This is a genomic window from Mesorhizobium sp. Ca11 (assembly GCF_020165275.1).
Taxonomy (GTDB): domain Bacteria; phylum Pseudomonadota; class Alphaproteobacteria; order Rhizobiales; family Rhizobiaceae; genus Mesorhizobium.
On sequence record NZ_JAIUHU010000007.1, the window covers coordinates 114,774 to 172,444 of the forward strand.

Here is a 57,671-nt window from a genome sequence, read left to right on the forward strand (position 1 = left end):
CTGGAAATCATTGAGCAATTGTTCGAAGGGCTGCACCGCCGTTGCGTATCCCTCGATCGTCGGGGTGGCGCCAGGTCCGGAAGTGACGTTCGCGTAAAAACAGCTGCCGCCGCTGAAATCACGCACCCAGGAGCGCTGGTCGTTCCACTTGATCATGTCGTCTTCCGCTGAAGGAAGCGCCGGCTTGGGCACATTGATGGCAACGTCGGTGTTGTCGGGCTGCTTGGCCGCCGGTGTCTGCGCTTGCTGCGCTGGTTGTGCCGGCGCGATCGGCGTTTCCGGCTGACTAGGTGTTGGGGTCTGCGCCTTCGGCTCGGCCGGCGGAGGCGTCGGCTGCGTCGATGCCTGGCTTTGCGAAGCTGGAGGTGGGGAAGCCGCCGGCTTGGGCAACTTGGAAAGCATCTCCACGAGCTCTTTTACGCTCGGCTTGGCCGCCGGCGGATTTGCCTCTTGCGCCGGCTTGTTCTCAGCCGCCTGGCTCGGTTCCGGCGTCTTGGCCGCCGGCTTGCCTGCACGCTGCACCGGCTTCTGGCTTTCGGCGACCGCTGGCGCGGGAGCCGGTGCAGGCGTCGGCGATTGCGCCGCCGGCGGTCGCGCCGGTTTGGTCTCGACCTGTGGGAGATGCGGTTGGCTGTTGGCCTCGCTCTCCGGCTGAATGGCAGGCGGGGCCGGCTTCTCGGCAGGCGCCTTGGCCTCCGCATCGGGTTGGACAGGCGGCTTCGCCGTCTCGATGGTGGCGGCGCCGTCAGGCTTCGGCGCCTGCGGCTGAGCCGCGGCCGGTGCCTGCGTCTGAGGTTTCAGCGCCTCCGGTGGCTGCGCCTCGGCCACCGGCTTGGCGGCTTCGGCGACCGGCTTCGGCGTCAGTGGCTTGGGTGTTACCGTTGCCGGCGGGGGCGCCAGGACACCGCTGAAATAAACGCCGCCCCCAACCAGCACAGCGAGAGCCGCGACCCCGCCGGCAATGGCGGGCATGCGCGAAGTCTTTTTGGGTGCGGCCGGTGCGGGCGCTCTGGCCGGGGCGGCTGCCGGCGCGGGCCGTGGCTCCGACAGATATGCGGGACGCACATGCTCAACGAAGCGGGGCTCGCCGGGAGACGCCGGCGGCTGCGGTGTGGAATCGGGCAGCGCCGTCCAACCGGCGCGCGGCAGGCCGGAGCGTTCGCGTGCCCCAAACGACACCGGCGGCGGCAATGTCGCCTCGAGATCCTCGCCGCGCGAGGCCCTGGCAATCTCGGCCATGCTGGCCGGCCGGTCGCGCGGATCCGGCTGCAGCATGGCTTCGATCAGCTCGCGGAAATCGGGATCAATATCCGAGAGGTCCGGCACGGCCCGGCGCTTTTCGATGACCTCATATTGCGACCCGCTCATGTCGAGCGGCTTTCCGCGCAGCGCCGCCGCCAGCACCAGGCCGAGGCTGTAGATATCGGATTGCTCACTGACCTCGCCTCCATAGAGGCCGAGCTGTTCGGGCGAGACGTAATTGTATTTGCCGGCGAACTTTCCGCCGATCAGCGTTTCTCCGCCGACGGTGGCCGAACGGGCGATGCCGAAATCGATGATCTTGGCGCGCTCCACCCGACCGCCAGGCAGGATGATGTTGTCCGGCGAGAGGTCGCGGTGGACAGCGCCTGCCTGGTGCACCGCGGCGAGCCCCGAGGCGAGGCGATGGCAAAGCCGGCGCACATCATCCCCCGGCATCGGCCCGCGGCGCATGACGTCGAACAGCGACTGGCCGTCCACGAACTCCATCGCAAGATAGGGACGGCCGATCCCCGGATCGATGGTGAAGACGTGGTAGCGCACCACCGCGTCATGCGACAGATGGTTGAGGATCGATGCTTCCTTGCGGAACAGCGACAGGATCGTCTGGTCGCGGGCGAATTCGGGCAGCACGATCTTGATCGCCACATGGTCGCCGGTCTGGATGTTGTGGCCGCGATAGACTTCGCCCATGCCGCCGGAGGCGATCCTCTCGTCGAGTTCGTAGATGCCGCTGAGCTGCGTGCCGACACCCGTGTAGGTGACGTTCGTCGACAGCCGTGTCTTGTCGTCGTCGCTCATCCGGCCAGCCCCTCCGCTGCGGACCGATCCGAATGGTGCGCGCCGCTCTGCCCGTCGCCGATCTTCACGAGCACGATAGTCACATTGTCGGTTCCGCCGCGCGCCAGCACGGTTTTCAAGAGGTTCTCGCATGCCGCCCGCGGCGTGGCGGATCTGACCGCGGCCTCGATCTCGGCGTCGCTGACATGCGCGGTCAATCCGTCGGTGCCCAGAACGAAGACATCGCCCGCCATCAGCTCGCCCTGCTGGAAATCGATCTCGAGCTCGTCGCTGACGCCGATCGCATGCGTGATCACGTTGCGGCGCGGCCAGACGCGCGCTTCCTCGGCGCTAATCATGCCGCGGTCGAGCAATTCCTGCACCTCGGTGTGATCCTTGGAAACCTGGAAGATCGAGCCGTTGCGGACGAGATAGATGCGGCTGTCGCCGGCCCACAGGCAGGCGAAGCGCCCATCCATGGCAAGCAGGGCCGCGAAAGTGGAGCCGATGGTGATGCCGCGCGAGCGCGATATGTTGCGGATCTCGGCATTGGCGCGGCTGAGCCTGTCCTCGAAGCGGGCACGAAGATCCGGCGCCGAGCTCGCAATTCCGATCGTCGCCAGATGGTCGACGATGCTGGCCGAGGCGACTTCGCCGGCCTCATGGCCGCCCATGCCGTCGGCCACCACCCAGAGCCCCGTCTGCGGTTCGATGAGGTAATTGTCTTCGTTGTGGTCGCGCACGCAGCCCTTGTGGCTCACGCCGAAGCTTTCGATGGGGAGGGCGACAGTGCTCAATTTGCCACCAAGCGCTTCTTGAGCGTCCTCTGTGACCAGCCACGGGCCGCGTGCTCACGCCACTCTGCCACAAGCGTGTACATTAGAGTATCGAAATGAAGCTTCGCGCCCGCCATCTCAGAACGCCTTCGGACAGCTGAAGCCGGACAAGGCCGGCAGCAGCAACGGATTGGCGCCCGAGCCGGCCTGGATGGTGTAGGCGACATCGCGTCCGCCGATCACGAAGCGCGCTTCGGTGTTGGCGCCGTCGCCGGTGATGGTCGCCTTGTCGAACAACCGCTTCAACGCCCATGGTCCTTCGAACTTCAGCACCGACTCGCGGCCGGGCATTTCCGGCACGAGGCTGAGACTCGCCGATCCGGAAGCGGCGCCGCTTGGCCATGTCACGATGCTCGGCGCGTTGCCGGCCTGGGCGCTCTGGACCGTCTGCCCGTCGACGTCGAGTAAAGCGCTGTCGACTTCGCTGTTCAATGAGGTGGGCGTTATGGTGATCGACACCGAAGGCACCGAGCCACCGGAAGGGAAAAAGGCGCCGCGGATTTCCGCCGCCGACTGGAACGCCTTCAAGGTCGACTTGGCCAGGTCGCGGCTGGAACGGGCGTCCTGCTTCCAAGTCCACTCCTGGCCGGTCATGTCGATCAGCGGCGCGAGGTTCTGCGCGAAGAAGCGGTCCATCAGGCCGCCCGGCGCGAACAGCTTGGTGAAATCCGCCATCGAGATCTCGTCGGTGCCGTCGCGTGTGAAGGGATAGCGGCCGTTGACTGCCTCCTCGCAGACGCGCGTCACCGTCTGGTCGAGCGTCTGGTTGAGGTTGGCTACGGAGGCCTCGGCGACATTGCCTTCGAGCTCGTCCGCCGCCGCGTTGACCATGCGCGCCAGCGGCTTGGGCAGGCGCGAGACATTGGCCCGTAGCGTCGAGATCTGCAGCTGCAAATTGGCGTTGATGCGTTCGGTCTGTGTGGGGACATCGGCCGCGAGCCTCAGGCTCTGGAAAATGTCGTGGAAGTTCTGCGTCAGCGCATCAAGCGGCCGGCGCCCGGCGGCCCCGCCGACCAGCGCCTGGAACGAACGGAACTGCACCTCGATGCTAGCGCCGGCATTCTGTGCAACGGCCGAGCTTGCGCCGGCGCGGCTCTGCGACTTGCCGCCGGCGATCTGCAGGCCGATGCGGGCCAGTCCCTTGGCCATGCTAGCCGGATCCTGCTGCGCCGTGCCGATATCGCCGTCGGCGCCGCTATCCTTCGTCAATGCGGTTTCATCGGCAATCGCGGTGAAGAGCTGGTCGAGCGGCGAGTCCGGCGCGGCGAGGGCGGAGAGCGCCAGATATTGCGGCTTGTCCTTCAGCATCGCCTTGAGCTTCAACTGGTCGAGCACGCCGTTCCAGGCTGCGGCGAATTCCTTGCCGTAGCGGTCGATGAGCTCGGGACCGAGCCTGGGCAGGTCCTGGTCGATGCCGCCCTGTTCGCCGCCGCCGCCGAGCACCCATTGGTCGTCGACGAGCATCTGCGCGATGCGCGAGAGCTGCGGCAGGAAGAAGCGATTGAACCCGGCGCGCGTGTAAAGACCGGGGACCTGAAGATCGGCGAGCTCGCTGCCATCCGTGCGCTCGAACAACAGCTGCGCTTCCGGACCGGCTTTCGCGGCGATGGAGAAATCCTGCAGCTTTGCTGCGTAGACCGCCGACTTGATCTGCGCCGAAGCGCGGTCGGCGAGGCTCATGCGTCCGAGCGAGCGCTGCGCGGCCTCGATCAGCGGCTGGTTGAGCGCAAAGGTTGGATCGTAGGCGTCGTCGAGCGCAAGCATCGCGCGCAGATGCTTTTCGAGCTGCGCGCGGCCTTCGCGGTTGTTCTCGCCGGGGTAGCGGTTCTCCTCCCAGTCCTGCTTCATCCAGGAAACGATCAGCTCGTCGTCGACCTTCGGCGCCTTGCCGCCCAGCATCAGGTAGATCTTGAGCGGCTCGTAGAGCGCGATCGGATCGGCCATCCTGGCCTGGATCGTCCGTTCCGCCTGCACCAGCAGCCGCGAGCGGAAGGTCCGCTCCAGCGCCTGCCGGTAAGCCGTCTTCGAGGCCGACAGCAGCCGCTCGCGCTGGCTGAGCCCGAACGTCTCCTCGATCGGCTTTCCCTGGTCGCTATTTTCGAACCCGGCCGGCAGGTTGCGCAGCTGGTCGAGCGGACCGATGACGTTTTCGAGGTCGACATCGGTCACCGTGGTGCTCTTGAGCAGGCTATCGGCGCTGTCGCGATAATGCGCCATGGCTTGGCGTGTGGAAGCGATCAGCGCCTTGTTGGCGAAGAAGCTGAGGCCAAGCATGCCGAGCGCCGCGAACGCCGCCAGCGCGATTGCGGCCAGGCCGCCGAACCTGGCGAGCTTCGCGCGCCGCTCGGCCGCCCGGTCGAAGGACACCCAGCCCGATTCCGGGAAGATCACATTGGCCAGCAGGTCGTGCAGGAAGAAGCTCTTGCCGGCGCCGGAAAGATGCATCTGCGAGGCACTGCCGAAACTGCGGCCGATCGCGCCCAACACCTGGTCGAAGGGCGTCCCTTCCTGCGTGCCGGACGAGAAATAGAGCCCGCGCAGGCTGACATTGACCTGCGACCTCGATGTGTCGAACAGGCTGCCGACAAACTGCGTTATCCGGTTCTTCAGCGTGCCGAACTGGGCCGGGAAGCCGAACAGCGCGATCCGCGCCACCGGGTCTGGCTCTTCTTGCAAGCGATCGGCGACTTCTTCGGCGAGCCGCTTCGCCAGTTCGTCGAAGGCTGCGGGCGCCTCGCCGGCCATGTTTTTGGTGCGGTCGGCGGTCTGGAACGTCGCCCCCCATACCTTGCGCCTGCGCGCCTCGTCGAAATCGCCGAAATAATCCATGAAGCCGCAGATGAGATCGGCCTTGGTGAAGAGCAGATAGACAGGGAACTGGACCTTCAGCGTCTCGTGCAGTTCGCGCAGGCGGCTCCTGATCTCGGTGACATGCGCGTCGAGCTGCCGGTCGTCGAAGCCGATCAGGTCGGCAAGGCTGATGGCGAGGATCACGCCGTTGATCGGTTGCCTGGTGCGGTGCTTCTTGAGCAATCCCAGGAAGGCGAGCCAGCTTGCCTTGTCGCGCTCGCGGTCCGATTCCTGCGTCGTATAGCGGCCGGCCGTGTCGATCAGCACCGCCTCGTCGGTGAACCACCAGTCGCAGGATCGCGTGCCGCCGACGCCAGCCAGCGGCTGCGCGCTGCCGGAGCCGGCAAGCGGGAACTTCAGTCCGGAATTGACCAGCGCCGTCGTCTTGCCGGCGCCTGGCGGGCCGATGATGATGTACCAGGGGACGTCATAGAGGAAATCGCGCTTGCCGCTCGTCCGCTTCAGCGTCGCGATGGCTTCGCTCATGCGCGCTTCAAGCACCTGTGAATCGTCGTTGCGCTCATCGCCGCGCACGATGGCCGTTTCGAGCGCCTTTTGCGCCTTGCGCCGCCGCCAGAAGCGGACCCCGTAGAACAGCGCAAGCACCGCAACGGTGACGCCGATGATGGTGGCCCTGAGCCACACAGGTCCAAGCGGGCGCGTATCGGCGAAGCGGATCAGCGGCCCGGCATACCAGACCGCCGCCGAGAAACCGGCAAGCGCGGCCAAGCTGAAGATACGCAGCATCCAGCGCATCAGTCGCCGTTCTCCGCCGCCGCGCTCGTCTGCAAGGTCTCCTGTTTCGGGATCATCACATCGACGCGGCGGTTCTTGGCGCGGCCTTCCGCAGTGCCATTGTCGGCGATCGGTTCATCCTCGCCCCTGCCGTCGGCGGTCAGCCGCGACGGGTCCTTCAACTGCTTGGCCATCATCGCCTGGACGGCCTTGGCCCGGGCAACGGAAAGATCGAAATTCGATTTGAACGTGCTCGATTTCTTCGGTTTCACATTGTCGGTGTGGCCGATGATATTGATGGGCCCCGGTTCAGCATCGAGCGCCGTGGCGATGTCGGCGGCGACAGGCTGGAACTGCGGCTTCAGCTCCGCCTGGCCGGGCGCAAACAAAAGCTGGTTATTGATCTCGACGACGATGAACTCGCCCTTCTCGCCGACGCTCAGTCCGCCGCCGGCGATCTCCTTGGCAAGTGCGGCGCGGATGCGGTCGATCTGGGTGGTGTCCGGAACCGCGGGCGGCGGCGGGCTGGCTAGCACCGGCTCAGTGGGCGCCGCCACGCTGGCGCGCTCGATGGTGACGGGCGTCGACGGGTTGAGCGCCAGCAATTCGCCGGCGGTCGCGTCGCCTTCGTCGGTGATCAGCACCCGCAGTCCGAAGAAGGCCGCTGTCACCAGCGTCGCCGCGGCGGCCGCTGCCGCCCAGAGCGGCAGCCGCGCCCTTGGCTTCGGCAGCGCCGCCGCCATGCCTTGCCAGCGTGGCGAGATGTCATCATTGGCGCGCGGCTTGAGGTAGCGCAGCGTGTCGTAGACGTCGCGCCGGACGCGTTCGAGCATGTTTCGTTCGCCCGTCAGCCCCCGATACTGGCCTTCGAAGCCCAGCGACAGGCAGGCATGCATCAATTCGAGCAGGTCGTAATGCGCTTCCGGCCTCGCGAGAATCTTGTTCAACGCTTCGTAGAAGCCCGTGCCTGTCGGCTGGGTGTGGAAGAACCGCGACGCCAAGCTGTGCTGAAGCCAGCTGTCCTTGTTCGGCCAGGGCAAATTGCCGACGAGGTCGTCGGCGGTTTCGCAAAGGGCGAATTTCGCGATGCGCGCGTCTTCCTCGGCAACGCCGGCTTTGGCGATCGCGCGGTCGAAGGTCTCGATCGCGTCGGCGATACGCTCCGCCAAGGGTGCGGCTTGCCGTTCGACCGGCATCAGCCGCAATTGGCCGAAGAGCATCAGCAGCGGCGCCGCCGCGGCAAGGATCGGATTTGTCGCGGCATATCGCACGCCCTCGGCGGCGGCGAGCAGGGCGTCCTGCGGCAGCCCCGGCGTCGCATTGTCCACCGCTCCCGGGGCAGGCCCCTGAAACAGCACGGTTCCGGACGACCAACCGGTTGGCATATGTCGGCCGCCGCCGGGGTCGAACATTGTCGCCTCGCGGCGAGGCGATGGAGCAGGACGTGCGCCTTCCGGACCGGATCTCTCGGGAGCCGCAAGCGGCTTCTGCTTCGGCCGCGGCGCGCGGATGACGGTTCTATCCGCCGGCCTGGAAGGATCGTCCTTTGAGCTCATCGGCGACGACCCGCCGTCGAATTGCAATGAGCAGGTTTTTGCCCGGGGAAACGCGTATCAGGCTGAACCTCAGCGGCGGGCCGCACGGAAAGGCTCATCTCGCCGAAACATGACATTGCTGCACACGCCCCAAGCCACGCCGCTTTGCCCGCCGGGCAAGCGTCCCTGGGCATTCTAGTCGCCCGGATACCCAATTGAAACGGCCCGTCGATTGAAATCGGAGAGCAAGATGCTCGAAGAGGCGGCTTCTTCTATGAGACCCGTCACATACGGTTGGCGAGGTGTGTGCCGTGCGGCTATTTCTGCTTGTCGGCCTTGGCGTAGGCTTCGGCGAAATAGGCGAGGAAGACATCCAGCATGCCGTTCTCGTGCTTGTCTTCCATCGTCCGCCAGGTCGCGACAAGCGCATCCCAGGCCTGACTCTTCCTGGACGAGAAGGAAGCCGGCGGGATCTTCCTGGCGATCGCCTCCGGCGATAGGTCGTCAAGCAGCCTGGACAGCGCGGCCTGCATGGCGGCATAGGTCGCGAGCTCATGGGTCTTCAGATCGCGGAACGCATCCTCGACGCTGCGCCTGGCATCGAGATAGCCGGCCCTGCGCCTGGCGAACATGATCTCCAATATGTCGTCGGTGCCCGGCACGAATTTCAGCGGGTTGTTGTCCTCGGCGCCGATCATCGTGCGGTGCGCGCTCTTGGCGAGCACCTTTGCCGCCGCGCGCGCCTTGAGCAGCAGGGATAGCTGCTCGACCGTGGTCCTCAGCACGGAGCCGATCTCGGCCGCGACATGGTGCGGGTCGCGCGACTGCAGCAATTCAGGCGCGATGCCCGCCGCCCTGGCAATCTCCCGCAGCATCGCGTCCGCTTCCGCCGGCCGATTGGCCGGGGCCGCCGGACCGGGCTGCAGGGCCGACGATCTGGAGACTGGCGCCGTCCCGGTCGGGCGCTGTTCCGCCGGACTGAAGAACGGCTCATGGCTGGGAACCGGCGGGCCGCCGGGCGAGGGCGGCAGCTCGCGCTGCGTCGATCCCGTCCTGGTCTGCGGATGTCCGGTCGCGGCCCGTTCGTCTTCGATTGAAACGCCGACGACATAGCGGCCGATCAGCAGCCGGTCGCCCTGGGCCAGCCGATGCGGTCCGCTCATGCGCTGGCTGGACCCGTTGACGAAAGTGCCGTTGCGCGAGACATCGTAGAGCCAGAACGAACCCGCCTGGTAGCGGACCTCGCAGTGCCGGCCCGAAATGACCTTGTCCGGGTCCGACAACGTCCAATCGCAATTCTCTCGGCCGATCTCGAAACTGCGGTCGCGGGCGGCATAGCTGGCGGCGGTGCCGGCCGGCAGCCTGTCGACATTGCTGATCTGGAGCGAGATGAACATCCGGAAGCGTCGCCCAACTTGGTCAACAAAATGCTTATTTTCCGCGCAATTCCAGGCGGAAACGCCAACGCAGCTTTCCTGGAATTGCCTTGGCATTCTAGCAGCTTGCGAGCGTGGCGGGAGAGCTGCGTTTCACACCGGCGCACGGGCGGTTTAGCCACAGCTGTTATTTGGCCGCCGCCAAACATGTGCTAGGCTGAAAGCGGTCCGGTGCGGTGGGCGTGAAAAGTTCCCGAACGTGATGCGGTTAACATAGCGGGGGCTTCAATCCATCATACTGGCGGCCGCGTCCAGGAGGGGCACGACCATGCCGAACGAACGCGCCACGGTTGTGCAGACGCCGGCTGGCGCCGACCTGACCTTCACCCATCTCATCGGCCGCGATGAGATCAGCCGCTGTTTTGCCTACACGGTCGGCTTCGTCTCGAAGAACCGCGACATCGACCCGTTGAAGATGCTGGGCGGCGTCGTTTCGGTCGAGGGCGAATCCGATCCGAAGCGCTGGTTCAGCGGCCTCGTGTCGGATTTCAAACTGACCCGCATCGAGGACCGCCTGGCCTTCTACGAGGCGACCGTCAGGCCATGGCCCTGGTTTCTCGGCAACACCACCGACTGCCGCATCTTCCAGAACATGACGGCGGTGGAGATCGTCGAGAAGATATTCTCGAAATACGGCATCGCCAAATTCGAGAAGCGGCTGCAGGGGTCCTATCCCCAGCGCGAATATTGCGTTCAGTACGACGAGAGCGATCTCGATTTCGTGCAGCGGCTGCTCGAGCACGAAGGCATCTTCTATTTCTTCGAGCATGACGAGGGCAAGCACACGCTCATCCTCTGCGATGCGATGAGCAAGCTGAAGCCGGCGCCCGGTTACGAGAAGGTGCTTTACAATTTCGAGGGCCAGGCCTCGCGGCGCGATGTCGAATACATCACCGAGTGGATTCCGGGCAGCGCGGTGCGGCCGGGCGCCTATGCCCACACCGACTATGATTTCGAGAAGCCCGGCGCCGACCTGATGGCGAAGTCCGCCCAGCCTTTCGCCCACAAGGAGGCTTCGGGTGAGAACTATCGCCAGCCCGGCGCGCATCTCGATGTCGGGCGCGGCGACAAGATCGCCGGGATCCGCCGCGAGGAGCTTCAGGCCGTGCACCAGCACAGCACGGCAGTTGGCACCGTGCGCGGCCTTTTTTCCGGCTGCAAGTTCACGCTGGAGAGCTTTCCGCGCGACGACCAGAACCAGGACTATCTGGTGGTCAGCGCCGAATACCGGCTGTTCGACCCGGGCTACCGGACGCAGAACGAGGCCCACAGCGAGAATTTCAAGGTGGTGCTCGGCGTGGCACCGACCAAACTGCCCTATCGCCCGGCGCGCATCACGCCGCGGCCGATCATGCGCGGCCCGCAGACCGCGACCGTCGTCGGCCCTTCGGGCGAGGAGATCTTCACCGACAAATATGCGCGGGTGAAAGTGCAGTTCCATTGGGACCGGCTCGGCAAGAAGGACCAGAACTCTTCCTGTTTCGTGCGCGTCTCGCAGACCTGGGCGGGCAGCAACTGGGGCTTCATCCAGATCCCGCGCATCGGCCAGGAGGTCATCGTCGATTTCATCGAAGGCGATCCGGACCTGCCGATCATCACCGGCCGCGTCTACAACGCCTCGCAGATGCCGCCCTACGGGCTGCCCGGCAACGCCACGCAATCCGGCTGGAAGTCGAATTCCTCGAAAGGAGGCGGCGGCTACAACGAGCTGATGTTCGAGGACAAGGCGGGCTCCGAGCTGGTCAACTTCCAGGCCCAGAAGGATCACCACCTGCTGATCAAGCACGACCGCAACAAGACGGTCCAGCACGACCAGTCCGACCGCATCGACCATGACGCCAAACACTCCGTTGGCCACAACCTCGACGAGGACGTCGGCAACAACAAGACGGTCAAGATCGGCGTCGACCAGACGACCAACATCGGCAGCAACGACACTGAGACGGTGGGCAAGAACAGGTCGCTGACGGTGATGGCCAACGAGACCATCCACGTCGTGGCGAACTCGACCGAGAACATCGACGCCAACCATTCGCAGACAGTGGGGCTGAACCAAACGGTCACAGTGGGTGTCGCGCGCGTGGATACGGTGGGGGCCGCCGAGGCGAGGACCGTAGGTGCGTCTCAGACCAATACGATCGGGGCGTCAAGGAGCGTGACGGTGGGAACTGGGCAGAGCCACAGTATCGGGGCAGGTGACAGTTGGAACATCGGGGCCGATCAGGGGGTGCAGATCGGTGGCGCCCAGACAGTGAAGATCGCGAAGGACCAGAGTGGCGATATCGGCGGCGCTCGCTCGACCAAGGTCGCCAAGGATGATGCGACAGATGTCGGCGGTGCGAGTTCCGTAAAGGTTGCCAAGAGCAGTTCCCTAGAGGTTGGCGACGATGGATTGATCAACGTCGGAAAGGAACTCATCATCGAGGCCGGCAATTCGATTATCATAAAGACCGGCTCGGCGGCGATCGCCATGAAGAAGGATGGCACGATCACGATCGAAGGCAAAGACATCACGATCAAGGGATCGGGCAAGATCAACGTCAAGGCATCGAGCGACATCACCATGAAGGGCTCCAAGATCAATCAGAACTGAGGTACGCAATGTCAGAGGTGATGAGCCGCATTGATGGAGTGGTGATCGGGCTGTTCCTTGGCTTTGACGACGCTCGCCCCTTGGTAGTGTTTCCTGGCAATCCTAAGGAAGCGGCTTTGCCTGCTCGCAGCCTGGCGGAATTGTCATCCGGCATGATCGGGTCGGAGATAGCTCTGCTGTTCGAGAATGGCGATCCGTTGAAACCGCTTATCGTGGGACGAATTGTCGACCCTGCCAGGAAGACAGCCGAAGGTAATCAAACCGATCATCATGTCGTTCGCGACGGCGAGACTGTGAAGATTAGTGCTGGCGAGCGGCTGGAACTGAGATGCGGCAAGTCGGTCATTATCATGGAAAAGGACGGCCACCTAACGATTCGGGGTACGTACCTGGTCAGCCATGCGAGTGCCACCAACCGTATCCGGGGCGGGTCGGTGAATCTGAATTGATGGCAAAACCGCCGGTCCTTGAAAATATCGTGCGCCAGCATGCAGAGATGGCCGCCTTTCTGTGGGCTGTCTATGACTGGCATCTGCTCAATCCGGATCAAAACCCGGATATGGACGAGGTTCGAATGGGTCGTCTTGTCGAGCGTCTGGATGCACACCTCGACGGCTTGCGCATTGCTGGTGAAATCGGCAGGCGAATCGCCGAGGAACGCCTCCGAGAATTTCCAGAGGCAGGGGAACTGTTCGTCGTCCGGATGCTATCGACAGAAAAACTCATTCGGATCGCGGAACTGGACCTTAACAGAGTGCGAACCTATCTGGCGCAGAACATGCCAAAGTAAGTGATTTCATCGGGCCGTTACGTGATGAACGACGTGTCGAAGGGGTCGGCTCGGTAACCGTTGCGGTAGGAGATCTCGATGCCGCGCCAACTAGCGCCGTCAAACTGGAATATGTATTCGCCGCAAACGGCGGTTAGCCATTCACCATTGTTGAGACGATAGGTGTAGCCAAGATTTGCCACTTGCTCGGAAGTGCTGTCGACAAAGCGGTGAATCCCGAAGTCGGAATCCGCGAAATAGATGCTTCCCTTGAAGGCGCAGATCGACAAGATATCGCCCTCGATCTCGGTATCGAAAAGAGTGAACTCGCTGCCGGTCAGGGAGCCCGCAACGCCTCTGTCTCCCGCTACGAGGACACGCTCGTTTTCGACGAGAAGGCACCGGAAATCTGTACCGACCCCGACATCGACGACGTCCCAATTTCTCCCATTCGCCTTGATGAGAAGCCCATTGCCGCCGGCCGCATAGAGCCTGTCGGGCGAAATCCCATGCATGGCAAAAAGCCGGTCCGGACTGCTGAATGAATCCAGTGTCCACTGGGATACCCCATCAAACCGAAAAATCTGCCCTTCATCACCAAAAACGAAGTCCGTCGTGCCTCCCAGCGAATATGCATCCAGCAGGAACTTTGACTTTAGAATGTAGGTCTCCCAATCCGCCGCCCGGCGCAGCCTTACGATGCCCCCGGTCTCAAGCAGAATGTCGACCATTCTTTCCCGGGAATGGAAGGCCATGGAGAATTCATCGAATACGCGCTCGACCTCCACGGTAAGGGACGCCATGGATATTTTGAGAATGGCGAGTTCACCGACTTCCTCGTGCACGTCCGACAATTGGCAGGCGACCCGGAGATAATCTCGCCCTTGCTCGTAAGCATTTAGAGCATTTATTGACTGCATATCCGGTGGCAGGTCGGTAACTCGTCTATGCGCACGATCTTTTGCCATCATCTCGCCCACAATCTTTCCGGATCAGAATTCACTTCCCAAGCAATTGGCTGTTGAGCTGCCTTCGCCGCCGAATTTTTCTTGTCCTTGGATTTTACTGCGCGATCAAGATATTCCATAAATGCCGCTCTTAGGCACTCCTGAATATCGTTCTGAGCTTTTGGCTTTGGCTTGGCATTCTTGGCTCTTGGGTCATTGTCGACCACCGCCTTCGTGCATTCATCGATCATTTCACTGAGCGTTGGAGTGGTGGTACGCTTTCTGATCGCGTCGTTGCATTGTTTTGTTTTTAGGTTATGTGGAGAGCCGGCCTTGCTGCCGCCTCCCTTCCGACGGAATCCGCCGTTTGGTCCCTTGGCGTACGATTCCATACAGATGCAGGGCGCGTCATTGACGTTGTAGTTCTCAAATTGCGTCGCCGTCTGTTCCCCACGTTCCCACTGCAGATACTCGTTTTGGACGAAATGTTCAGACTCGTAGCCGTGTGGACAATCCTCATCGCCATGACGATGCAACTCGAAATCTGCGAGAATCGTTTCGCAATCCAACATGTTCGGTGAGAATTTGCAGATCTCGGGCCATGGCGGCGTGTTCGGGCCGGGGCTGGCATGATTGTGCGTAGCAATATCCGAAAAACGGATCACCGGCTCGCCTTCGAATTTCACATCCGGCGACCACATGTTGAAATATTTCTTGCCGGTGTTCTGCGAGGTGATAATGCCCTTTTTGGGGGCGCAACCCGCTTCCGTCCCGGAGGTCCGTTTCTCATCTGACTTGTTCTTGATGTTGACTTCCTCGCCGGCGATCTTGACGGTGCCGGTGCCATTCTCGGTGTCGGACGCCATGCCGAACGACGGGTAGGGGATCGGCACCCCGGGCGGTGTGGCCGGCGTTTGCGGCGGGGTGAAGCACACGTCCGGAAAGGCCGCAATTGTTTGGGCGTTTACCGCCTTCCCGGAAATCTCCAGATAGTTGGCGAAGACGTTGGACATTATGCGGCCCTCGCGGCGACGAGTGCCGCGCCGCACGATCCGTCGTCGCCGGAGGCCTCGATCAAAACCGGATTACCGGCGGCGTAGCCTTTCCGAGCTGCAGTGAATGCCATGCCGATCATGATTGGTACGACGGCCGCGCCGACATTGCCAAGCGACTCTGCCGGGCTCCACAGATCCTGAAAACCGGTGGAATTGCGCTCAAGCCGCAAACTGGCCAACGCCGTCTGCTTGAACCAGTGCTTCTCCCCGATCAGGTCGGATATTCGATAGCCGACCCGATTCATCTCGATGCCGCATTCGTCCAGCGCGCCTCGGTAGGCCGAGGTCATGCCATCGCCCCGGAGTGGCAAATCGCGCGGATTGTAGATGGACGCCAACTCGCGAGCGAGTCCCAGACCGAACAGCGAAAAATTGTTGTTGGCAGCGCTCGTGCATAACACTGCAGCGGCTGCTTCTCCCGGAATAAACCCGTTGGCGTTGGTGGCCGTCAGTAGCCGGTCATGGGTCAGATAGTGATTGACCGTCAAGGTCGAGAGGTAGCTGTCGACGCCGGCGATCATGACGCTTGAGGCCGTACCCGATGCGATCAGCTTACGTGCATGATCTAATGCCACATGCCCCGAGGGTCGCCCATGCGCAACAATGCGTGAAGCTTCATGCAGCTCAGACTCCAAAACCTGACTAATCGTTCGCATCAGCCGTGAGCCGTCTAGTATCGGTACGCCGGCTCGGCCTTCCTCCGCGATGCACAGCAGTAAAGGGGTTTGACTTCTTACTTTCTCGAATCCTTCGAAAGCCTCATTGATCGCGCCCGCGGCCAGGTGCACCAGACGCTTCTCGCCGATCCAGTTCCGCGGCAATTGCACAGGGGCACCGACGAGCCATTCGCCCTTGGGACCAAGAAAACGCGTCTCTTGAAACCCATCCACCCGCGCCCGCATCGCCGCGCAGCTCGACGGAGCGTCAAGACCGACCGCTGTCACCATGCCGATTGAGACGATGTTCAGGCCGGCGCTCATGCGGCTTCGTCTTCCTCAAAACGGAGTGGGATTGGAAAACCGCGGATATAGCGCTTGCCGGTGGCGCGGGCGCGCAGCATCCCGCGTGTCGGCGGACCGATCCAGCATTCCGAAAAATCGAGGATTGTGCGCTGGAGGCGCTGCTGCACCCGCCAGACCAATGAGAACCGCCGCTTCTCCGGATCGAATAGCATCGTGTCTGGGAGAAGTTCACCCTCGAACACTTTTCCACGACCTTTGAACAGCGTCAGCGGCAGTGCCGTGTTGGGCAGCCGGAAGCTCACGCGCCCCTCAGGCGTCAGATTGACTAACACCACGTCCTCGCCGCCACGCGGGTGATCGATCTGCTGGTCGGGTGGCGCCATCTGGAAATAGCGCTCATCGAAATCCTCGGGCAGAAAAGGGAAGACATTGTCGATCCAGTTCTGGTCGTAGGTGCCGCCATATTCAATGCGGCCAGGCCAGCCGCGGCCCATCGGCCCGAAGCTCATCGGCTTGTAGTCGCCGAAGGGTGAACGGATCTCTTCACCAACGGCCTGCGTGTTCGGCAGCCGCAGGCCAGGAATGAGACGCTGGTTCCTGGTGCGCGACCAGCCGGTGCCGACCGGATTGTGTTTGTAGCTGGCTGGCAGCTTGTCCTCCGGATCCAGCCGGTCGACGCCACCCCAGGCGACGTTGTAGGAGATCGGCAGTTTCAGGAAGGGCTGCGGCGCCGTTGCAGTGAACACGGGCCCGATAGCACGCCATTCGCGGTGGCCGACGACTTCGAACAGCTTCGACCAGTTGCCGACTTTGATGCCGACCGGCACGCGCTCGGCCGGGCGCCCTCCCGGCGCATAGGCGCAGCCATTGGCGATGACATCGCAGCGCGGCTTGCGGAAGGCGAAATCCGTCTCCCACCGCGTCGCCGAATAGCCCGGCACGCCGGTGTGCGTGTCGGCCATCACCAGCGGCACCTGCTCGGCCGATTTCTGCACCAGTCCGCCCGGCTTCGTCGGAAAATCGAAGGTGCCCTTCACCACCACGACCAGCCACTCGTGGCCGGCCTTGTCCATGCCCATGGTGAACTGGTGCGGATAGCCCATCTGGTTCCAGATCTGCATCAGCTGGTCTCCCAACTCGCGGCGAAGATCTGCTCGAGCGTCGGCTGCGGCGCTTGCGGATCGACATCGAAAATGTCCGTATGCGCCGTCCACATCACGAGGTCGACGATGATATCTCCATCCCCATCGACAGGTGGCGCAGGCAGCGCTGTCAGGGCGGCGTCCAGCTCATCGGGCACCAACTCCCCGCGCTGCGCGGCGAAGGCGGCGTTCTCGATACCGTCGAACCAGGCATCGGAATAGGCCAGCTTCAGCGGCGCCTCAGAAAGGCGGGCGACGACGCTCAGCGGGAACCGCCGGCCTACCCGGTCGGCGCTTTGCAGCAAGATGCCTGCCGAGGCGCCGAAGGAACCAGGGCCGGCCAGAAACCGCAGCGCCGTGTCCGCCGGCCAGGTTTCCACCCCGAACAGCGGCACGATATGTTGCGCCAGCCAGCGGTCCCACACGCGCGCGAAATCGCCCGGCAGCCGGCGCGTCACGAAATCGCCGGCGGCGGGCATCTTGCCGAAAAAGCCGGGCAGGATCAGATCTGCGGCGGGCATGTGAATTTCTTGAACATCTCGAGCGTGTAAGGGTTCTCGACGCTGGCCGCCTTGAGCTCGAAATCGGCCCACATCCCCTTGGTGCCGAGCCGCAGGCTGTAGACGTCGGTGAGCTTGGTGGCGTTGAAGCGGCCGCCGCGCAGCATCCTCAGCCACGCCCAGCTGCCGGTCTCGTTGAGCATCACCTCGGGCGAGCCGTCGACCGGCTGGAAGGCGAGCGAGATCACGCCGGTGCCGTCCTTGCCCGGCCATGTCATCGGCTGCGGCCTGGTTGCGTTGTTGTAGTAGACGAGGTTCTGGCCGTCGAGGTTGAGCGTCACCCGCGCCACGTTGGGCGACAGATCCTTGGGTTCCAGCGTGAAATTCATCACGGGACCGGTGCCGCCGGGGAACAGGTCGTCACGAATGTGGCGCGCCTGCTCGAAGGCCGCCAGCGCCGCCGGGTCGAGGCCGAAATCGGCGCGCCATTTCCATGGCTCGCTGGCGGTGTCGACATAGTTGATCAGATGGTCGTTGGTGAAGGCGTCGATGAGCCCGGTCGGGCCGAACAGGCGCTGGAAGTCGCGCACATTGACGTCGACCGCGCTGTCGGGGCTGAACGGATAGCGGTTGTTGAGCGCCGCCTGGCAGAAGGGCAGGATGTCCGCCCGCCAGATGGCGTTGAGCTCGTTGGTGACGGCCTTCTGCGACAGGCCGCTTGTGTCGCCCGCAATGCCGCCCAGCCAGTCGTTGATCGGCGAGGGCAGGATCTGTGCTTGTCTCGCGACAGCGCCTGTCAGTTCGGCAAGCCCCCCCTGCTTCTTGATGGCGTCCTGCGGATCGGGATTGGCGGTGACCGTCTGCAACACATTGGACAGGGCCGTGAGCGCCACGACGGCGGCGTCGAGCGCCGGCGGCTGGCCGTCGACCTGGGCGATCGTGCCCTTGAGCGGCTTGAAATGCTCGGCCACCAGGCTGCCGGTCATGTCGACCTGATCGGCCGAGCCCGCGCGGGGCAACAATTTCGCGCCCGTCTTCACCACCTTGCCCAATTTGCCGAGCTTGCTGAGCAGCTTCGAGCCGGTCTTGGCAGCGCCGCTCTTGTCGTCGGCCGCCGCTTCGTCGGAGCGGGTCAGGTCGGTCTCCTGCACCACCGCGGTCAGCAGCCGCTTCAGTGCCGAGTCGGCGCTGGACAGGTCCTTGAGGTTCTCGCTGGCGACATTGAGGTCGGTCAGCGGCGCCAGCCGCATGTCGCGCAGGAAACTGTCCCACTGCGCGATATAGTCGTCGTAATAGAGCTTCAGAATGTCTTCCGACAGCGCCGAGACCGACGTCTCGGAATTCTCCGAACAGCCGCCGGCAAACACCGCGCGGTCGAGCGCCGCCTGCCCGGCGACATCCTCGACCCGGTCGAGGATCGCTTCGTGGAAGCCGGCATAGGTATAAGGGCCCGGCACACCGACGCGCAGCGTCTTGTCGGAGCGGCGCGCGAACACCTTGGCGCCGTTCGGTCCGGCGAAATTGGCCGGCACCCACTCCTTGACCGCCGCCACTTCCGGGTCAGCCAGGAGCTGCTTGTAGGCGCGCTCCGGCAGCGAGATCGTGCACACCGTCTTCAGCGCCTCGGCGACCAGCTCCTTGTCCGGCGCGATGTAGCTGTCGTCGACGGCCATGCGGCGGATCGCGGCAAGCTGGTGCTCTTCGGCGTCCGCGGTCGGGAAGGGCGCGGCCGGCGCGAATTGCGGCAGGCTGTTCACCCACCAGTTCTGCACGAAATCGGTGTCCATCTGCGACAGGCCGGTCATCATCCGGTAGGTCTTCAGCGCGCCGAGCATGAAATCCGGATCGCGGATCTGCCGCCACATCGTCGCCTCCAGCAGCGCGACCATGTGCGGCTCCAGCACGTTGCGCAGCGCATGGTCGTAGGTATCGGTCTGCGCGCGTATGAGCTCGGCCGAGGCGGTCGGGCCGAGCAGATTGTGGACGGCATCCGGCGGTGCCGTGCGGGCCGTGGCCACCGCGTCCATCGCCGCCAGCGCGCCGTCCATGGTCGGCTGCTCGACCGCGGCCGGCATTGCCGCGACGTCCGTGAGCGGCGCCTGCAGCGCCTCGAATTGGCCGGCCTGTTCGGCGATCGCATTGCGGTTGTCGAGATAGGACCAGGTGAACAGTCCGCCGGCGAGCAGGGCGGCGAGCGCACAGGCGGCGGCGGCTCCGCGCCAGATCCAGGCGCGGCGGCGCTGCGCCAGCGGATCGAATGTGCCGAGGCCGGCTTCCTTGAAGATCACTTCGGTGAGCAGATTCCTGAGGAAGAAGCTGCGTTTCTCGACGCGCGCCGCCGGCATGGCGCGGCGCGGCGGCAGCCCGAAGGATGAGGACAGCGCCGCCGTCAGCCGGTCGATCGGCGCGCCTTCCTGCGTCGCCGAGGTCAGATAGAGGCCGCGCAGCCAGGCGGCCTCCTCGTAGCGGCTCTCGCCGAACATCGCCTCGACCAGCACCTGGATCGGCTCCGACAGGCTGGCAAGCTGCGCGGGGAAGCGGAAGATCTCGGCGCGCTGGCCAAGCTTGTCCTCGTCCTCCAGCCGCGGCACCAGCCGCCGCTCCAGTTCGGTGGCAAGCCTGGCGAGTTCCGTCTGGATCATGCCGGCACCGACGCGGGCGTCGAGCGGGAAAGTGGTTCCCCACACCTGCTCGCGCGCCGTGGTCGACAAGCCGCCGAAGAACGCTTCGAACCCTTTGATCAGATCGGCCTTGGTCAGCATCAGGTAGACAGGAAGGCGGATCTCCAGCCGGTCGTTCAGCTCCGCCAGCCGGCGGCGGATCTTTCTGCCATGCGCCTTGATCGCGTCGTCGCCCTCCGACAGCGCGTCGATCGACAACGCCACGATCACCCCGTTGAGCGCGCGGCGGCCCCGATGCTTCTTCAGGAGGTCGAGGAAGCCCAGCCACTCCGCCGCGTCGACATCCGGCTGGCTTTCCTGCTGGACGTAGCGGCCCGCTGTGTCGATCAGCACCGCGTTCTCGGAAAAGAACCAGTCGCAATTGCGCGTGCCGCCGACGCCCTGCAGGTCGTCCGTGAGGTCGATCGGAAAATTGAGGCCCGACTGGCGCAGTGCCGTGGTCTTGCCGGTGGCCGGCGGACCGACGATCACATACCAGGGCATCTCGCGCAGGAATTTTCTGCCGCCGAGCTTGCGCCGCTTCAGCTCCGCCATCACCTCGCCGAACTTGGCGCCGACGGCGGCCACGCTTTCCTCGCCGGGCGTAAGCTGCTTTTCGGCGACCGGCGCCGCGATCTCGGCGACGAACATGCGGTTGGCGCGGATCGCGCGGCGCTGCGCGATGATCAGCCAGATCAGCCACAGGATGATCAGCCCGGCGATGATGGCGATGCGCACATTGTCGGATTCGAACGGCGCGTAAGGGCCGATCTGCACGATCGGGCCGAACACCCAGATCAGCAGCGAAAGCAGCGCGATGCCGATCAGCGTCCAGAGAAAACGCGAGGTGATGACGGCCCAGAGGAAGCGCAGGATGAACATCTCAGAGCCTCTTCTCGACCAGTACCTCGACGCGCCGGTTGAGCGCGCGGCCCTCGCGCGTCGAGTTGTCGGCCACCGGATCGGTTTCGGCGCGCCCCTCGGAAGAGATGCTCTCCTGCGGCACGCCGGCTTGCACCAGAAGCTTGGCTATGGTTTCGGCGCGCGCTTCCGACAGACGCTGGTTGCTGGCCAGCGGGTTGGACTTTTGCAGGCGCACATTGTCGGTATGGCCGACCACGGTGATTTTTCCGATCAGCTCCTTATTGTCCAGGATCACCTTGGCGATCGCTGCGATCAGCGGTTCGTATCCTTCCGTCAGCGTCGGCCGGGAGGACTGGAACAGCTCGGGATTGGAGGACTGGATGACCAGCTTGGCCAGCGAGACGCTCTCGGTGCCGCTCAGCGCCCCCTTGAGGTTGTCCGGCGCTTCGGCCTTGAATTCCGGCAGCAGCGCGAAATCGACCGGCTGCGGCTCGGGCGCGGGTGCATCCTGCTTGGGCGCGGCGCGGGTGATGTCGCCGCGCGAGGCCGGCGGCAGCGTGCGCACCAGCGCGGAAAGCTCGACCGTCTGGCTGCCCAGGCCCATCGACAGGCCGATATAGGCTGCCGCGGCAACGACGATCGCGGCAAGCGCCATCACCCAGATCGGCACGATGAAGCGCTGCGGCTCGTCGGAGGCGATCACGCCTTTCCAGTTCGGCGACAGCGGCGCGTCCTCGGCGTCCGCATTGCGCAGGAAGCGCGCGGCCGCCACGCGCACGGCGTTGAGCGAACGGTCGCCGGTGCGGCCGGGCACGCGGTATTTGCCGCGGAAGCCGAGCGCTAGGCAGTAATATTGCAGCTCCAGCATTTCGCGGTCGCGGTTGGGATGCCGCTCCAGCTCGTCGAGGCGGGTGAAGAACTGGGTGCCGGCATCGACATCGCCGCGCAGCATGACGACCAGCGGCTGGCGCGGCCAGGCGCTAGCGCCGCCCCACGGCGTGTTGAGCGCCAGATCGTCGAGCAGCGCCGCCACCGCCCATGCGGCCTGGTCGGCGCGCTCCAGCGATGAGCCCGCTGCCACCGCCGCGTCTCGGGCCCGCACCAACTCGTCGAGCAGGCGCGTGCGCATGACTTCCGGGTTCTCCGGCGCCAGCGCGCTTTCGAGCTCCGGCGCGAATTCGAGCAGCGGCGCGAAAATGTTGATCAGTGTGTTGGGATGCGCGCGTGCCCGTTTGACCGGCGCGCTGGGCGCCAGCGGCGCCATCGGCCGGGGCGCGGCACCCGTCAGCCGGATGCGGGTTCGCTCGCGATCCTCCGACAGTCCGAAAGGATCATCCCGGCTCATGGCCTCACCTGTTCACCGAATAGCAGTCGACCTGCGGCTCGCTCGGCAGCACACCGGAAACGCCGATGACGAAGCCGGGGGCGTCGAGCAGCGAAGCCCAATGCTCGCTCTTCTGGTCGAGCTCCAGGCACAGCCTGTCGCCGTCATAAGGGATCTCGCGCGGCTGCGAATGCAGCGGTTTCAGCGGAATGCCCGGCAGGCGCGACTTCCATAGGCCTTCGAACTGGTCGGCGGACCCGACCGTCGCCTGGTTGACGAAGATCTTGCGCAGCGCATCCTCCGAAAGCTCGGAGCCGACGCGGATGACGATGCGGCTGGCGACCAAAAGCTTCGGGTTGTCGATGCGCACCTTCCAGACATTGGTCGCGTGCCGCATGACCGGCAGCGCGCGCGACTTCGGCTCGATATAGCGCAGGCTGAGGATGAGCGAACGCAAGGCGTCGGCCAGCGCCATATAGGCGGGGCCGGGCGCCATGTGGTCGTAGGCCGGCAATTCGCCAAGCCGCCGCGAGCTGGAGCCGTAGGTGCCCATCTCGCCGGCGAGGCCGGCAAGCTCGAGGTAGAGCTCGGCCGGATGGAAGACATCCTGCGCCAGCATATGCGCAAGGCGCGGCCGCGCGGCATTGGCGAGATGCAGCATCAAAAGGTCCTCGACGCTGCGGCCGGCGCCGCCCATCACCATCTTGCCATGCGCCTCGGCGATCTGGTCAAGGCCGGTGACGACCTCCTGCAGCAATTGCCGGTACCAGTGGACGGCGCCGGTGATCAGCGTCGGCGGCAGGAAGGCCTGGTCGAGCGAGACGCCGCCATCGGCGCGCACGCCTTTGATGTCGGCGACCGGCAGCGCCGTATAGCCGCCAACCGATTTGCCGGGCGCCAGCAGCACCGCTTGCGGCCGCGCGATCTCGATCTCTTCCGGATCGGCGCCGCCCTGCACGGCATCGCGCACCGCAACGATCTTGCCGTGGTAGCGCGCGCCCGTCGACGCGGAATGCGCCGGATCGAAGCCGATGCCGCCGGGCGGCTCGAGCGGCAACGCCACCAGCACCGGCCCGGCGCCGGTGTCGGCCGTGACCGGCAGCGGCTTCGGCGCGTCCATCAGTTCCGGGATGGAGAAGGGCGTACCGTCCGGGAAGATGCCCCGGGCGGACACGATCGACACCTGGCCGGCGTCGAGCAGCGACTGGTCGAGCGTCAGTTGCTGGAAGCCGAACGTATGGAGCTGGCCGGCCTGCAAGGCGCCGCGCACCATCCCCTCGAAGAACCGGTCCTGCTGCTGGAAGTGCTGGGTCCTCAAGAAGAGTCCCTCGGACCACAGCACCCTGTTTGCGTCGCTCATGCCACTGCTCTCTGCACTGCCTAGTCGTCAGTCTGCTAGGCGGAAATGCCGCCCTTGCCGAGGCTGACGTTGATGGTGAATTTCGACCCCGGCGATACCGACTTGGTCGTGCGCCAATTGCGTCCGCCGGGTTCGCGGATCAGCGCGACGAAGCCGAGCGCCGTCGCGTTCGGTTCGACCGTGATGGTCTTGGCCGCCGTCTTGCCCGGAGCGACCGAGATCGCGTCCGATCCGATGAGATCGGCGCCGAGCGCCGAGCCGGCATCGCCCTGCAGCGCGAAATAATCGGCCGAGTTGAACTTGCCTGTGCTGGCAAGCCGCATCACCAGCACGGTCACCGGCCTGTCGCCGCCGCCCGGTCCCGGATTCATGCCGGCGCCACCGGTCACGTTGACCGAGATGACCGATGGTTTCGGCGGGCCGCTCTGGCAAGCCGCAAGCAGCCCCGTCGCGCCGATGGCGACGATGAATTCACGTCTGTCGATCATGTCCCTACTCCTCTTCATATGCGTCCCTGAAATCTGCGCCGATCTCGCCCAGGAAGCTCGATTCGGCGCTCTGGGCGATGTCGCGGTGGCGTTTCTGGTAAAGCTCCCACAGCTTGGCGTTGCGCCCGCCGGCAAGCAGATTGCCGATCGCGGAATTGGACTTGAGCTCTTCCTCGATCGCGGCCGGATCGAAGCGGTCGATCATGCGCCGCAGCGCCGCCTGCACGCCGCGCCAGGCGCGCACGTGGTGCTGCGCGAGGTCCTTCACCGCGTCGCCGATCGCCGCCTCGCCGGAGAGAAAGCCGGGACTGCGTTCCGCGATGATGGTGACGATGACATCCTCGACCGTCGGCAGGAATTTGAGCGGGTTGACCTCGGAGGCCCCGACCATGGTCTGTGCGACGCGCGCGCTGCCCTTCTCCTCGGCGCGCTTGCGCAGGAGCTGCATCAGGCCGTCGAGCATCAGCCTGTATTCGCGCCCGAACTTCTCCATTTCGGCGATCGGGTCGCGTCCGGGGAAATCGGCCTCCCCGACGCCCATGCCGCGCAGGAACGCCGCGCGCAACGCCATGTCGCTGGGCGCCGGTTGCATCGGACGTGACGGTTTGGGAGCGGGACGCGGCGGCGCAGCGGGTTCGGCCCGCACCGGCATCTCCCATGGGCGGGCGGCCTGCGGCTTCTCGGCGGGCCGCTCGACGCGGCCAGCTGAATCGGCACTGTTGCCGGAAGCGGGCGTCGCGGCTGGCCCGAAGCCGAAATCGTCGAAGCCGGACGGTTTCGCCGCGGGTTCGGGCATATCGCTGCGCAACGGCATGTCGCCGAAGCCGAACGGATCCGACCTGCCGACGGCGGGCTCGTCGTTCGAGGCCGGCGTCGCCACCGGATCGAGGCTGAACGGATCGTCGAACGCCGGTGAGCTGCGCTGGTTGGAACTGCGATCGTAAGCCCCCGGCACAGGCTGCTCGAACGGATCCGGCAGCCCGGCCGGGCGCGGCCGCAGCGGCTCCTCCTCGACCTTGGCCGAGAAGAAGTCGTCGCCGCCGATGCTGGCCGGCGTCCGCGATTGTGGCGACCATGCCGGCGCGGCATTGGCGATCGGCGCCTGACCGATGGAGGTGTGGCCGGCGCTGGGCTGCACCTCGACATGGAGCACATAGTCACCCATGCGCAGCCGCATGCCGCTTTGCAGGCGCGTCGACCTGCCGGTGCCGAGCGGGCTGTCGGAATCGTCGATGAACAATCCGCTGCTCGACGTGTCGGTGACGTAATAGCCATCGCGGCCGCCGCTGATCTTGCAGTGCGCGCGTGAGACGAACATGTCCGGATCGTCGATCTGCCAGCCGGCATCGGCGCTGCGGCCGATCACCAGCTCGCCCTCGTCCAGCCGGGCCTGCCTGACCACCTGCGAGCGCGGGCCTTGTTCCAGGGTCAGCAGGAGGCTCATCAGGCTGCCTCCGCCATGTCCGGCCGCCAGCCGACGATGGTGCGCAGCCTGAGATCGTCGGCATCGCCCTTTTCGGCAGGGCGCGAAAGCCAGGAGGTCCGGCCAAGCTGGATCGCTCCCATCTTCGGCGCGGGCACCGCGTCGCGCGCGAGCACGATGCGCAGATCGACGTCCAGCGCCTCGCCGATCATGTCGCGCACCGCCTTCTTGAACAGGCCAAGGCGCCGTTCTCCGGGCAGGAACGACTTGAAGTCGTCGAGGCTCAGCGGGCCGACGCGCAATTCGATCCGGCTCTGCCGGCTGAAGACGCGCGGGCCGATCGTTGCGCCGCCGCCGAGCGCCGCATAGGCCTTGCCGACGCGGCTCTGCAGCGCCGTGGGAATGGTGATCCAGGCGGCGACGAATTCCTTGATTTCAACCGGCACCTTGAAGGCCGTGGCGAGAAAAAGCGTCAGCCGCTCCGCGCCGTCGACCTGGTTGGACAGCGATCCGGCCTGGCGCAGCCGCACCGTGTCGAGCTCGGGGTCCTGCGTGCCGGGAAGGCCGATGCCGGCCATCGCTTCCAGCATGGCGCGGACGCGCCCGCCGACCGAACGTTCGACCTGCACCGCCGGATGCGCATCGGCCCATGCGCGGTAGTAGAGCGCGATCATGCGATGCTGCAGGATGTTGACGAAGTCGACGAAGGTCGTGTCGCTGGTCTGCTCGGCGTCGGCGCCGCTGAACCAGCGCTGCGACAGCCGGTCGAGCACCCAGCGCGTCAGATGCAGCGGCATCGGCCCTTCCGGCCCGAGCAGGCCGAGATTGGCGATCGTCACCCGCGCCGGAGCGTTGTCCCTGGCGTCCTGGAATTTGATCACGTCCCTGGCCGAGAAGCTCAGGCGCACATGTTGGCCGAGCCTTGCCGGCTCACGGTCCGCGGTTCCGGAATGCCCGAACAGTCCGCGCCGCTGCTCCAGGCGGCGCAGCAGCTCGAAGAAGTCGAAGCTCTCCGACAGCGCCTCGGCCTCGGCTGGGGCGGGCTGCGCTAGATCAGGTAGCGATTGCCGGGCGTCATCGGCCATGGCACATCCTCCTGCTTCTGCAGCAGCCGCGTACGCGTCCGCACGAAACCGTTTATCCCGGCATGGCGGGCAAACAGCCGCGCCAGCAGGGCCGAAAGCAGCAGCGTGCTCTGGCCCGCCAGAACCGACTGATCGACATGCAGGGTCACCTCGGTGCCGCGTCCGAAACACATCGGCCCGTCGATCTTGAGCCGCTCGATCACCGGCCGCGAATCGATCCGGGTGATCGAATGCACGTTGCGGGCAAGGCTCGGATCACCACGATCGGCATAGAGGTCGAGCAAGGCATGCAGCGGATCGACGCCGCGGCCTTCTTTGGCGAGGCTCAGGAAATTGAGCGAGAGCTGCGCCACCAGCCGCCAGGCGAGATTGTCGGCGCGGGATTCGCCTTCGGCGCCGGCCGGCAGCGCCGCCGGGATCGCCGGCTGCGGCGGTCGCAGCGCGCCGAGCAGGCGTACCGCTTCCACCGGGTCGGCGGTCTCCAGCGTCAGCGACGGCGTATCGTCCAGGATCGGCAGGTCGCGGTTGGTGCAGAGCGCCATCACGTCGAGCCGCTTGAGCGGCCGGTTCGGCTGGCTGCCGGCCGGACGCGAGACTGCGATAAAGACATCGTCGCCGGTGTAGGAGGTGCGGGTCAGGCCGTCGCGCCGTTCATCCTCCGTGGCCCGCCGCGGGCGCCGCTCGGCCGAATAGACCCAGCCGCTGCCGCGGTTCTGTCCCAGGCTGAACAGTTCGGGGATGGTCGCCTCGCTGCCTTCGGCATCGGCGTCTTCCACCCGAGTGACCCGGAAGATCTCGAAATCGCGCGCCCGGGTGCGGTCGGCGTGCAGCACCTGGCGCGTCCGGCGCGGATCGATCTCGATGACGTTGCACTCGCGTTCGAACAGATTGATGATCGGCGTCGCGAACAGCTCGAAATCGGCCGCTGTCACATCGGCGAGCTCCGGCACGGGACGCCGGAACAGGAGGACGATCTCCATTCCCCCATCGCATTTGCGCACCACCGGCTGCAGGCCGGCGACGCGCACATAGTGGAAGCGTTCGGGGATCATGAAATATTCGCGCAGCAGCCGGTATCCCTCGAAGGTCGGCCGCGTGCGCGGCATCAGCGCTTCATCGTCGTGGATCCCGACCATTTCGGGCTCGGGCAGCGCGGCGAGCGGATTGGTCTTGCCTTCCGGCCGCGCGCCGACGGCCGAACAGGCGCCGAAGATCGCGTCGAAGATGAGCGGCGCCTTGGCGCGTCCGGCGAAATAGAGATCGAGGCGGTCGAGCGACAATTCGCTGAGCTTGCCCTTTCCGGTCCGGGTAAGCGCGATGCGGAATGCCGCTTCGCCGCGCACGCCGCCGACCGGCGCGATGCCGGCGGCGGCGAGCGCGCTGCGGTCCTGGAAATAGCTGACCGAATTGATCGCGATCGGCCACAGCGTCACCTCTTGCGCGGTGGTGAAGGTCGAGCGCGTCGAGAGCCCAGGATGCAGGCCGGAAACCAACCGCGTGCCGCGCGCCACGGCATGGCCGGCGATCATCGATTGCACCTGCTGTCCAGGTTTCAGCACGGCCATCGCCGTCGCCGGCGCCGGCGTCACAAGGTCGGGATAGAGCACGTCGAGCACGGCGCGCGAGAAGCGCGAGCGCTCGGCGTCGACCTTCAGCCGCGTGCGCGCGGCAAGAAAGGCCACGCCGTCGAGCAGCCGTTCGACATAGGGATCGGGGCAGGGGACGGTATCGAGGGAAAGGTTGCGGGCCACCGCCGGATGCATGTCGGCGAATTCCGCGGCCAGCGCGCGGATATGGGTCAGTTCCTCTTCGTAATACTCCACGAAGACCCGATCCATCTCAGGTCTCCCGGAATTCGGTTCGCGCCAGGCCGTTGTCGAGATTGATCGTGGTGCGCAGCCGCATGCGTTCCGGCGTCGGCGTCATGATCAGCACGGCGTCGATCTCGATCTTGAGACCGACGGTCTTGTCGCCAAGCGTGACGTTGACGGTCGTAGCGCTCTCCTTGAGACGCGGCTCGAAGGTGGCCAGAACCGCGCGGATCTCGCGCGCTAAAGTATCGCGGTCGAAATCCCGCGACGAACGCCCCGAAAAGGACGGCACGCCGTAATTGACGACGCTGCGCCGCACCTCCGGAAAATCGGCAAGCGGCGGCAATTCGTCCAAGGGCTGTTCATGCTCGGCGTCGGAAAGCATCGGCACGGACTCGAAACGCTCGGTGTTGAACAGGGCCTCGATATCGCGCCGGACCGCTTCCCTGAGCACGCGCGCCGACACCACCACGCCGCGGCTTTCGATCTCGGTGCGGTGCTCGATCTGGAAGACCAGCCTGTGCAGTCGCCGCTTCTGCTCGGATGTCAACTCGGCATCGGCATCGATGGCGCGGGCGCTGCCGGCAAGAAGGGCCTCGACGCGCTCGGCGCCGAGTTCTTCATCCAGCAGGCGGCGCAGCCCATCGATCTCCGACGTCAGCCCGGGCAAATCGTTGACAAGGCGGTCCCAGAGGGAGGGCTGGACCGCCTCGCGCTTTGCCCGAGAGCTGCCGGCGAGCTGCGCCTTCGCGGCCGGCCGCTTGGCCTCACTTGCCGACATAGACGTCCATTTCGATCTCGTCGTCCTTGTCGTAGACGAACTTGATTTTCTTGTAGGCGAAGCTGACCTCTTCCTCGATCAGGTCTGGTTCGTCGTGCGCCTGCCGCATGTCGTATTCCATGATCGAGGCGTCGGTGAGCGTCACCACCAGATAGTCGCTGGTCTCGCCGTCGATGGTGCGGCGTGCCGAGAACACCACCTCGTCGAGCGCCTTGTTCTCGAACAGTGCCTTCTTCAGATAGGGCGACGACTTGTCGTAATGCTTGATGAATTTGATCATACCCATCGACACGCGGCCGCGCCGCGAGAGCGAATTCGGGTCGTAGGGCGCGATCATCTTATAGTCGACGCCATGGATCTCGATTTCGTCTTCATGGCCGTCGCGCTTGCTCGGGCCTTTGATGTCCGGGACTTTCAGGAAGCCGTCGATCTTCGTCGAAGGCGCATCGGTTCTCTCTGGCATTGTCTTTCTCCACCGCTACAAACAAGATGACTTTGCTTAACGATTTCAGCCCTTCACCGACGGCAGTTCCGATACCAGCCGGAGCGAGGCGTTGATGCCTTCCAGCTGGTAGTGCGGACGCAGGTAGAAACGGGCATTGTAGTAACCGGGCCGGCCCTCGACGCTGTCGACCTGGACCTCGGCCGCAGCGAGCGGGCGCTTGGCGCGCGCCTTGTCATCGGCAAAGGCTGGATTGGCCAGCACATACCGATTGATCCATTCGGTCAACCAGATCTCCATGTCGGTGCGTTCCTTGAACGAGCCGATCTTGTCGCGCGCGATCGCCTTCAGGTAGTGCGCGAAGCGCGAGACCGGGAAGAGGTAGGGCAGGTTGGCGCTCAGCCGTTCGTTCGCCTGAGCGTCGGGATCGACCAGACGTCCGGCGCGCGTCTCGTCGTCCTGCAGCGAATGCGCGCCGATGAAGGCCGCCAGGTCGGTATTCTTGCGGTGCAGGATCGGCATCAGGCCGAGTTTCGCCAGTTCCGCCTCGCGCCGGTCGTCGATGGCAACCTCGGTCGGGCATTTCATCGCGATCGACCCGTCGTCGGTCGGAAAGGCGTGCACCGGCAGGTTCAGCACCGTGCCGCCATTCTCGACGCCGCGGATCTGGGTGCCCCAGCCATAGAGCTTGTGGCTGCGGTTGATATTGACGCCCATCGGGAAGGCGGCATTCATCCAGACATATTTGTTGTGGTCGCCACCCACTTCTTCTTCGAAGGTGAAGCCCTTCACCGGAACGGTCTCCGAGCCGTAGGGCAGGCGTGCCAGCACGCGCGGCATGGTGAGCCCGATATAGCGGGCGTCCTCGCTCTCGCGCAGCGACTGCCACGAGGCATAGGCCGGGTTGTTGACGATCATCTGCAGGTCCTGCGGGTTGGGCAGTTCCTGCCAGCTGTCCATGCGGAACAGCCGCGGCGAGGCGGCGGCGATGAACGGCGTGTGCGCCGAGGCGCAGACGCCGGAAATGTTGCGCAGCAGGCCGACGTCGCGCGGGTGGTTGGAGAATTCATAGGCGCCGATGATGCAGCCGATCGGCTCGCCGCCCAGCATCGAATACTCGTCCGTGTAGACCTTCTTGAAGATCGGGCTCTGGTCCCACATCTGGCCTTCATAGTCTTCGAGCGTGTCGGCCAGCTGCTCCTTGGAGATGTTCATCACCCGGATCTTCAGCTTGGTATCTGTCTCGGTGTTGTTGATCAGGTACCAGAGGCCGCGCCACGTGCCTTCCATCTCGCGCACTTCCGGCGCATGCAGGATCTCGTTGACCTGCGTCGTCAGCATCTTGTCGATGCCGGCGATCAGCGACTTGATCGACTTGATCGCGTTGGACGAGATGGTTGTGCTCTCGGAGCGCGACTGTGCGGCCAAAGCCAGGTTACGCACCAGTTGCTGCAGCTTCTCGCTGTCGTCCTTCTTGACCTTGAAATCCTTTTCAAGGAGTCCGCTGAATTCGCCGAGATCTATGGCTTCCGCCTCGGCGGTGGCGGCTGCGGTCTTTTGCTGTTCGGCCATGACTTACTCCTCGCCCTTGCCGTCATCCATCGCCTGGCTAGCGATCTTGCTCAGCAGCGGCTCGTTGTTCAAAAGCTGCGCGATGCGCTTTTCGGCGTCGACGCGGCCGTCCATGAAGCCCAGCAACTCCTCGAGTTGACGGCGCATCTTCAGGATCTCGGCCAGTTGCGGGACCTGCTCGGCGATCTTGTCCGGCGCGAAGTCACCCATCTTCGAGAAGGTGAGATCGACCATGAGCTCTTCCTCACGCTCTTGGCCCTCGGCCTGCGGCAGGGTGTTCTTCACCCGCGCCTTCACGCGCGGCCCCATCGCCTCCATGAATTTCGGGAAGCGGTTGGCGTCGGTTTCGACGAAGTTGCGGTCAAGCACCGACTTCGACGCTTCCTTGGTCTGCGAAGCGCCCGCAAGATCGGCCATCACGGCCATGACGAACGGCAGTTCGATCGTCGTCGGGCTGCCGTAGGTTTCGACGTCGTAGGCGATCTGCACGCGCGGCGCGCGGTTTCTTTCGATGACCTTCGCTTTGCTCTCTGCTGGCATGCTTTTCTACCTTTCATCCTTCTGGGCCGGCTTCTTGGGATCGGGAACGCCGGCAAGCAGCCGGAACTCCTTCAGCCCCGACGGGGCGAGATCTTCCATCAGTTCCACGAAATCCATGTGCACCATCCGGCGCACGCGCCGGGCGAGATGCGGGATGGGGCTGGACGGCTCGGTGCGGTCGTAGAAGGCGACCACGAGGTCGAGGCATTTGACGACCTCGTCGCGCGAGTTGATGCGGTCCGGCAGACCGGTGCTCGCTTCCACGGCGCTTGTCACACTTGCCATCGTCTCGGCTCCATGACCGTTGCGGGCGGGCATTGCTGGTTCCGCCGCCGCCTGCGGAGTGGCCTTCGCGGCACCATTCGCCGTGGCGCCGGCACCGGAATTCCGCTCCAGCGTCGTCAGCAAACGCTGCAGGAACTTCTTCAATTCCGGGATAGTGGCGCCATGGCCGTCGATGCGGGCGTTGAGCGCGGCGTCCACCGCGTCGAGGGCAGCGATCGCGGCCCGCGCGTCGGCGAGCAGCGAGGTCATCACATCCGCTGCTTGATCGATTTGCGCCGCGCATCCGGTGCGAACGCGGTTCAACAGCTGATTGTGGGCGCTCGTCAGCGCCGCCTTTTCGGCGGCCCCAAGGCCAGAGGCCGCTTCCTGGAGCATGACGCGTTCGTCGAGCGCAGCCTGTTCGAGGTCCCGGCCGCTGATCGGTCCGATCGCGCGCGGGGAGAAGAAGGCCATCTGCCTGAGGTTCGCCAGCAAGCCTTCCTGGCCGTTCTGCAGATCGAGCAGCGCGTTGATGCGCCGCAAGGCAGCATCGCGCGGCGCGCCTGTCCGCAGCGACGGGTGCATGGTGTCCCAATACTGCTCAAAGGTTCGCGCGATCAGCGTCAGGCCCTGGGCGAGGCCGGCCAGCCCTTCCTCGTTGGCCAAGGCCCGCGCGACGATGACCAGCAGGCGCAGGTCCCGGCCGCGGGCGCGCAACTCTTCGGCCTTTTCGAGCACCGCCGCCCAGTCGACAGGACTGGGTTGCGAGGTGGGCTTGCTGTTACCGTCATGGACAACTTTGAGCTGAGGCTCGGCCAGGCGCTCCAGCTCATGAAAGGCCGGGTCGTTGCGCAAGTCCTCTCCCGACGGATTCTCACCGTTCAGAGGATTCAGCCAGAGTGCGAGATCAATCACACCAACCCCCAGCCAGCGGCCCTGAGACCCCTATGTAACGTAACGTTATCACCGGCTTCGCGCGACGACAATTGAGCACCTGCGCAAAAACTAACGGAAGCTAAACGCGACCGTTCTCTTCGGCGAAACCCATTGCGCGATTGCCGGACCCGGTATGTGAAATGGCTCGCATAGCCCGGGCAGCAATCGTGTTTGTTGGCCACGAGTTTGCAAGGCTTGTGTATCCGGGCGGTGCCGCCCGGATAGATTCAAAAACCTTATCCGCCATGCGGCTTTGTCAAGCAGCCGCTTATATGGCAGGGTACGGTCGGCAGGTTGCGGGAGCAGGTTCGATGGAACAGCGCCGGTCATCGCAGAGCTTCAAGCGTAAGGAACTGGTCGCCAAGCTGAACGCCACCGGGGTGCGCGCCTTCAAGGCCGCGGCCGACACGGCCAAGCTGCGCGGCAATCCTTATGTCGAGCTTGTCCATTTCATCCAGCAGTTGGTGCTGTCAGAGCGCTCGGATGTGCAGATGATCGTCGCCGACGCCGGGCTGGATGCCAGCCGGCTGACGGCCGACATGACCCGAGCCATCGACAAGCTGCCCTACGGCGCCACCTCGCTGGAGGAATTCTCCGACCACATCTTCCACGCCATCCAGGAAGGATGGAACCTTGCGACGCTGGAGTTCGGCGTCGAGGAAGTGCGCAGCGCCCATATCCTGCTTGCCTGCCTGAAGACGCCCGTGCTGGAGGGCCTGGTCTCCAAGATCAGCGCCGAATTCGACAAGATCGACGCCGATGGGGTCATCTCCTGCTTCGCCGATGTCACCGAAGGCTCGCTGGAGGCCGGCTCACCGCCCGCCGAGCACGCTGCCGAGACGCCGATGAAGCGCGGTCCGGGTGGGGATTCGGCGCTGGCGAAATACGCCACCGACCTCACCCAGCGCGCCCGCGACGGCAAGATCGACCCTGTCGTCGGCCGCGACCCGGAAATAAGGCAGATCGTCGATATCCTCATGCGCCGTCGGCAAAACAACCCGATCCTGACTGGCGAGGCCGGCGTCGGCAAAACCGCGGTCGTCGAGGGTTTTGCGCTCCGCATCGCCCAGGGCGACGTGCCGCCGACGCTGCAGAATGTCAGCGTGCGCATGCTCGATGTCGGGCTGATGCAGGCCGGCGCCAGCGTCAAGGGCGAGTTCGAGAAGCGGCTGAAGGCGGTCATCGACGAGGTCCAAGCCTCAGAGGTGCCGATCATCCTGTTCATCGACGAGGCGCATACGCTGATCGGCGCCGGCGGCGCGGCCGGGACCGGCGATGCCGCCAATCTCCTGAAACCGGCATTGGCGCGCGGGGAGCTTCGCACCATCGCGGCCACGACCTGGGCCGAGTACAAGCAGCACATCGAGAAGGATCCGGCGCTCACCCGCCGTTTCCAGGTGGTCAAGATCGATGAGCCCTCGGAAGCGGTGGCCGTGCTGATGTTGCGCGGCGTTGCCGGCGTGCTGGAGCAGCACCACAAGGTGCAGGTCCTGGACGAGGCGATCGAGGCCGCCGTCTCGCTCTCGCACCGCTATATCCCGGCCAGGCAATTGCCGGACAAGGCGGTCAGCCTGCTCGACACCGCCTGCGCGCGCGTCGCGGTCTCGCAGCATGCGACGCCAGCCGAGGTCGAGGACATCCTGCGCCGCCGCCAGGCACTCGAGGTCGAGAGCGGCATCATTGGCCGCGAAGCCGCGATCGGCATCGACGTCGCCGACCGGCAGGCCCGTGTCGACGCCGGGCTGGCGGAAACCGAGACCGCTTTGGCCGCCGCCCGGACGCGCTGGGACCGGGAAAAGGCCTTGGTGGCCGAGATTCTCGACCTGCGCGCAAAATTGCGCGGCGAGGGCGTGCCGCTCGATGCGGCGCCGGACGAAGGGGCCGCTGCGGAGGCAGAGAGCGCGGAAGGCGCGGCGAAGGCGCCAGAGCAAAGGGCTCCCGAGAGCAAGATCGGCGAGAGCAAGATTGGCGACGGCAAGGCTGCCGAGACCAAGAAGGCCGAGGCCACGAACGCCAAGGCTGCGAGGGCCGAAGCGGTGTCCGCCGAGCCGGCAGACGAAGCCGCTGCCAATCTCGCGCGATTGCGCGAGCTGATGGCCGATCTTGCCGCGGCGCAAGGCGAGACGCCGCTCATCCTGCCCTCGGTCGACCGCAATGCGGTCGCCGCCGTGGTGCAGGACTGGACCGGCATCCCGACCGGACGCATGCTCTCCAGCCAGACCGAAAAGGCGCTCAAGCTCGCCGCGACCCTGTCCGAGCGCGTCGTCGGCCAGGATCACGCGATGGAGATGATCGCCCGGCGCGTGCAGACCAGCCGCGCCGGCCTCGGCGCGCCGGAAAAACCGGTCGGCGTCTTCCTGCTTTGCGGCCCCTCCGGCGTCGGCAAGACCGAGACCGCGCTGGCGCTTGCCGAAACGCTTTACGGCGGCGAGCAGAACCTGATCTCGATCAACATGTCGGAGTTCCAGGAAGCGCATACTGTCTCTACGCTCAAGGGCGCGCCGCCCGGCTATGTCGGCTACGGCAAGGGCGGCATCCTGACTGAGGCGGTGCGCAGAAAACCCTATTCGGTGATCCTGCTCGACGAGGTCGAGAAGGCGCATCCCGACGTGCACGAGATCTTCTTCCAGGTCTTCGACAAGGGCATGATGGACGACAGCGAAGGTCGCCGCATCGACTTCAAGAACACGCTGATCCTGCTCACCTCGAATGTCGGATCCGACGTCATCATGGATCGCACGAAGAACGGCACGGTGCGGACCGGCATCGACGATCTCGATACCGCGCTGCGCGCCCCGCTGCTGAAGGTCTTCCCGGCCGCCTTCCTAGGCCGCGTCGTCACGATACCCTATTACCCGTTGTCGGATTCCATGATCGAGGCGATCGCCCGTCACCAGTTCGGCAAGATCGCCAAGCGCCTCAAGGATACCAACGATGCCGAGCTGGTGATCGGCGACGGCGTCATGGACCTGGTCAAGGCGCGCTGCACGGAGATCGAATCCGGCGGCCGCATGATCGACGCCATCCTCACCAACACGCTGCTGCCGGAACTCAGCCGCGGCGTCCTCAACCGCTCGCTCGAGGGCAAGAAGATGGCGAAAGTCATCGTCGGCGCGTCGCCGGAAGGATTTACCTATTCGTTCGAATAGGCCTTCATAGCGAGGGAAGCCGCCTTTGCGCGACCGGATGGTCGATGCCTTGCGCCGCCGGGCCGGGAGGCCCGCTTGCCAACTTAAAGGCGTCTTGACCTGCGCCATTCCTCATACTCTGCGCGGGCATCGTCGTGCAGCGGATAGTAGCGTTGCAACGGAGCGCCCTGCATCAGCTTCTCGCGTGAAAACTCTTCCCAATCGTGGTGTTTCTGAGCCTCCTCGATGACCTTGGCGGCCATTGCGACGGGAACCACCACCGCGCCGTCATCGTCGGCGACGATGATGTCGCCGGGGATCACCGTCACGCCGCCGCAAGCAATCGGGACGTTGACCGCATTGGGATAGATGCTGGTCTGCACATGATAGTTTGGCGTCCAGCCGCGCAGCCATAGCGGCAGATCGAGCTTTTCGACATTGGGCCGGTCGCGCATGCATCCATCGATGACGATGCCGGCGCCACCTCTGCCCTTGAAATAGGTCGACATCATATCGCCGAAGACGCCCGAGCTCATGTCGCCGCGGGCGTCGACCACGACCACGTCGCCCTCCTGCGCATGATAGAGCACATGCCGGTGCAGTTGCGTTTCCGGATCGGTATATTCTCCCTCGTCGAACAGGTCCGGCCGTTGCGGCAGGAATTGCAGCGTCAGCGCCGGCCCGACGATCGACTTCCCATGGTTCTGGGCCACCGGGCCGACCATATGCGGACTGCGGAAGCCCATGTGACCGAGCGTGCCGGCAACCGTCGCGGCGCCGATCTCTTTCAGCGCGTCGATCAGGTCCTTGGGCGGACGCGTGATGTCGGAAATATGCGTCATTGTCGAACTCCGGATGAGTTGGAACTACCAGTTGGTGACAGAACCGTCGCGGCGTTTGAGATGCGGCGCTTCCCAGAAGCGGAAACTCTGCGCCTTGATCGCCTTCTCATTGACCTCGACGCCGAGCCCCGGCAGATCGCCGACCGGATAATCGGTCCCGTCGAGCCGCGGCTGCACGGGGAAGAAGTCGGAACTGTCGAAGCCCAGCTTCCTTTCGGGCGCCCTGGTTTCGAGCCAGGCGAAGTTGGGCACGGCGGCGGCCAGATGCACGGTCGCGGCGGTGCACACCGGACCGAGCGGATTGTGCGGCATCAGGTCCACATAATGCGCCTCGCTCCAGCCGGCGACCTTCATCGCCTCGGTGAGCCCGCCGACATTGCAGACATCGAGCCGATTGAACTGATGAATGCCGCGCTCGATGTAGGGCAGGAACTGCCACTTGCTGGCAAATTCCTCGCCAATGGCAAAGGGGATGTCGGTCATCCTGCGCAGGGACTCGTAGGCCTCCGGCGTCTCGTCGCGTATCGGCTCCTCGAGGAAATCGAGCACGCCGCGGCCGAGCTTGTTGCAGAAGCTCGCGGCCTCCGCCACCGACAGCCGATGATGGTAGTCGATGCCGAGCACCACATCCTCGCCCAGCGCCTCACGCGCCTTGTTCAGCATGCTCGCCGTAGCGCCGATTGACTCGCGCGGCTCGAAGATGTCCTTGCTGTTTTGGCCGGCGGGAAAGAAGCGGATGGCCTGCCATCCCTGCGCGCGCAACTCATGGGCGCGTTCGATGGCAGCATCGCCCTCGGCCTCGTCTCCGGTCGAGGCGAAGGTGGGGATGCGGTCGCGCTGCTTGCCGCCGAGCAGTTCGTAGACCGGCACTCCCAGCGCCTTGCCCTTGATGTCGTGAAGGGCGATGTCGATGGCGGAAATCGCCGCCTGCAGAACCCGCCCGCCCTCGAAATACTGGCTGCGATAAAGCTCCTGCCAGATCCGGCCGATCTGCATGGCGTCGCGGCCGACGAGGAACTCGCGATAATGCTCGACGGCGCCGGCCACGGCCTTCTCGCGGCCGCTCAAGCCGCTCTCGCCCCAGCCGAAGATGCCCTGGTCGGTCTCGACCTTGACAAGCATCTGGTTGCGCGTTCCCACCCACACTGGGTAGGGCTTGATCGCGGTGATCTTAAGTTTCGTCGTCATTCGCGCCACGTCCACACGCGTTCGCCGCGTCAATCGGCCCTGAGGGCCATTTCGGTTTCGCTGTCGAACAGATGCATGCGCTCCTGGTCGAACTCGAGCCAGATCCGCTCGTCGGGCGCGACGGCAATGCTCGGCGGCACGCTGACGTTGACAATGGCGCCGGACAGGAACGCCTGAACGAAAGTCACGTCTCCGGTCGGCTCCACCGTGTAGGCCTTGGCCGGAACGCTGCCCGGCACCGCACTCTTGTGCAGCTTGATCGTCGAATGTCGCGCGCCGAGCACGACTTTCCGGGTCGTTGCTGTCGCGACTTTCCGCGCATTGGGCGGCGACAGCTCAAGGCTCCAGCCCTCCGCGCTGGTCAACACCGTGCCGCCGTTCGCCGTCGATGCCTCGAGCGGAATAAGGCTCATCGCCGGGCTGCCCACGAAGCTCGCGACGAACATGTTCACGGGATGGGCGAAAACCTGCGCCGGCGAATCATATTGCTGCAGATAGCCGCCGTTCATCACCGCCATCCTGTCCGCCATAGTCACGGCCTCGAGCTGGTCGTGCGTCACATAGATGATCGTCGCCTTCAGGTCCTGGTGGAACCGCTTTATCTCGGACCGCATCTGCACGCGCAGCTTCGCATCGAGATTGGAGAGCGGCTCGTCCATCAGGAACACCGCCGGATCTCGAACGAGGGCGCGGCCCAGGGCCACGCGCTGCTGCTGACCACCCGAAAGTTCGCGCGGCTTGCGCTCGAGCAACTGCGTCATATCGAGCACGCGCGCCGCCTCCCTGACCTTCTTGTCGATCTCGTCCTTGGGCAGCCTGCGCATCTGCAGCGGGAAGGCCAGGTTCTTGTAGACCGATTTCTGCGGGTAGAGCGCATAGTTCTGGAACACCATCGCGATGTCCCGGTCCTTGGGATCTAGGTGGTTGACCACGCGGTCGCCGATGACGATGTCGCCCGATGTTGCCGAGGTCAGACCCGCCACGAGATTGAGCGTGGTTGTCTTGCCGCAGCCTGAAGGGCCGACGAGAGCGACGAACTCGCCGTCATTGACCGTCAGCGAGACGTCGTTGACAGCTTTGAAGCCGCCATAGGTCTTGACGAGATCTTTGAGGACCACGTGGGCCATCGGCAGCGACTCCTAGTGCTTGACCGCGCCTTCCGTCAGGGCGCGTACGAAGTATCGTTGCAGGACGAGAAACAGCACGACGACGGGCACGCTCATCATGAAGCTTGCTGCCATCAGGCCCGGGAAGTCCGTCGTATTTTCCGAGAAGAAGCGCTGGATGCCGACCGGCAGGGTCAACTGTTCGTTCTTGGAGAGAAAGGTGTAGGCGTAGATGTACTCGTTCCAGGCGCCGATGAAGGAATAGATCGCGGTGGCGATAATCCCCGGCGTCGAGAGCGGCATCACGATCAGGATGAAGGCCTGGAACCGTGTAGCGCCGTCGATGCGTGCCGCCTGCTCGAGCTGCACCGGGATATTGTCGTAAAAGCCCTTGAGCAGCCAGATCGCCAGCGGCAAGCCGAAGGTCAGATAGGTGAGGATGAGCGAACCATGCGTGTTCACCAGCCCGAGCGCACGCATCAGGATGAACAGCGGCACGAGAAAGATCACCGCCGGGAACATGTTTCGGAGCAGCACTGCGAAGAACAGGAAGTTTCGGCCCGGGAAGGTAAAGCGCGAAAACGCGTAAGCCGCGGGAACCGCCACGATCACCGAAAGGATGGTCGTGGCAGTGGAAACGTAAAGGCTGTTCCAGAAGAAGCGCAGGAAATCCTGACCGACGCTGTTCTGCGGATCGAGCAGCTTCTGGTAGCTGGCAAGGGTAGGCTGATCCGGCCACCATTGCGGCGGAAATTGCATCGCCGCGAAGCCGGACTTGATCGAGGTCAGCAGCATCCAGATCATCGGCAGCGCGGTGTAAAGCAGCATGAACACCAGGAATATGCGGCCGCCCCACCGCCATCCGTCGATTCGCATGCGGCGACGGGCCTGGTTTCGAGGGACTGTCTCGGCAATCGTGCTCATGCGCTTCCATCCTTCCGCTCGTTGCCGCTCAGCGCACGGACATAGAAATAGCCGAGTGTCATCAGGATGAAGAACAGCAGCACCGAATAGGCCGACGCCACGCCCCAGCGCTGCCGGCCGAAGGCAAGCTCATAAATGTGGGTGATCCAGATATGCGACGCATTGGACGGCCCGCCGCCGGTCATGATCCATGGGATGATGAAGGAGTTGAAGTTGGCTACCGCCAGAAGCAGGATCGTCACCGTCGAGACGTTTCTCAAATGCGGGAAGGTGACGTGCCAGAAGCGCTGCCATGCATTGGCCCCGTCGACCGTCGCCGCGCGCAGCAACTGGTCGGGAACCGTCTGCAGGCCGGCCATCATCATGATCATGGCAAACGGAAACTCGCGCCAGATATTGACGACGATCAGGGAAGGCAGCACCGTGCTGACATTGTCGATGAAATTCGGCGGCCCTCCGGCCAATCCGAGGCCAACCAGAACCGCGCCGATGACCCCGAAATCCGAATGGTAGATCCACTTCCAGATATAGGAAGCGGCGACCGCGCTGATGACCCAGGGAATGATCAGGATGGCGCGCAGGATACCGCGGCCGACAAAGTCGCGGTGGAGCGCCAGCGCGGCGCAAAAGCCAAGGACGAAGGAAATGAAAGTGGAGGCCGCTGTCCAGACAAGCGTGTTCCAGGTGACCTTCCAGAACACCTCGCTTGTGAGGATGGCCGTGTAGTTGTTGATGCCGACGAAGATCTTGTCGCGGAGCTGCAGGCCGGGCGGGGTGTTGAAGAAGGACAGCTCGATTGTGTAGTAGATCGGATAGGCGATGACGATGAGCATTACGGCGATCGCGGGAAGCACATACGCGTAGTCGGCGCGATGCTCCCAGATACTGCGGAGCACGCCGGACCCGGCGGGTTGCAATCTGCGGCGAGCCTCGGCCTTGCCGGTCGCGATCGTCACTGTAGCGCGCCCTTGTTCTTGGGGAAGTATCGGCTGCGCTCACGGCGCAGCCGATCCGATCGTCGGTCAGGCCCGGATTAGAGCCCGCCTCCCATCAGGTCTTTCACCTTCTTGGCCGCGTCCTCCGCCGCCTGATCGACGGTCATCGCTCCGGTCAGGGCATTCTGCAGCATGTCCGGGATGATGATGTTCATGATTTCGGGCGACTGCGGCAGCGCCGGGAACGGGATGCCGTATGGCAGCATCGAGGTCGTGACGTCGAGAAACTTGATGTTGTCCAGACGTTCCTTCATCCATTTGGTCTTGAAGCCGTTGAGATTGCCCGGGTTCGATCCGGCATAGGCCATCTTCAGCGACCATTCCGGGCTCGTCCACATGCAGATGATGGCCTTTGCGGCCGGCTCGTCCACCTTGCCCCCCTCGACATATTCGGGCTTCAGGATGTGGATGTTCGAGCCGCCGAACACGACGGCGCGCTTGCCGTCGGGGCCGGTCGGAATGAGGCCATAGCGCATGTTGTCGATGACGGTCTGTGCCTTGTCCTTGTCGGTGCCCGTCGCCTTCTTCTGCAGGTCGAGCATGACGTTGTAGTCGGACGGATGCGAGATCATCATGCCGAGCTGGCCGGCGAGAAACAGGGGCTGGTTGTCGGCCTGCTGGTTGGTGAGCGCCGAGACCGGAACCGATTTGTCGCGAACATACATGTCGTAGGAGGCTTGCAGCGCCGCCTTGCTCTGCGGGCTGTCGAGCTCGATCTGCTTGTACGTTGGGTTGGGGGTAGCCTCGTCGAAGACGCCGCCGCCATAGGCCCACAACTGCGGCATGAAGCGATAAGGCGTGTTGCCGGCATTCTTGCGCGCCACCAGGCCGTAGCCGGCAATGCCGAGCTTGTCGTGGATCTGCTTGGAATATTTGACGACGTCGTCCCAGGTGGCCGGGGGCTTGTTCGGATCGAGGCCCGCGCGCTTGAAGATGTCGGCGTTCCAGATGAACGCCATCGTCTCGTTGTTGGTCGGAATTCCGTAGGTCACGCCGTCCCAGGTGACGGCCTTCATGGCGCCGGGCCAGAAGTCCTCGGTCGAATACCCCACATCCTCGGGCTTGAGCGGCTGCAGATAGCCCTTCGAGGCGAACTCGGTGCCGCCCAGGATTTGCAGGCGGACCGCCATTGGCGCCGCGTTGCCGAGCAGCGCCGTGCGGAACTTGTCGAGAAGGTCGTTGTAGGTGAGGGCTTGTTCCTCGAGCTGGATGTTCGGATAGGTCTTGCGGAAGGTTGCGAAGAAATCCTTATAGTACTGGCGCAAAAGGTCCGGGTCGCCCTCGAACACGCCCTGGTACCAGAAGGTCAGTCGGCCCTTGTAGTCGAGCGGGGTGACCTTGGCGCAATCGCCCGCAGTGTCAAAATCCTGCGTGCCCGCAATGGAGCGCACATATTCCGGCGACCACTTGCTCAGGTCGACCGGCGGCGCGCCCAGCGCCGGCGCGGCCATCAACGATGCCATTAACGCAGTGGAGACAGTGCCGCGCAGGACGGCACCGCCGAGCGTAATCCTCGTCATAGGTATCCTCCAGGTTTCTCTCCCGTGCCGCTCTGCGTCGAGGCAAGCGGTCGTTGCTCGTTCGATCGCGGGATATTTGCCAGTTCTAATGTATCCCTTCGACGACTTTGTACGTTTTCAGATCACAGATTATCTGTCAACGCGAAGAATCGTACATTGTTTTATCGAAACCGAGCGTGATATAGGGCGGAGGGTGTATTCACTTGGGGGAGATGGGCCTTGGCCGAGACAAGCGATTTCAAAGCGGAGCCACCTGCGGGAATTGACCCCATCGGGGCTTCCAGCGAGGGCGCCTCGCTTTATGAACTGATCAGGGATGACATCATCGAAGGACGGCTGGCCGCCAACGAACGGCTTGTGGTCGCCGATCTCGCCCGGCGTCACGGCACCTCGACCAACCCGGTGCGCGAGGCCCTGCAATTGTTGCGCGGAGAGGGCTTTGTCATCTTCAGTCCCAATCGCGGGGCACGCGTGCGACCCATAGATCAGGACTTTGTCCGGGATATCTACGAGATCGGCGTCCTGATCGAACCCGCCCTGACGCGATGGTTCGTGAACATGGCCACCGACGAGGACATCGCCGAGCTCGAACGTCTCCAGAACCTGATCGAGGAGAACAATTTTGCCGACACGTTCAGGCACAGCGAGCTCGATACCGCCTTCCACACCGTGATGTACCAGCGGCATTATAACCGCCATGCGGCCGAGCTCTGGTGGAAGCATCGCGAAGTGCTGAGGGCGGTCAGCCGGCGGTTCAATTTCACGCTTGCCAGACGCGCCGCGATTATCCGCGAGCATCGCGAGCTCATCGCGCTGGTAAAATCGGGAGAGGCCGAGAAGGCGGCCGAACTCATTGCCCGCCATGTCGAGGGCTCCGGCCGGCATGTCCTCGAACACATGCGCGCCCGTAGCGCCGCCCGGGCAGGGTAGCCGATCCGAAACACCGTCAGCCTGGCCGTTTCAGAGAGGATAGTCCAGATGAAAATCACCAGCATTCGGCCATGGCTGATCAAGTCCGATGCTTCTTACTGGGGAGAGTTCCTGTTCGTCGAAGTGACGACCGACGAGGGGGTGAGTGGCTGGGGGGAGATCACCACCACGACAAAGCTCGCCAACCGGGCTCTCTGCACGATCCTGCGCCAGATCGGCGCCGCCGTGACAGGCGAGGATCCGGCCCGTATCGAGTATCTCTGGCACAAGATTTTCCGCAGCTTCACCTATATGGGCAGCCGCGGCGCCGCCGTCGAATGCGTCAGCGCCATCGACATAGCTCTCTGGGATATCCGCGGCAAAGTCCTCGGCAAGCCGATCTATGAGCTGCTGGGCGGGCCAGTGCGCGATGAAATCGCGCTCTACACCCATCCCAACCAGGCCAAATTCACCAGCAAGGAAGCCGTGATCCGCGAAATTCGCGACATCGTGGAGTCCGGTCACACCGGCCTCAAATTCGATCCTTTTCCCCATCAGGGCCTCAGCGTCGATGGCGTAGCCCGCGAAAGGCGGGACGGTTATCTCGACGGCAGCATGACCCGCAAGGACGAGCGCGAGGCCGCCGAACTGACGGCCCTGATCCGCGAAACGGCAGGCCCCGATGTCGACATCCTCATCGATGCGCATGGCCGCTTCGATGTTCCGACCGCTATTCGCCTCTGCCGCAGCCTCGAAGAGGCGGGCCAGATCGACTGGTTCGAGGAGCCCTGTCCGCCCGAGAGCCTCAATGCCCTCAAACAGGTGCGCGACAAGGTCAGCGCCGCCATCTCGTGGGGCGAGCGCGGCCACACGAAGTGGGATTTCGTGCCGGTGCTCGAGAACAAGCTCGCCGACTACATCATGCCGGACGTCACCTGGACCGGCGGTATCACCGAGTTCAAGAAGATTTCCGCCCTGTGCGAAGCCTATTACGTGCCCGTCTCGCCGCATGACGCCGCCGGACCGATCAACGTGGTCGCGGGAGCGCAGGTGATGATGACGGTTCCCAACTTCTACAAGCTCGAAACCTCGGAGTGGGACCTCTCCAAATACGACCACCTCATCGACAAGCCGCTCGATGTTTCGAACGGCAACCTCAGGCTGACCTCGAAGCCGGGTCTCGGTGTCGAGATGAATCGCGACTACCTGCAGGCCCACGAGATCGAGTTGGGCTAGCAACGACCTGTGCGGGCCAGGCGAGGGGCATAACCATCGACGAGAACGAGGATAAGTCATGCCGAAGACGGATGGAGCCGACGAGGCTCTCAATCGGGTCAACACCAATTCCAGGCCGTCCGAGCTTCGCATCACCGACATGCGGGTGGCCGAAATCGTCGGCGCGCCGTTCACCTCGGCGCTGCTCAAGATCTACACCAACCAGGGCATCGTCGGGCTTGGCGAGGTGCGCGACGGCGCCAGCGCCACTTATGCGCTGATGTTGAAGAGCCGGCTGCTCGGCGAGAATCCCTGCGATGTCGACCGGCTATTCCGACGCATCAAGCAGTTCGGCGGGCACGGGCGGCAGGGTGGCGGCGTGTCGGCGGTCGAGATCGCGCTCTGGGATCTCGCCGGCAAGGCCTATGGCGTGCCGATCTACCAGATGCTGGGCGGCAAGTTCCGCGATCACGTGCGCGTCTATTGCGATACCGACGCCGAGAAGCCGAGCGGCACCGAGACCGGCAAACGCCTCAAGGAACGCATGGATCGCGGGTTCACCTTCCTCAAGATGGATCTCGGCTTGATGCAGATCGCCCACATTCCGGGTGCTGTGACATCGCCCGCCGGCGCGCTCGAAGGGTTTCACGCCAATCCGCGCGGCCGCGGCGGCACGCTCGAGGAGTGCAAGGCCCGCAATCTCGCCTATGACGCGCAGAACGTGCGGCACCCGTTCACCGGTCTGCATTTCACCGAGAAGGGCATCGATCTTCTCGAGCGGTACATTCACGAGGTTCGCGAGGTCATCGGCTACGAGATTCCTTTGGCAATCGACCATGTCGGCCACATCTCATTGCAGGACGGCATACGCCTGTCGCGCCGCATCGAGAAATACGTCCCGGCCTGGCTCGAGGACGTCATTCCCTGGCAGTACACCGAGCAATACCGGCAGCTGCAGCAAGCGACTTCGGTGCCGATCTGCACCGGCGAGGACATCTACCTCAAGGAGAGTTTCGAACCCCTGCTCGCGAGCGGCGGGCTCTCCGTCGTCCATCCGGACCTGCTCACCAGCGGCGGTATCCTCGAGACCAAGAAGGTCGGCGACATGGCGCAGGACCACGGCGTCGCCATGGCGATCCACATGGCCGAAAGCCCGATCGCCGCGATGGCCGCGGCGCATGTCGCGACTGCGACCGAAAACTTCATGGCGCTCGAATATCATTCCGCCGATGTCGACTGGTGGGACGATATCGTCACCGGCCTGCCCAAACCGCTGGTGAAGGACGGCTTCATCACCGTTCCGGACAGACCGGGCCTGGGGATCGACGACGTCGTCGACGAAGTGATCGCGCAGCATCTGCAGCCCGGTGTCACGGGGATATGGCAATCCACCGAGCATTGGGACAATGAATATAGCTGGGACCGGACCTGGAGTTAGCCAGATCGCCCGCCCCCATTCCCCCAGGTTCACAGGACCAACGACCGACCATTCGTGTCGACCTCTCCTAAGCCGGAGATGAAGAAAGAAACGGACGAAACCATGATCTACGAACTGCGTATCTATGACTGCCTGCCGGGCAGGCTGCCGGCTTTGCTCAAGCGCTTTTCCGACCAAACGCTTGCCATATGGGAGAAACATAGCATCCCCCAGGCCGGGTTTTTCACCACGGCGATCGGCGAAAACAGCAATCGCCTCACCTATTTCCTCGCCTGGGAATCGCTGGCCGAGCGTGAGGCGAAATGGGCGGCTTTCGTCACCGATCCGGCATGGCACAGGGCCCGGGACGAGTCTGAGCGCGACGGGCAGATCATTGCCAATATCAGCAGCCAGCTGCTCACGCCGACAGCTTTCTCGTCTGTGAACTAGGACTGCGCCATGAAGATCACCGACCTGCGTTGCGCCGTCATCGGCCAGCACCCTATCGTGCGCATCGTGACCGACGAAGGCCTCTACGGCCTTGGCGAAGTCGAGTTCACCAAGACCTACCTCAAGCCCTTTGTGCTGCATTTCCGCGAAGCGCTGATCGGCGAGGACCCGACCGACGTCGAGCGGGTGATGCTGAAGATCCGCCAGCGCGGCTCCTTCAAGCCCTATGGCGCGGCGGTGAGCGCTATTGAGCATGCGTTGTGGGACATTGCCGGCAAGGCCGCCGGCGTTCCGGTCTATAAGCTGCTTGGCGGCAAGGTGCGCGACAAGGTTCGCGTCTACAACGGCTCGATCCGCCGCAAGCGCACCGGCGACCGGCCGCAGGACTACGCCGCCGACGTCAAATGGATGATGGAGCAGCCGCAGAACTTCTTCATGATCAAGCAGGGAATCTCGTTCCACTCCAATATGAAGGACACCATCGAGGGCTTCCATTACGGCGTGACGCAGAAGAAGGCCGGCTATCACGGCGCCATGGATCAGGGCGTTATCAGCGAGCGCGGTTTCAATCACATGCTCGACTGCGTGGTCGCGATGAAGGAAATGCTGGGCGACAAGGTGAGCCTGGCGCTCGACTGCGGCCCGGGCTGGATGTTGCCCGACGCGATCAAATTCGCCCGCGCGGTCGAGAAGTACAATTTGATGTGGCTGGAGGACATGCTGACCGGCGATTATGTCCCGTGGGTCAATCCGCAGGCTTATCGGGAGCTGACCGCCTCCACCTCGACGCCGATCCATACCGGCGAGCAGATTTACCTGCGGCACAATTTCAAGGAGCTGATCGAGACGCAAGCGGTGCGCGTCATCGGCCCGGATCCGGCCGATATAGGCGGCATCGCCGAGCTCAAATGGGTGGCCGAGCACGCCTACATGCATTCCATCCTGATGGCTCCGCACGGTACCGCCAACGGCCTGCTCGGTCTTGGCGCGCTGATCAACGTCTGCGCCACCTTGCCCGCCAACTACATCGCCTTCGAATATCCGAGCGCCTCCGATCCCTGGTGGGAAGACATCGTCATCGGCCTGCCGTCGCAGATCGTGAAGGACAGCATGGTGGACCTGCTGGAAGCGCCGGGACTGGGGCTCGATATCGACGCCGAGGCGGCCAGGAAATATCTCAGGGAAGAGGATGCGGGTTTCTTCGACTGAGCGTAGAAGCTTCGGCGCAGGGGAATGTCGGGAGAAGAGAGGATGGTGCCAGAGGCGGAATCCAAGTCAGAGAAATCTGGCTGTCGTTTCAAATGGTTAAGACTCGCGCAAAAGCAGTGCTAACCAACAAAAAATACCAACAAAATATTTCTGTGGATTGGTTTGGTTCCCGAATATTACTCGCAGGTCCCAACTTGACGCAGCTGGACTGCTGCCGGTCGCCATTAAGGCAGTCCGACTTTGTCAAGCGCATGGCGCAAGTTGACCGAAGTGACCTCCTGCTGACAAAGTCTTGAACGTCTGCTTCGCGCCTAATGTCGGCCGTAGTCTTGAGCTCTTTCGTTGACCCAAAGCTGTCGTTCGCCAGATGCTGGCCAAGCCCATTGCCCAATTCCCTCAGGCAACTAACTGCTCAGAGTTTCAGGCTCACCGCTCCAGGCAGATCGCCACGCCCTGGCCGCCGCCGATGCAGAGCGAGGCGAGGCCCTTCCGCGCGTCGCGGCGGATCATTTCGTGGAGCAGCGTCACCACGATGCGGCAGCCGGAGCCGGCCAGCGGATGGCCAAGCGCGATGGCGCCGCCGCTCATGTTGATGATGTCCTCGTTCCAGCCCATCTCGCGGTTGACCGCGATGGCTTGCGCGGCGAACGCTTCGTTGACCTCCATCACGTCGAGATCGGACGCGTGCCATCCGGCCTTGTCGAGCGCGCGGCGCGAGGCCGCCACCGGTCCGAGGCCCATGTCCATAGGCTCGACCCCGGCTGAAGCGTAGGAGGCGATGCGGGCTAGGGGCGTCAGGCCGAGTTTCTTCATCCGCGCCTCCGACATCACCAGCACCGCCGCCGCCCCGTCGTTGAGGCCTGACGAGTTGCCGGCCGTGATCGTGCCAGCCGCATCGAAGACCGGCCTCAGCCGGCCGAGGACTCCCATGGTGGTGGAGGGATTGGGATGTTCGTCACGGTCGATGACGAGATCGCCCTGCCTTGTCCTTATCGAGATCGGGACGATCTCTTCGTCGAACCGGCCAGTCTGGATGGCGGCGTCCGCCTTCTCCTGTGAGCGCAGCGCGAACCTGTCCTGTTCCTCGCGGGTGATCTGGTAACGCTGCGCCAGCGCCTCGGCCGTTACGCCCATATGCACCTGATGGAAGGCATCCCACAGCCCGTCGGTGATCATCGAATCCTTGAGGGTACGGTCGCCCATGCGGATGCCGCCGCGCATATCGGAAATGAAGTGCGGTGCCGAGGTCATCGAGTCCTGTCCGCCGGCGATCACGCAATCGGCGTCGCCGCAGCGAATGGCCTGGGCGGCGAGATGGATCGACTTCTGGCCGGCGCCGCACACTTTGTTGACGGTCATGGCGGGGATACTGACCGGAAGGCCAGCCTTGAGCGCGGCCTGCCGCGCCGGGTTCTGCCCGGCGCCGCCGGTCAGCACCTGGCCCATGATCACCTCGCTGACGGCATCGGGCGCGAGCTGAGCATCGGCAAGCATTGCCTGGATAAGCTGCCCGCCCAGCTCCGCCGCGGACAGGCTGGCGAACGCGCCGTTCAGCTTGCCGATGGGCGTGCGCTTGGCGGCAACGACATAAACCGCATCCATTTCCGATCCTCCGCACGCGCGACCCACACAGGCGGGATCGCCGCTTGACATTCTGGTTATAACCAATAATCATGAAATGCATCGGCAGGCAAGGTCGCGGCATCGAGCCCGGCCTGCGTTGCGGGAGGAAATCCATGTCATCCGTGCTTTGGACGCCGGCGCCGGCCGCGTTCCAATCATCCAACCTTGCGCGCTTTTCGACCGCCAACGGCTTCGACTCGCGCGACTACGAGACGCTGCATCGCTGGTCGATCGGCGATCCGGGCGCGTTCTGGCAGGCCGTTTGGGATTTCGCCGAAGTCATTGGCGATCCGGGCGCGATCTCCTTCCTGCGCGATGACAATGCGCCAATGACCGGGAGCCGCTTCCTGCCGGAAGCAAAGCTTAATCTTGCGGAAAACCTGTTGCGTGGCGACGGCGAGAGGGTCGCGGTGATCGAGGCCGACGAGGGCGGCCATTTCCGGACCATTACACTTGGCGAGCTGCGTCGGCTCGTCGCTAGAAGGGCCGATGGCCTGCGCGCGGCCGGTATCGGCAAGGGTGATTGCGTCGGCGGCATCCTGGCCAATCGCGTCGAGGGCCTCGTCGCGCTTCTGGCGACGCTCTCCGTCGGCGCCGTCTGGTCGTCCTGCTCGCCGGATTTCGGCGCCGCCGCGATCGTCGATCGCCTCGGCCAGATCGGCGTCAAGGTGCTGTTCGCCGCGCCGCGCTACCGCTACGCGGGCAAGGATCACGACATCTCCGGCAGGCTGGCCGAGATCCTCGCGGCGATGCCGACGGTGACGGCGCTGGTGCTGACCGGCGAACCGAGCGCGAAGCTGGATTGCGCAGCGGATTGCGTTTCGTTCGACGATTTCGGCGGCGACGGCCCGCTCACCTTCGAGCGCGTGCCGTTCGACCATCCGGCCTATGTGCTCTACACGTCCGGCACGACAGGCGCGCCGAAGGCGATCGTCCACCGCGCCGGCGGCGTGCTGCTCCAGCATCTGAAGGAGCATCTGCTCCACGGCGACGTTCGCCCCGGCGACGTCATGAGCTGGTACACCAACACCGCCTGGATGATGTATCACTGGCTGATCTCGGGCCTCGCCTGCGGCGCGAGCGTGGTGCTCTATGACGGCGCGCCGATCCTGAAATCGGCCGATGGCCTCGACCCCAGTCCGCTATGGACAATGGCCGAGCGTGCCCGCGTCACGCATTTCGGCACCAGCCCGAAATATCTGGCCACGCTTGCCGCCGAAAATTACGCGCCGGGGCGTCTGCACGACCTTTCGCCGCTGCGCTCACTGCTGTCGGCCGGCGCGCCCGTCTCGCCCGGGCAATTCGACTGGGTCTACGAGCATGTGAAGCGCGACATGATCTTTGCCTCCATTTCCGGCGGCACCGAGATCATCGGCTGCTTCCTGCTGGGATCGCCGATCCATCCTGTGCGGCGCGGCGAGCTGACGGTGAAAGGCCTTGGCCTCGCCGTGGCCGTCATGGACGAGCGCAACGCGCCGGTGATCGGCCGCCAGGGCGATCTCGTCTGCACCGAGCCCTTCCCGTCGATGCCGCTGGCCTTCTGGGGCAAGGACGGCGACGAGCGTTATCACGCCACCTATTTCGCCACGCGCCACGAGATCTGGACGCATGGCGACGTGGCTGAGATGACCGCTTACGGCTCCGGCGTCATCCACGGCCGCTCGGACACGACGCTGAAGCCCGGCGGCGTGCGCATCGGCACGGCGGAAATCTATGCCGCCTGCGAAAACTTTGCCGAGATCGAGGATTGCCTGGTCTTTGGCGCGCCGGTCGAAGGCGACGAGGAGATCGTGCTCTGCGTCAAGCTCAATGATGGCTATGCGTTGACCCCAGAGCTTGCCGCGCAAATCCGCGGCGCGATTCGCGAAGGGGCCTCGCCGCGCCATGTGCCGCATCGCATCCATGCGGTGCAGGCCGTGCCCTATACGCTGAACGGAAAACGCGTCGAGGGCGCCGCCCGCACCACGCTCGAGGGCAAGCCGGTCAAGAACATGGCTTCGCTCGCCAATCCGGCATGCCTAGAGGAATACCGCACGCTCGACCGGAGCAAGGCGGCATGAGCCGGCCGAAGGGAGCGATCGTCGGCATCGGCGAGTTGAAGCCGCAGCGCCTGACCAGCGGCGTGAGGACGCTGGAGATGATCGCCGAGGTCTCGCGCCTGGCGGTGCTCGACGCCGGGCTCGATCCGGCGGCAATTGACGGGCTGCTGGTCGGTCCCCAGGTCGGCGAGACGCCGCAGCATGTGCCGGCGACGATTGCCGAATATCTGGGTCTCGCGCCGACCATGGCCAATGTCGTGGACCTCGGCGGCGCATCCGGCGCCGGCATGGTCTGGCGCGCGGCCGCCGCGATCGAGGCAGGCATGTGCGAGACGGTGCTGTGCGTGCTCGCCAACAACCGCGAGGAGACGCCGCCTCGTTCTCCCAACCGCAATCCGATCCGCGAGTTCGACGTGCCTTTCGGCGCCTCGGGCGCCAACATCTCCTATGCGCTGCTGATGCAGGCGCATATGGCCGCATACGGCTCGACCGCGCGGGACTTCGCCCTGATCGCCGCGGCCGCGCGCGCCAATGCGCAGCTCAATCCCGACGCCATCTTCTTCGGCAAGCCGGCCGATGTGGAGGCGGTGCTGGCCTCGCCGATAATCGCTTCGCCGCTGCACCTCCTCGAAATCGTCATGCCGGTCGCCGGCGGCGAAGCGGTCGTCGTCACCTCGGTCGAACGCGCGCGGTCGTTGCGAAAGCCGCCCGTGCATCTGCTCGGCGCCGGCGAGAAAGTCACGCACCGCGCGGTCAGCCAGGCGCCGAGTCTTACCTCCGGTCCGTTGAAGAGCGCCATGGCGCGGGCCTTCCAACAGTCCGGCACGCGGGCCGATGAGATGGACCTTCTGTCGCTCTATGATTGCTATACGATCATGGTCGCCACCACGATCGAGGATGCCGGCCTCTGCGCGCCGGGCCAGTTCGGCGCGTGGCTCAACGACCACGACCTTTCCCACAAGGGCGACAAGCCGCTCAACACGCATGGCGGCCAGCTCGGCTTCGGCCAGCCGGACCTTGCCGGCGGTATGACTCATGTCGTCGAGGCGGTACGCCAGCTGCGCGGCGAGGCGGGCGAACGCCAGATCGGCAAGGCCGGGCTCGCGCTGGTCACCGGCAATGGCGCGACGATGAGCGAAGCGACAGCGCTCGTGCTGGGAGCCGCCTGATGTCCGTCGATCTCAATACGCTGAAAACCCCTGGCCCGACGATCACCGCGCTGACCAAGCCGTTCTGGGATGCCGCCGCCGAAGGCCGGCTGACCATCCAGCACTGCGAGGACTGCGGCAAGGCTATCTTCTATCCGCGCCCGATCTGCCCGCATTGCTGGAGCAAGCGCCTGGTCTGGAAAGACGCATCGGGCAGAGGGCGGCTCAAGTCTTTTTCGGAGGTGCACAAGCCCGGCCATGCCGGCTGGCTGCCTGTGGCACCTTATGTGGTCGGCCTTATCGAATTGGTCGAAGGCCCGACGATGCTGAGTTTCATCCTGGCCGGCACACGGCCGCTACAGATCGGGGACATGCTTCGGCTTGCGCCGACAGCCATCGGCGGTCGCGTCCTGCCGGCCTTCAAACCAGTCGAACCCGGAGCAGAGGAGAAGCCGCAATGAGCACCGAGACGAAAGACGGTTGGGTGGGTGTCGTGAAGGGTCGCCCGCAGGTCGGGGCCTTCGCCGAGCGCACGCGCCGCACAAGGATGAGCGACATCGAGGCCTTCACCGACATCACCGGCGATCGTAACCCGCTGCATTACGACCGAACGCTGGCCGAGAAGTCGGTGTTCGGCAAGCTGATTGTCCAGGGCGGCGTCACCTCCGGCATCCTAAACGCGCTGGTCGCGGAGGATCTGCCTGGCCCCGGAACCGTGTTCCTCGAAGTGACCTGGAAGTTCGTCAAGGCGGTGGGCGTTGACGAGGAGATCACCGGACGCGTGGAGGTCAAGGAAGTGCGGTCCGATAAGCCTATCTGCAAGATCGAGACCAGCGTGCGCAACGGCCAGGGTGAGCTTTGCCTCACCGGCACAGCCACGGTCTTCACCGTACCGCTGCAAGGCGCATGAGCACGGCCGGCGGGCTTGGCACGGCGGCCGACAGCGAGCGCTGGCGCGTGCTGTCGCTGCTTTGCCTCGCAGTCGTCCTGTCGCTGACCACCTGGTTCTCGGCGACCGCGATCCTTCCTGAACTGAGGCAGGAGCTGGCGTTGGGCGCGGGCGCCGAGGCCTGGCTGACCAATGGCGTCCAGGTTGGCTTCGTTCTAGGCGCGCTGGCGGCGAGTCTGGTCAATCTTCCCGACCTCGTACGGCTGAGTCACCTGATGGCGGCGGCGGCGCTCGTCGCCGCTTTGGCCAACGCGACGCTGCTCTTCCATCCCGGGCCTGGCGGCATGATCGCCGCGCGCGTCGCCACCGGTGTTGCGCTCGCAGGCGTCTATCCGCCGGCGCTGAAGCTGGTCGCCACCTGGTTCGCGCGCGACAGGGGACTGGCGCTCGGCGCCGTCATCGGCGCGCTGACTGTCGGCTCGGCGCTGCCGCATCTTTTCCGCGCTGTCTCGACCGCGCTCGACTGGCGTCCGGTGGTTGCCGGGGCAAGCTTGGCCACTGCGGCGGGCGCGCTGCTCTTCCTGCTGTTCGCGAAGGAAGGACCCTATCCCTTCGGCAAGGCTATCTTCGAGCCCTCGCGCATCGGCCAGGTCTTTCGCGAAAAGCCCCTGCTGTTAGTCAATCTCGGCTATCTCGGCCATATGTGGGAGCTGTACGCCATGTGGGCGTGGCTGCTCGCCTACACGCGCGCCGCCTTCGAAGCACAGGCGATCGGAACGGCGGCCGCTGCCTCGCTCTCGACCTTCCTCGTCGTCGCGTCCGGCATTCTGGGGTGTTTGCTCGGAGGCTATCTGTCGGACCGCGTCGGCCGCACCGCCACCACCGCCGGCATGATGATCGTCTCGGGAAGCTGCGCGCTGCTGATGGGCTTTCTGTTCACCGGCCCGCTCTGGCTGTTCATGCTGGTGGCCCTCGTCTGGGGCGTTTCGGTGATCGGCGATTCGGCGCAATTCTCCGCAGCCGTCACCGAGCTCGCCGACCGCCGCTTCGTCGGAACCGCTCTGTCGGTGCAAATGGGCGCGGGCTTCGCGCTGACGGTGCTCGCCATCTGGCTGACGCCGCGCTTCGCCGAATTCATCGGGGGTTGGCGCTGGGCCTTCCTGCTCCTGGTTCCCGGACCGCTTCTGGGGGCGGCCGCCATGCTATGGTTGCGAAACTTGCCGGAGAGCGTGAAAATGGCCGGTGGCCTCCGCTAGGGAGGCGCTGCCGCTTATCTGAGTCGCGGCAAATGAATTGCGGCAGGATCGGATGGAACAAGCTACCAGAACGCGCGGGCGTCCTCGTTACGATCAGGAAGACGCCGAGGCGGCCGAGGCCTTCCGCTCGATCGGCTCGAAAGTGCAGCTCAACCGCGACGAGGCCGCACCGCTCTGGGTGCAGTTGCGCAACCAGGTCGAGGAAGCGATCAACACCGGCCTGCTTGCCGCCAATTCACGCATTCCCTCGGAACAGGCGCTTTGCGATTTCTTCGGCGTCTCGCGCCCTGTGGTGCGCGCCGCGATCGGCTCGCTGTCCAACGAAGGCCGCATCATCAAGATGCCGCGCAAGGGCATGTTCGTCGCGGCACCCCGCGAGCATGTCGACTTCATGACCGCCAATCTCGGTGTCTTCGACGATTTGACCGCCAAGGGCCACAAGGTCTCGACCCGCACGCTGGAGATCTACCGCTGCCCGCCGAGCGACAAGGAGTCGAAGGTCTTCGGCATTCCCGCCAATGGCAGCGTGGTCCGCATCAGCCGCGTCTATATGACCGACGGCACGCCTATCACCATGACGCGCATCAGCCTGCCGGGGCACCGGGTGCCGGGTCTGGAGAACATCCTGTCGGAAAACCAGTCCATCTTCGGCACTATCCGCGCCGTCTTCGGCCTGACGGTGAAGCGCGCCGACCGCTGGCTGCGCGCGGCCCTTCCCACCAAGGAAGAGGCCGATGAGATGGGCGTCGCCGCCAACACGCCGCTGATCGAGATCGAGTCGATCGCCTATGACGCCGATGGCGCCGCGCTTGAATATTACGAGGCCTTCTACAACTCCTCCGTCGCCCGCATCCACATGGCGGTCGAGCAACCGTCGGCGACCGTGAACGGCGTCGATCGCACCTGAATCGCACTCATCCAAAAAGATTTCGTTTTCTGGTTATAACCAGATTGACGGGCCCGGGAAGGTTCTGTAACGTCCCTGTCATGGGGTCGGGAGGAGCCTGACCCCGGAGGCGTTATCAGGACCGGTCGGCTTGCGGCGCTGCGTCGGCGGCGAGGGCAGTGCTTTGCCCGCGCTCAAGCCTGTCCTGATGGAGGACGTGCATGGATTACCGGTCGCAATTCGACCTGACGGGCGAGGTCGCCGTCGTCACCGGCGGTGCCAGCGGGATCGGTCTCGAGGCCGCCAGGGCGCTGGGGACTAGCGGCGCGCGTATCGTGCTTCTCGACATGAATGCGGACGGGCTGAAAGCTGCTGCCGAGGCGCTCAAGGCGGCTGGCGTCGCGAGCGTCGATGGCCGCGTGCTCGACGTCACGGATCCGCAAGCCGTGGAGGCGATGGCCGCTCAGATCGTCGCGGACTTCGGCAAGGTCGATGTCCTGGTCAACAGCGCCGGCATCGCGCGCCTCAACACCGCGCTCGACACGCCGGACGAGGAATGGCGCCTGGTAATGGATGTCAACGTCAACGGCGTCTACTGGGCCTCGCGCGCCTTCGGCCGCTCGATGGTCGCCCGCAAGAAGGGCTCGGTCGTCAATCTGGGCTCGATGTCGGGCCTGATCATCAACCGTCCGCAGACCGCGCCGTCCTACATGGTGAGCAAGGGCGCCGTGCACATGATGACCAAGGCGCTCGCGGTCGAATGGGCGAAATCTGGCGTGCGCGTCAACGCGCTGGCGCCGGGCTATGTCGGCACCGAGATGACGCTGAAGATGCGCGAGCGTCCCGAACTCTTCAACACCTGGATCGACATGACGCCGATGGGACGCTTGGGCACGCCGCAAGAGATCGCCTCGGCGATCCTGTTCCTGGCGTCGCCCGCGTCGAGCTACGTGACGGGCGCGATCCTGTCGATCGATGGCGGCTACACGGCCTGGTAATTGGCCTCGCAAGGATTGGAATACCGCATGACCCTTTCGGACCTCGAGGCGCGCCGGGCCATCATCGATGCCTGCATCGAGATGAACGCGCTGGGGATCAACCAGGGCACGTCAGGCAACATCAGCCGGCGCCATGGCGAGGGCATGCTGATCTCGCCGACCAGCACGCCCTATGACACGCTGCAGCCGGAAGACATCGTCTTCATGGGCTGGGACGGCGAGGTCGACGGACGCCTGCCACCGTCCAGCGAATGGCGCTTCCATCTCGACATCATGAAGGCCAGGCCCGAGGTCAACGCCGTCGTTCACGCGCATCCGACCTACTGCACGACCATCGCCATCATGGGCCGGAAGATACCGGCGATCCATTACATGGTCGCGGTTGCCGGCGGCAGCGACATACGCTGCGCGCCCTACGCCACCTTCGGCACGGCGGAGCTTTCGGCGCATGCGGTGGAGGCGCTGCGCGACCGCAAGGCCTGCCTGCTTGCCCAGCACGGCATGATCGCCGTCGGATCGAGCCTCGCCCAGGCGATGTGGCTGGCGGTCGAGGTCGAGACGCTGGCGCGCCAGTATCACGGCGCCCTGCAGATCGGCGAGCCGCCGATCCTGTCCGACGAGGAGATCGAAAACGTCATCAAGCGCATGGCGAGCTACGGCCTGCGCGACAATGACGCCGCTGCTTGAGGGGCAGCAATTTCACAGTTTCGCATATCCTCCGGGAAGGCCCGGAGCGATCAACAAGGGAGGAATGAAAATGACCAGATCCATGAAAGGCCTCGTCAAGGCGCTCGCTTTTGGATTAGCGGCGGCTTGCAGCGTTGCCGCCGTCTCCGGCGCGAGTGCCGAGGAGCTGTCGCTCAAGGGCAAGCGCATCGGTGTCTCCGCCATCGGCACGGACCACTATTGGGACCTGATGGCGTTCCGCGGCATCCAGGACCGCGTCAAGGAACTCGGCGGTGAAGTCATCGCGCTCGAT

47 protein-coding genes (2 of these 47 cut by a window edge) are annotated in these 57,671 nt (G+C 64.4%); 18 read left to right on the forward strand and 29 right to left on the reverse strand.

The window, feature by feature from the left end; translation table 11 throughout:
- From LB538_RS14645 to tagH (LB538_RS14665), 5 genes are all read right to left on the reverse strand, one after another.
- Positions 1-2,061, reverse strand: partial view of a serine/threonine-protein kinase gene (locus tag LB538_RS14645; protein WP_224523537.1) — the 5' portion only. It extends 483 nt beyond the left edge of the window; the window shows 2,061 of its 2,544 coding nt (coding positions 1-2,061); it begins with the start codon at positions 2,059-2,061; the stop codon falls past the left edge of the window.
- Positions 2,058-2,837 (reverse strand): PP2C family protein-serine/threonine phosphatase, encoded by a 780-nt coding sequence (locus tag LB538_RS14650; RefSeq protein WP_224523539.1) that lies wholly within the window; start codon positions 2,835-2,837, stop codon positions 2,058-2,060. Before LB538_RS14650 ends, LB538_RS14645 begins: the two co-directional genes overlap by 4 nt.
- Positions 2,838-2,954: 117 nt before the next feature.
- Positions 2,955-6,482, reverse strand: coding sequence for a type VI secretion system membrane subunit TssM (gene tssM, locus LB538_RS14655; protein WP_224523540.1), 3,528 nt, complete (start codon positions 6,480-6,482; stop codon positions 2,955-2,957).
- The gene (gene tssL / locus LB538_RS14660) at positions 6,482-8,017 is read right to left on the reverse strand and encodes a type VI secretion system protein TssL, long form (RefSeq protein WP_224523542.1); all 1,536 of its coding nucleotides are present in this window, start codon (positions 8,015-8,017) and stop codon (positions 6,482-6,484) included. The genes tssM (LB538_RS14655) and tssL (LB538_RS14660) overlap by 1 nt, the downstream gene beginning before the upstream one ends.
- A 296-nt stretch (positions 8,018-8,313) precedes the next feature.
- Positions 8,314-9,393, reverse strand: coding sequence for a type VI secretion system-associated FHA domain protein TagH (gene tagH, locus LB538_RS14665; RefSeq protein ID WP_224523544.1), 1,080 nt, complete (start codon positions 9,391-9,393; stop codon positions 8,314-8,316).
- A gap of 307 nt (positions 9,394-9,700) precedes the next feature.
- Between tagH (LB538_RS14665) and tssI the strand changes: the two genes are divergently transcribed.
- From tssI to LB538_RS14680, 3 genes are read left to right on the forward strand one after another with little or no spacing between them, the layout of a single operon-like run.
- The gene (tssI, locus tag LB538_RS14670) at positions 9,701-12,025 is read left to right on the forward strand and encodes a type VI secretion system tip protein TssI/VgrG (protein ID WP_224523546.1); all 2,325 of its coding nucleotides are present in this window, start codon (positions 9,701-9,703) and stop codon (positions 12,023-12,025) included.
- An 8-nt stretch (positions 12,026-12,033) separates the two neighbouring features.
- Positions 12,034-12,474, forward strand: a complete 441-nt coding sequence (locus LB538_RS14675) for a D-lyxose/D-mannose family sugar isomerase (RefSeq protein ID WP_095765825.1) — start codon at positions 12,034-12,036, stop codon at positions 12,472-12,474.
- Positions 12,474-12,815: a hypothetical protein gene (locus tag LB538_RS14680; RefSeq protein WP_224523548.1), complete on the forward strand. Its 342-nt coding sequence runs from the start codon at positions 12,474-12,476 to the stop codon at positions 12,813-12,815. Before LB538_RS14675 ends, LB538_RS14680 begins: the two co-directional genes overlap by 1 nt.
- Positions 12,816-12,832: 17 nt before the next feature.
- Here the strand turns inward: LB538_RS14680 and LB538_RS14685 are convergent, their stop codons facing one another.
- From LB538_RS14685 to tssA, 17 genes are read right to left on the reverse strand one after another with little or no spacing between them, the layout of a single operon-like run.
- Entirely contained in the window at positions 12,833-13,774 is a 942-nt protein-coding gene (locus tag LB538_RS14685; RefSeq protein WP_224523550.1) for a hypothetical protein, read from the reverse strand.
- A complete protein-coding gene (locus tag LB538_RS14690) occupies positions 13,762-14,754 on the reverse strand; it encodes a DUF4150 domain-containing protein (RefSeq protein ID WP_224523552.1) in 993 nt (330 codons plus the stop codon). Before LB538_RS14690 ends, LB538_RS14685 begins: the two co-directional genes overlap by 13 nt.
- Positions 14,754-15,776: a 3-oxoacyl-ACP synthase gene (locus LB538_RS14695; RefSeq protein WP_224523554.1), complete on the reverse strand. Its 1,023-nt coding sequence runs from the start codon at positions 15,774-15,776 to the stop codon at positions 14,754-14,756. Before LB538_RS14695 ends, LB538_RS14690 begins: the two co-directional genes overlap by 1 nt.
- Positions 15,773-16,879: a DUF2169 domain-containing protein gene (locus tag LB538_RS14700; RefSeq protein ID WP_224523557.1), complete on the reverse strand. Its 1,107-nt coding sequence runs from the start codon at positions 16,877-16,879 to the stop codon at positions 15,773-15,775. Before LB538_RS14700 ends, LB538_RS14695 begins: the two co-directional genes overlap by 4 nt.
- The gene (gene tagF / locus LB538_RS14705; protein ID WP_224523560.1) at positions 16,879-17,421 is read right to left on the reverse strand and encodes a type VI secretion system-associated protein TagF; all 543 of its coding nucleotides are present in this window, start codon (positions 17,419-17,421) and stop codon (positions 16,879-16,881) included. The genes LB538_RS14700 and tagF overlap by 1 nt, the downstream gene beginning before the upstream one ends.
- Positions 17,403-20,942: a type VI secretion system membrane subunit TssM gene (tssM, locus tag LB538_RS14710; protein WP_224523564.1), complete on the reverse strand. Its 3,540-nt coding sequence runs from the start codon at positions 20,940-20,942 to the stop codon at positions 17,403-17,405. Before tssM (LB538_RS14710) ends, tagF begins: the two co-directional genes overlap by 19 nt.
- Before the next feature lies 1 nt (position 20,943).
- Positions 20,944-22,269 carry a type VI secretion system protein TssL, long form gene (gene tssL, locus LB538_RS14715; protein WP_224523568.1) on the reverse strand — a complete coding sequence of 442 codons (1,326 nt, stop codon included), beginning with the start codon at positions 22,267-22,269 and terminating at the stop codon, positions 20,944-20,946.
- Between the two features lie 4 nt (positions 22,270-22,273).
- The gene (gene tssK / locus LB538_RS14720) at positions 22,274-23,608 is read right to left on the reverse strand and encodes a type VI secretion system baseplate subunit TssK (protein ID WP_224523571.1); all 1,335 of its coding nucleotides are present in this window, start codon (positions 23,606-23,608) and stop codon (positions 22,274-22,276) included.
- 35 nt (positions 23,609-23,643) lie between these two features.
- Positions 23,644-24,096, reverse strand: coding sequence for a type VI secretion system lipoprotein TssJ (tssJ, locus tag LB538_RS14725; RefSeq protein ID WP_095765815.1), 453 nt, complete (start codon positions 24,094-24,096; stop codon positions 23,644-23,646).
- A 4-nt stretch (positions 24,097-24,100) separates the two neighbouring features.
- On the reverse strand, positions 24,101-25,540 hold the full coding sequence (gene tagH / locus LB538_RS14730) for a type VI secretion system-associated FHA domain protein TagH (protein WP_224523573.1): 1,440 nt from the start codon (positions 25,538-25,540) through the stop codon (positions 24,101-24,103).
- Positions 25,540-26,604, reverse strand: a complete 1,065-nt coding sequence (gene tssG / locus LB538_RS14735) for a type VI secretion system baseplate subunit TssG (RefSeq protein ID WP_224523575.1) — start codon at positions 26,602-26,604, stop codon at positions 25,540-25,542. The genes tagH (LB538_RS14730) and tssG overlap by 1 nt, the downstream gene beginning before the upstream one ends.
- Positions 26,568-28,442 (reverse strand): type VI secretion system baseplate subunit TssF, encoded by a 1,875-nt coding sequence (tssF, locus tag LB538_RS14740; protein WP_224523579.1) that lies wholly within the window; start codon positions 28,440-28,442, stop codon positions 26,568-26,570. The genes tssG and tssF overlap by 37 nt, the downstream gene beginning before the upstream one ends.
- 1 nt (position 28,443) lies before the next feature.
- Entirely contained in the window at positions 28,444-29,196 is a 753-nt protein-coding gene (gene tssE / locus LB538_RS14745; protein ID WP_224523581.1) for a type VI secretion system baseplate subunit TssE, read from the reverse strand.
- Positions 29,183-29,659, reverse strand: coding sequence for an Hcp family type VI secretion system effector (locus LB538_RS14750; RefSeq protein ID WP_095765810.1), 477 nt, complete (start codon positions 29,657-29,659; stop codon positions 29,183-29,185). The genes tssE and LB538_RS14750 overlap by 14 nt, the downstream gene beginning before the upstream one ends.
- Before the next feature lie 45 nt (positions 29,660-29,704).
- Positions 29,705-31,210, reverse strand: coding sequence for a type VI secretion system contractile sheath large subunit (tssC, locus tag LB538_RS14755; protein WP_140844128.1), 1,506 nt, complete (start codon positions 31,208-31,210; stop codon positions 29,705-29,707).
- 3 nt (positions 31,211-31,213) lie between these two features.
- Entirely contained in the window at positions 31,214-31,750 is a 537-nt protein-coding gene (gene tssB / locus LB538_RS14760; RefSeq protein ID WP_095765809.1) for a type VI secretion system contractile sheath small subunit, read from the reverse strand.
- 6 nt (positions 31,751-31,756) lie between these two features.
- Positions 31,757-32,929 carry a type VI secretion system protein TssA gene (gene tssA, locus LB538_RS14765; protein ID WP_224523585.1) on the reverse strand — a complete coding sequence of 391 codons (1,173 nt, stop codon included), beginning with the start codon at positions 32,927-32,929 and terminating at the stop codon, positions 31,757-31,759.
- A 332-nt stretch (positions 32,930-33,261) separates the two neighbouring features.
- On the opposite strand from tssA, the gene tssH reads away from it, so the two are divergent.
- A complete protein-coding gene (gene tssH, locus LB538_RS14770) occupies positions 33,262-36,099 on the forward strand; it encodes a type VI secretion system ATPase TssH (RefSeq protein ID WP_224523587.1) in 2,838 nt (945 codons plus the stop codon).
- A gap of 83 nt (positions 36,100-36,182) precedes the next feature.
- Here tssH and LB538_RS14775 read toward each other — a convergent pair whose 3' ends face one another.
- The 6 genes from LB538_RS14775 to LB538_RS14800 all read right to left on the reverse strand — a co-directional run bounded on the left by LB538_RS14775 (position 36,183) and on the right by LB538_RS14800 (position 42,653).
- On the reverse strand, positions 36,183-36,920 hold the full coding sequence (locus tag LB538_RS14775; protein ID WP_224523595.1) for a ribonuclease activity regulator RraA: 738 nt from the start codon (positions 36,918-36,920) through the stop codon (positions 36,183-36,185).
- Positions 36,921-36,944: 24 nt separating this feature from the next.
- The gene (locus tag LB538_RS14780) at positions 36,945-38,108 is read right to left on the reverse strand and encodes a mandelate racemase/muconate lactonizing enzyme family protein (protein WP_224523597.1); all 1,164 of its coding nucleotides are present in this window, start codon (positions 38,106-38,108) and stop codon (positions 36,945-36,947) included.
- A 29-nt stretch (positions 38,109-38,137) separates the two neighbouring features.
- Positions 38,138-39,235, reverse strand: coding sequence for an ABC transporter ATP-binding protein (locus tag LB538_RS14785; RefSeq protein WP_224523599.1), 1,098 nt, complete (start codon positions 39,233-39,235; stop codon positions 38,138-38,140).
- 12 nt (positions 39,236-39,247) lie between these two features.
- Positions 39,248-40,138: a carbohydrate ABC transporter permease gene (locus LB538_RS14790; protein ID WP_224523600.1), complete on the reverse strand. Its 891-nt coding sequence runs from the start codon at positions 40,136-40,138 to the stop codon at positions 39,248-39,250.
- Positions 40,135-41,094: a carbohydrate ABC transporter permease gene (locus LB538_RS14795; RefSeq protein WP_224523601.1), complete on the reverse strand. Its 960-nt coding sequence runs from the start codon at positions 41,092-41,094 to the stop codon at positions 40,135-40,137. Before LB538_RS14795 ends, LB538_RS14790 begins: the two co-directional genes overlap by 4 nt.
- Before the next feature lie 77 nt (positions 41,095-41,171).
- The gene (locus LB538_RS14800; protein WP_140844144.1) at positions 41,172-42,653 is read right to left on the reverse strand and encodes an ABC transporter substrate-binding protein; all 1,482 of its coding nucleotides are present in this window, start codon (positions 42,651-42,653) and stop codon (positions 41,172-41,174) included.
- A gap of 219 nt (positions 42,654-42,872) precedes the next feature.
- On the opposite strand from LB538_RS14800, the gene LB538_RS14805 reads away from it, so the two are divergent.
- The 5 genes from LB538_RS14805 (at position 42,873) to LB538_RS14825 (ending at position 47,853) form a co-directional block, all read left to right on the forward strand.
- Positions 42,873-43,583: a GntR family transcriptional regulator gene (locus LB538_RS14805; RefSeq protein WP_140844146.1), complete on the forward strand. Its 711-nt coding sequence runs from the start codon at positions 42,873-42,875 to the stop codon at positions 43,581-43,583.
- Positions 43,584-43,631: 48 nt separating this feature from the next.
- Positions 43,632-44,798: a mandelate racemase/muconate lactonizing enzyme family protein gene (locus LB538_RS14810; RefSeq protein WP_224523603.1), complete on the forward strand. Its 1,167-nt coding sequence runs from the start codon at positions 43,632-43,634 to the stop codon at positions 44,796-44,798.
- 58 nt (positions 44,799-44,856) lie between these two features.
- Entirely contained in the window at positions 44,857-46,215 is a 1,359-nt protein-coding gene (locus LB538_RS14815; protein WP_224523607.1) for a mandelate racemase/muconate lactonizing enzyme family protein, read from the forward strand.
- A 102-nt stretch (positions 46,216-46,317) separates the two neighbouring features.
- Positions 46,318-46,644, forward strand: coding sequence for an NIPSNAP family protein (locus tag LB538_RS14820; protein ID WP_224523611.1), 327 nt, complete (start codon positions 46,318-46,320; stop codon positions 46,642-46,644).
- Positions 46,645-46,653: 9 nt separating this feature from the next.
- Positions 46,654-47,853, forward strand: a complete 1,200-nt coding sequence (locus tag LB538_RS14825; RefSeq protein ID WP_224523613.1) for a mandelate racemase/muconate lactonizing enzyme family protein — start codon at positions 46,654-46,656, stop codon at positions 47,851-47,853.
- 426 nt (positions 47,854-48,279) lie between these two features.
- On the opposite strand, the gene LB538_RS14830 is transcribed toward LB538_RS14825, so the two are convergent.
- Positions 48,280-49,455: an acetyl-CoA C-acetyltransferase gene (locus LB538_RS14830; RefSeq protein ID WP_224523615.1), complete on the reverse strand. Its 1,176-nt coding sequence runs from the start codon at positions 49,453-49,455 to the stop codon at positions 48,280-48,282.
- 134 nt (positions 49,456-49,589) lie between these two features.
- Between LB538_RS14830 and LB538_RS14835 the strand changes: the two genes are divergently transcribed.
- The 9 genes from LB538_RS14835 to LB538_RS14875 all read left to right on the forward strand — a co-directional run.
- Positions 49,590-51,536, forward strand: coding sequence for an acetoacetate--CoA ligase (locus LB538_RS14835; protein WP_224523618.1), 1,947 nt, complete (start codon positions 49,590-49,592; stop codon positions 51,534-51,536).
- Positions 51,533-52,684 (forward strand): thiolase family protein, encoded by a 1,152-nt coding sequence (locus tag LB538_RS14840; RefSeq protein ID WP_224523620.1) that lies wholly within the window; start codon positions 51,533-51,535, stop codon positions 52,682-52,684. The genes LB538_RS14835 and LB538_RS14840 overlap by 4 nt, the downstream gene beginning before the upstream one ends.
- Positions 52,684-53,124, forward strand: coding sequence for a Zn-ribbon domain-containing OB-fold protein (locus tag LB538_RS14845; RefSeq protein ID WP_224523622.1), 441 nt, complete (start codon positions 52,684-52,686; stop codon positions 53,122-53,124). Before LB538_RS14840 ends, LB538_RS14845 begins: the two co-directional genes overlap by 1 nt.
- A complete protein-coding gene (locus LB538_RS14850) occupies positions 53,121-53,573 on the forward strand; it encodes a MaoC family dehydratase (protein WP_224523625.1) in 453 nt (150 codons plus the stop codon). Before LB538_RS14845 ends, LB538_RS14850 begins: the two co-directional genes overlap by 4 nt.
- Positions 53,570-54,808: an MFS transporter gene (locus tag LB538_RS14855; protein ID WP_224523627.1), complete on the forward strand. Its 1,239-nt coding sequence runs from the start codon at positions 53,570-53,572 to the stop codon at positions 54,806-54,808. The genes LB538_RS14850 and LB538_RS14855 overlap by 4 nt, the downstream gene beginning before the upstream one ends.
- A gap of 52 nt (positions 54,809-54,860) precedes the next feature.
- A complete protein-coding gene (locus LB538_RS14860; RefSeq protein ID WP_095765791.1) occupies positions 54,861-55,715 on the forward strand; it encodes a GntR family transcriptional regulator in 855 nt (284 codons plus the stop codon).
- 200 nt (positions 55,716-55,915) lie between these two features.
- Positions 55,916-56,692 (forward strand): SDR family NAD(P)-dependent oxidoreductase, encoded by a 777-nt coding sequence (locus LB538_RS14865; protein WP_224523628.1) that lies wholly within the window; start codon positions 55,916-55,918, stop codon positions 56,690-56,692.
- Positions 56,693-56,719: 27 nt separating this feature from the next.
- The gene (locus LB538_RS14870) at positions 56,720-57,379 is read left to right on the forward strand and encodes an L-fuculose-phosphate aldolase (RefSeq protein WP_095765789.1); all 660 of its coding nucleotides are present in this window, start codon (positions 56,720-56,722) and stop codon (positions 57,377-57,379) included.
- Positions 57,380-57,449: 70 nt separating this feature from the next.
- Positions 57,450-57,671: the beginning of a sugar ABC transporter substrate-binding protein gene (locus LB538_RS14875; RefSeq protein WP_224523630.1), read on the forward strand. 780 nt of this gene lie beyond the right edge of the window; the window shows 222 of its 1,002 coding nt (coding positions 1-222); the start codon lies at positions 57,450-57,452; its stop codon lies off the right edge, out of view.

What these genes read in the sequence shown, in the direction of transcription:
- LB538_RS14680 (WP_224523548.1), top strand. Translation starts at nt 12,474, where the DNA reads ATGGCAAAACCGCCGGTCCTTGAAAATATCGTGCGCCAGCATGCAGAG.
- tssH (WP_224523587.1), top strand. Translation starts at nt 33,262, where the DNA reads ATGGAACAGCGCCGGTCATCGCAGAGCTTCAAGCGTAAGGAACTGGTC.
- tagH (WP_224523573.1), bottom strand. Translation starts at nt 25,540, where the DNA reads ATGAGCCTCCTGCTGACCCTGGAACAAGGCCCGCGCTCGCAGGTGGTC.
- tssM (WP_224523564.1), bottom strand. Translation starts at nt 20,942, where the DNA reads ATGTTCATCCTGCGCTTCCTCTGGGCCGTCATCACCTCGCGTTTTCTC.
- LB538_RS14825 (WP_224523613.1), top strand. Translation starts at nt 46,654, where the DNA reads ATGAAGATCACCGACCTGCGTTGCGCCGTCATCGGCCAGCACCCTATC.
- tssK (WP_224523571.1), bottom strand. Translation starts at nt 23,608, where the DNA reads ATGAGCGACGCAAACAGGGTGCTGTGGTCCGAGGGACTCTTCTTGAGG.
- tssF (WP_224523579.1), bottom strand. Translation starts at nt 28,442, where the DNA reads ATGGATCGGGTCTTCGTGGAGTATTACGAAGAGGAACTGACCCATATC.
- LB538_RS14850 (WP_224523625.1), top strand. Translation starts at nt 53,121, where the DNA reads ATGAGCACCGAGACGAAAGACGGTTGGGTGGGTGTCGTGAAGGGTCGC.
- LB538_RS14815 (WP_224523607.1), top strand. Translation starts at nt 44,857, where the DNA reads ATGCCGAAGACGGATGGAGCCGACGAGGCTCTCAATCGGGTCAACACC.
- tssL (WP_224523568.1), bottom strand. Translation starts at nt 22,269, where the DNA reads ATGAGCCGGGATGATCCTTTCGGACTGTCGGAGGATCGCGAGCGAACC.
- tssJ (WP_095765815.1), bottom strand. Translation starts at nt 24,096, where the DNA reads ATGATCGACAGACGTGAATTCATCGTCGCCATCGGCGCGACGGGGCTG.
- tagH (WP_224523544.1), bottom strand. Translation starts at nt 9,393, where the DNA reads ATGTTCATCTCGCTCCAGATCAGCAATGTCGACAGGCTGCCGGCCGGC.
- LB538_RS14855 (WP_224523627.1), top strand. Translation starts at nt 53,570, where the DNA reads ATGAGCACGGCCGGCGGGCTTGGCACGGCGGCCGACAGCGAGCGCTGG.
- LB538_RS14695 (WP_224523554.1), bottom strand. Translation starts at nt 15,776, where the DNA reads ATGAGCGCCGGCCTGAACATCGTCTCAATCGGCATGGTGACAGCGGTC.
- tssC (WP_140844128.1), bottom strand. Translation starts at nt 31,210, where the DNA reads ATGGCCGAACAGCAAAAGACCGCAGCCGCCACCGCCGAGGCGGAAGCC.
- LB538_RS14830 (WP_224523615.1), bottom strand. Translation starts at nt 49,455, where the DNA reads ATGGATGCGGTTTATGTCGTTGCCGCCAAGCGCACGCCCATCGGCAAG.
- LB538_RS14810 (WP_224523603.1), top strand. Translation starts at nt 43,632, where the DNA reads ATGAAAATCACCAGCATTCGGCCATGGCTGATCAAGTCCGATGCTTCT.
- LB538_RS14840 (WP_224523620.1), top strand. Translation starts at nt 51,533, where the DNA reads ATGAGCCGGCCGAAGGGAGCGATCGTCGGCATCGGCGAGTTGAAGCCG.
- LB538_RS14675 (WP_095765825.1), top strand. Translation starts at nt 12,034, where the DNA reads ATGTCAGAGGTGATGAGCCGCATTGATGGAGTGGTGATCGGGCTGTTC.
- tssI (WP_224523546.1), top strand. Translation starts at nt 9,701, where the DNA reads ATGCCGAACGAACGCGCCACGGTTGTGCAGACGCCGGCTGGCGCCGAC.
- tagF (WP_224523560.1), bottom strand. Translation starts at nt 17,421, where the DNA reads ATGCCCGCCGCAGATCTGATCCTGCCCGGCTTTTTCGGCAAGATGCCC.
- LB538_RS14690 (WP_224523552.1), bottom strand. Translation starts at nt 14,754, where the DNA reads ATGTCCAACGTCTTCGCCAACTATCTGGAGATTTCCGGGAAGGCGGTA.
- LB538_RS14785 (WP_224523599.1), bottom strand. Translation starts at nt 39,235, where the DNA reads ATGGCCCACGTGGTCCTCAAAGATCTCGTCAAGACCTATGGCGGCTTC.
- LB538_RS14820 (WP_224523611.1), top strand. Translation starts at nt 46,318, where the DNA reads ATGATCTACGAACTGCGTATCTATGACTGCCTGCCGGGCAGGCTGCCG.
- tssB (WP_095765809.1), bottom strand. Translation starts at nt 31,750, where the DNA reads ATGCCAGCAGAGAGCAAAGCGAAGGTCATCGAAAGAAACCGCGCGCCG.
- LB538_RS14870 (WP_095765789.1), top strand. Translation starts at nt 56,720, where the DNA reads ATGACCCTTTCGGACCTCGAGGCGCGCCGGGCCATCATCGATGCCTGC.
- tssL (WP_224523542.1), bottom strand. Translation starts at nt 8,017, where the DNA reads ATGAGCTCAAAGGACGATCCTTCCAGGCCGGCGGATAGAACCGTCATC.
- LB538_RS14750 (WP_095765810.1), bottom strand. Translation starts at nt 29,659, where the DNA reads ATGCCAGAGAGAACCGATGCGCCTTCGACGAAGATCGACGGCTTCCTG.
- tssE (WP_224523581.1), bottom strand. Translation starts at nt 29,196, where the DNA reads ATGTCGGCAAGTGAGGCCAAGCGGCCGGCCGCGAAGGCGCAGCTCGCC.
- LB538_RS14700 (WP_224523557.1), bottom strand. Translation starts at nt 16,879, where the DNA reads ATGCAGATCTGGAACCAGATGGGCTATCCGCACCAGTTCACCATGGGC.
- tssG (WP_224523575.1), bottom strand. Translation starts at nt 26,604, where the DNA reads ATGGCCGATGACGCCCGGCAATCGCTACCTGATCTAGCGCAGCCCGCC.
- LB538_RS14865 (WP_224523628.1), top strand. Translation starts at nt 55,916, where the DNA reads ATGGATTACCGGTCGCAATTCGACCTGACGGGCGAGGTCGCCGTCGTC.
- LB538_RS14775 (WP_224523595.1), bottom strand. Translation starts at nt 36,920, where the DNA reads ATGACGCATATTTCCGACATCACGCGTCCGCCCAAGGACCTGATCGAC.
- LB538_RS14845 (WP_224523622.1), top strand. Translation starts at nt 52,684, where the DNA reads ATGTCCGTCGATCTCAATACGCTGAAAACCCCTGGCCCGACGATCACC.
- LB538_RS14860 (WP_095765791.1), top strand. Translation starts at nt 54,861, where the DNA reads ATGGAACAAGCTACCAGAACGCGCGGGCGTCCTCGTTACGATCAGGAA.
- LB538_RS14790 (WP_224523600.1), bottom strand. Translation starts at nt 40,138, where the DNA reads ATGAGCACGATTGCCGAGACAGTCCCTCGAAACCAGGCCCGTCGCCGC.
- LB538_RS14835 (WP_224523618.1), top strand. Translation starts at nt 49,590, where the DNA reads ATGTCATCCGTGCTTTGGACGCCGGCGCCGGCCGCGTTCCAATCATCC.
- LB538_RS14800 (WP_140844144.1), bottom strand. Translation starts at nt 42,653, where the DNA reads ATGACGAGGATTACGCTCGGCGGTGCCGTCCTGCGCGGCACTGTCTCC.
- tssM (WP_224523540.1), bottom strand. Translation starts at nt 6,482, where the DNA reads ATGCGCTGGATGCTGCGTATCTTCAGCTTGGCCGCGCTTGCCGGTTTC.
- LB538_RS14780 (WP_224523597.1), bottom strand. Translation starts at nt 38,108, where the DNA reads ATGACGACGAAACTTAAGATCACCGCGATCAAGCCCTACCCAGTGTGG.